60 protein-coding genes, 1 tRNA gene and 2 pseudogenes (1 of these 63 cut by a window edge) are annotated in these 55129 nt (G+C 64.1%); 34 read left to right on the top strand and 29 right to left on the bottom strand.

The annotated features are described in order from the left end of the window. The coding region (gene dgt / locus J0I42_RS18730) for a dGTP triphosphohydrolase (protein WP_291656994.1) at positions 1–501 on the bottom strand (501 nt) is incomplete at its 3' end. A gap of 86 nt (positions 502–587) precedes the next feature. Between dgt and J0I42_RS18735 the strand changes: the two genes are divergently transcribed. Then, entirely contained in the window at positions 588–938 is a 351-nt protein-coding gene (locus J0I42_RS18735) for a HesB/IscA family protein (protein WP_291656996.1), read from the top strand. A gap of 47 nt (positions 939–985) precedes the next feature. Here J0I42_RS18735 and J0I42_RS18740 read toward each other — a convergent pair whose 3' ends face one another. Next, the gene (locus J0I42_RS18740) at positions 986–1861 is read right to left on the bottom strand and encodes an HD-GYP domain-containing protein (protein WP_291656997.1); all 876 of its coding nucleotides are present in this window, start codon (positions 1859–1861) and stop codon (positions 986–988) included. A gap of 21 nt (positions 1862–1882) precedes the next feature. Between J0I42_RS18740 and J0I42_RS18745 the strand changes: the two genes are divergently transcribed. Next, positions 1883–2191, top strand: a complete 309-nt coding sequence (locus tag J0I42_RS18745; RefSeq protein WP_291656998.1) for a hypothetical protein — start codon at positions 1883–1885, stop codon at positions 2189–2191. Between the two features lie 46 nt (positions 2192–2237). Here J0I42_RS18745 and J0I42_RS18750 read toward each other — a convergent pair whose 3' ends face one another. Further along, positions 2238–2789 (bottom strand): cold-shock protein, encoded by a 552-nt coding sequence (locus tag J0I42_RS18750; RefSeq protein WP_291657143.1) that lies wholly within the window; start codon positions 2787–2789, stop codon positions 2238–2240. Positions 2790–2947: 158 nt separating this feature from the next. After that, on the bottom strand, positions 2948–3712 hold the full coding sequence (locus tag J0I42_RS18755) for an SIR2 family NAD-dependent protein deacylase (RefSeq protein ID WP_291657001.1): 765 nt from the start codon (positions 3710–3712) through the stop codon (positions 2948–2950). Positions 3713–3818: 106 nt separating this feature from the next. Between J0I42_RS18755 and J0I42_RS18760 the strand changes: the two genes are divergently transcribed. After that, entirely contained in the window at positions 3819–5003 is a 1185-nt protein-coding gene (locus tag J0I42_RS18760; RefSeq protein WP_291657003.1) for an aminotransferase, read from the top strand. Between the two features lie 121 nt (positions 5004–5124). Here the strand turns inward: J0I42_RS18760 and J0I42_RS18765 are convergent, their stop codons facing one another. Together J0I42_RS18765 and J0I42_RS18770 are read right to left on the bottom strand one after the other, a co-directional pair. Continuing rightward, entirely contained in the window at positions 5125–5517 is a 393-nt protein-coding gene (locus J0I42_RS18765; protein ID WP_291657004.1) for a hypothetical protein, read from the bottom strand. Positions 5518–5612: 95 nt separating this feature from the next. Continuing rightward, positions 5613–7142: a UxaA family hydrolase gene (locus tag J0I42_RS18770; protein WP_291657006.1), complete on the bottom strand. Its 1530-nt coding sequence runs from the start codon at positions 7140–7142 to the stop codon at positions 5613–5615. A 257-nt stretch (positions 7143–7399) separates the two neighbouring features. Here J0I42_RS18770 and J0I42_RS18775 point away from each other — a divergent pair, with 257 nt between their 5' ends. The 5 genes from J0I42_RS18775 (at position 7400) to J0I42_RS24040 (ending at position 9840) form a co-directional block, all read left to right on the top strand. Continuing rightward, positions 7400–7621, top strand: a complete 222-nt coding sequence (locus J0I42_RS18775; protein WP_291657007.1) for a GDCCVxC domain-containing (seleno)protein — start codon at positions 7400–7402, stop codon at positions 7619–7621. A 101-nt stretch (positions 7622–7722) separates the two neighbouring features. Beyond that, entirely contained in the window at positions 7723–8427 is a 705-nt protein-coding gene (locus tag J0I42_RS18780) for a L,D-transpeptidase (protein ID WP_291657008.1), read from the top strand. A gap of 160 nt (positions 8428–8587) precedes the next feature. Further along, entirely contained in the window at positions 8588–9286 is a 699-nt protein-coding gene (locus J0I42_RS18785; protein WP_291657009.1) for a L,D-transpeptidase, read from the top strand. A 90-nt stretch (positions 9287–9376) separates the two neighbouring features. Continuing rightward, entirely contained in the window at positions 9377–9574 is a 198-nt protein-coding gene (locus J0I42_RS24035; RefSeq protein WP_366509847.1) for a hypothetical protein, read from the top strand. Then, positions 9571–9840: a GNAT family N-acetyltransferase gene (locus J0I42_RS24040; protein ID WP_366509848.1), complete on the top strand. Its 270-nt coding sequence runs from the start codon at positions 9571–9573 to the stop codon at positions 9838–9840. The genes J0I42_RS24035 and J0I42_RS24040 overlap by 4 nt, the downstream gene beginning before the upstream one ends. A gap of 9 nt (positions 9841–9849) precedes the next feature. Here J0I42_RS24040 and J0I42_RS18795 read toward each other — a convergent pair whose 3' ends face one another. The 4 genes from J0I42_RS18795 to J0I42_RS18810 form a co-directional block, all read right to left on the bottom strand. Then, positions 9850–10440 carry an SCO family protein gene (locus J0I42_RS18795; protein WP_291657011.1) on the bottom strand — a complete coding sequence of 197 codons (591 nt, stop codon included), beginning with the start codon at positions 10438–10440 and terminating at the stop codon, positions 9850–9852. Beyond that, positions 10434–10772 carry a methyltransferase family protein gene (locus tag J0I42_RS18800; RefSeq protein WP_291657012.1) on the bottom strand — a complete coding sequence of 113 codons (339 nt, stop codon included), beginning with the start codon at positions 10770–10772 and terminating at the stop codon, positions 10434–10436. The genes J0I42_RS18795 and J0I42_RS18800 overlap by 7 nt, the downstream gene beginning before the upstream one ends. Beyond that, positions 10757–11017 carry a hypothetical protein gene (locus tag J0I42_RS18805; protein WP_291657014.1) on the bottom strand — a complete coding sequence of 87 codons (261 nt, stop codon included), beginning with the start codon at positions 11015–11017 and terminating at the stop codon, positions 10757–10759. The genes J0I42_RS18800 and J0I42_RS18805 overlap by 16 nt, the downstream gene beginning before the upstream one ends. Positions 11018–11225: 208 nt before the next feature. Then, a complete protein-coding gene (locus J0I42_RS18810; RefSeq protein ID WP_291657016.1) occupies positions 11226–11573 on the bottom strand; it encodes a phasin family protein in 348 nt (115 codons plus the stop codon). Positions 11574–11869: 296 nt separating this feature from the next. Here J0I42_RS18810 and J0I42_RS18815 point away from each other — a divergent pair, with 296 nt between their 5' ends. Further along, positions 11870–13516, top strand: a complete 1647-nt coding sequence (locus J0I42_RS18815; RefSeq protein ID WP_291657018.1) for an SPOR domain-containing protein — start codon at positions 11870–11872, stop codon at positions 13514–13516. Between the two features lie 58 nt (positions 13517–13574). Here J0I42_RS18815 and J0I42_RS18820 read toward each other — a convergent pair whose 3' ends face one another. After that, a complete protein-coding gene (locus J0I42_RS18820; RefSeq protein WP_291657020.1) occupies positions 13575–14294 on the bottom strand; it encodes a DnaJ domain-containing protein in 720 nt (239 codons plus the stop codon). Continuing rightward, entirely contained in the window at positions 14291–14992 is a 702-nt protein-coding gene (locus J0I42_RS18825) for a VWA domain-containing protein (RefSeq protein WP_291657022.1), read from the bottom strand. The genes J0I42_RS18820 and J0I42_RS18825 overlap by 4 nt, the downstream gene beginning before the upstream one ends. Positions 14993–15118: 126 nt before the next feature. On the opposite strand from J0I42_RS18825, the gene panC reads away from it, so the two are divergent. Continuing rightward, on the top strand, positions 15119–15973 hold the full coding sequence (gene panC, locus J0I42_RS18830; protein WP_291657024.1) for a pantoate--beta-alanine ligase: 855 nt from the start codon (positions 15119–15121) through the stop codon (positions 15971–15973). Between the two features lie 5 nt (positions 15974–15978). Here panC and J0I42_RS18835 read toward each other — a convergent pair whose 3' ends face one another. Both J0I42_RS18835 and J0I42_RS18840 read right to left on the bottom strand, forming a co-directional pair. After that, entirely contained in the window at positions 15979–16416 is a 438-nt protein-coding gene (locus J0I42_RS18835; protein ID WP_291657025.1) for a DUF1489 family protein, read from the bottom strand. A 65-nt stretch (positions 16417–16481) separates the two neighbouring features. After that, entirely contained in the window at positions 16482–16838 is a 357-nt protein-coding gene (locus J0I42_RS18840; RefSeq protein WP_291657027.1) for a VOC family protein, read from the bottom strand. A gap of 33 nt (positions 16839–16871) precedes the next feature. On the opposite strand from J0I42_RS18840, the gene J0I42_RS18845 reads away from it, so the two are divergent. From J0I42_RS18845 to J0I42_RS18855, 3 genes are all read left to right on the top strand, one after another. After that, positions 16872–17639, top strand: a complete 768-nt coding sequence (locus tag J0I42_RS18845) for an SDR family oxidoreductase (RefSeq protein ID WP_291657029.1) — start codon at positions 16872–16874, stop codon at positions 17637–17639. Beyond that, positions 17636–18487 carry an aminoglycoside phosphotransferase family protein gene (locus tag J0I42_RS18850; protein WP_291657031.1) on the top strand — a complete coding sequence of 284 codons (852 nt, stop codon included), beginning with the start codon at positions 17636–17638 and terminating at the stop codon, positions 18485–18487. The genes J0I42_RS18845 and J0I42_RS18850 overlap by 4 nt, the downstream gene beginning before the upstream one ends. Positions 18488–18751: 264 nt before the next feature. Beyond that, positions 18752–19069, top strand: coding sequence for a hypothetical protein (locus tag J0I42_RS18855; RefSeq protein ID WP_291657033.1), 318 nt, complete (start codon positions 18752–18754; stop codon positions 19067–19069). A 12-nt stretch (positions 19070–19081) separates the two neighbouring features. Here the strand turns inward: J0I42_RS18855 and J0I42_RS18860 are convergent, their stop codons facing one another. From J0I42_RS18860 to J0I42_RS18870, 3 genes are all read right to left on the bottom strand, one after another. After that, positions 19082–21067 (bottom strand): ATP-binding protein, encoded by a 1986-nt coding sequence (locus J0I42_RS18860; RefSeq protein ID WP_291657035.1) that lies wholly within the window; start codon positions 21065–21067, stop codon positions 19082–19084. Positions 21068–21098: 31 nt separating this feature from the next. Further along, positions 21099–21812 (bottom strand): cation efflux transmembrane domain-containing protein, encoded by a 714-nt coding sequence (locus J0I42_RS18865; RefSeq protein WP_291657037.1) that lies wholly within the window; start codon positions 21810–21812, stop codon positions 21099–21101. A 133-nt stretch (positions 21813–21945) separates the two neighbouring features. Next, positions 21946–22707, bottom strand: a complete 762-nt coding sequence (locus J0I42_RS18870) for an SDR family oxidoreductase (RefSeq protein ID WP_291657039.1) — start codon at positions 22705–22707, stop codon at positions 21946–21948. A gap of 153 nt (positions 22708–22860) precedes the next feature. Here J0I42_RS18870 and J0I42_RS18875 point away from each other — a divergent pair, with 153 nt between their 5' ends. Then, a complete protein-coding gene (locus tag J0I42_RS18875) occupies positions 22861–23946 on the top strand; it encodes a Kelch repeat-containing protein (RefSeq protein WP_291657041.1) in 1086 nt (361 codons plus the stop codon). Between the two features lie 79 nt (positions 23947–24025). Beyond that, on the top strand, positions 24026–24499 hold the full coding sequence (locus J0I42_RS18880; RefSeq protein ID WP_291657042.1) for a hypothetical protein: 474 nt from the start codon (positions 24026–24028) through the stop codon (positions 24497–24499). 15 nt (positions 24500–24514) lie between these two features. Here J0I42_RS18880 and J0I42_RS18885 read toward each other — a convergent pair whose 3' ends face one another. The 3 genes from J0I42_RS18885 to lipB form a co-directional block, all read right to left on the bottom strand. Beyond that, a complete protein-coding gene (locus J0I42_RS18885) occupies positions 24515–26122 on the bottom strand; it encodes a carboxyl transferase domain-containing protein (protein WP_291657045.1) in 1608 nt (535 codons plus the stop codon). 112 nt (positions 26123–26234) lie between these two features. Then, positions 26235–26402: a hypothetical protein gene (locus J0I42_RS18890; RefSeq protein WP_291657047.1), complete on the bottom strand. Its 168-nt coding sequence runs from the start codon at positions 26400–26402 to the stop codon at positions 26235–26237. A gap of 100 nt (positions 26403–26502) precedes the next feature. After that, positions 26503–27207, bottom strand: coding sequence for a lipoyl(octanoyl) transferase LipB (gene lipB, locus J0I42_RS18895; protein ID WP_291657049.1), 705 nt, complete (start codon positions 27205–27207; stop codon positions 26503–26505). A 139-nt stretch (positions 27208–27346) separates the two neighbouring features. On the opposite strand from lipB, the gene J0I42_RS18900 reads away from it, so the two are divergent. The 9 genes from J0I42_RS18900 to J0I42_RS18935 all read left to right on the top strand — a co-directional run bounded on the left by J0I42_RS18900 (position 27347) and on the right by J0I42_RS18935 (position 32947). Further along, positions 27347–27616 (top strand): FliM/FliN family flagellar motor switch protein, encoded by a 270-nt coding sequence (locus J0I42_RS18900; RefSeq protein WP_291657051.1) that lies wholly within the window; start codon positions 27347–27349, stop codon positions 27614–27616. A 125-nt stretch (positions 27617–27741) separates the two neighbouring features. Continuing rightward, a tRNA-Leu gene (locus J0I42_RS18905) sits at positions 27742–27826 on the top strand. 116 nt (positions 27827–27942) lie between these two features. Continuing rightward, positions 27943–28953, top strand: a complete 1011-nt coding sequence (locus J0I42_RS18910; protein ID WP_291657053.1) for a tyrosine-type recombinase/integrase — start codon at positions 27943–27945, stop codon at positions 28951–28953. Positions 28954–29436: 483 nt separating this feature from the next. Beyond that, positions 29437–29628, top strand: coding sequence for a helix-turn-helix transcriptional regulator (locus J0I42_RS24045; protein ID WP_366509849.1), 192 nt, complete (start codon positions 29437–29439; stop codon positions 29626–29628). Positions 29629–29647: 19 nt separating this feature from the next. Next, entirely contained in the window at positions 29648–29995 is a 348-nt protein-coding gene (locus J0I42_RS18915; RefSeq protein WP_291657055.1) for a hypothetical protein, read from the top strand. Next, positions 29992–30303: a hypothetical protein gene (locus J0I42_RS18920; protein ID WP_291657056.1), complete on the top strand. Its 312-nt coding sequence runs from the start codon at positions 29992–29994 to the stop codon at positions 30301–30303. Before J0I42_RS18915 ends, J0I42_RS18920 begins: the two co-directional genes overlap by 4 nt. A gap of 13 nt (positions 30304–30316) precedes the next feature. Next, on the top strand, positions 30317–31918 hold the full coding sequence (locus J0I42_RS18925) for a hypothetical protein (protein ID WP_291657058.1): 1602 nt from the start codon (positions 30317–30319) through the stop codon (positions 31916–31918). A 219-nt stretch (positions 31919–32137) separates the two neighbouring features. Then, the gene (locus J0I42_RS18930; RefSeq protein WP_291657060.1) at positions 32138–32560 is read left to right on the top strand and encodes a hypothetical protein; all 423 of its coding nucleotides are present in this window, start codon (positions 32138–32140) and stop codon (positions 32558–32560) included. A gap of 63 nt (positions 32561–32623) precedes the next feature. Beyond that, positions 32624–32947, top strand: coding sequence for a hypothetical protein (locus J0I42_RS18935; protein WP_291657063.1), 324 nt, complete (start codon positions 32624–32626; stop codon positions 32945–32947). Between the two features lie 291 nt (positions 32948–33238). On the opposite strand, the gene J0I42_RS18940 is transcribed toward J0I42_RS18935, so the two are convergent. Then, entirely contained in the window at positions 33239–33808 is a 570-nt protein-coding gene (locus J0I42_RS18940; protein WP_291657065.1) for a recombinase family protein, read from the bottom strand. Between the two features lie 864 nt (positions 33809–34672). Here J0I42_RS18940 and J0I42_RS18945 point away from each other — a divergent pair. From J0I42_RS18945 to J0I42_RS18955, 3 genes are read left to right on the top strand one after another with little or no spacing between them, the layout of a single operon-like run. Then, the gene (locus J0I42_RS18945) at positions 34673–37681 is read left to right on the top strand and encodes a BPTD_3080 family restriction endonuclease (RefSeq protein WP_291657067.1); all 3009 of its coding nucleotides are present in this window, start codon (positions 34673–34675) and stop codon (positions 37679–37681) included. A 9-nt stretch (positions 37682–37690) separates the two neighbouring features. Next, positions 37691–38902: a DUF6236 family protein gene (locus tag J0I42_RS18950; protein WP_291657069.1), complete on the top strand. Its 1212-nt coding sequence runs from the start codon at positions 37691–37693 to the stop codon at positions 38900–38902. Then, positions 38902–41730 (top strand): site-specific DNA-methyltransferase, encoded by a 2829-nt coding sequence (locus J0I42_RS18955; RefSeq protein WP_291657071.1) that lies wholly within the window; start codon positions 38902–38904, stop codon positions 41728–41730. Before J0I42_RS18950 ends, J0I42_RS18955 begins: the two co-directional genes overlap by 1 nt. 344 nt (positions 41731–42074) lie before the next feature. Here J0I42_RS18955 and J0I42_RS18960 read toward each other — a convergent pair. Continuing rightward, positions 42075–42428, bottom strand: a pseudogene (locus tag J0I42_RS18960) (integrase core domain-containing protein); the annotation flags it as partial. A 1060-nt stretch (positions 42429–43488) separates the two neighbouring features. Here J0I42_RS18960 and J0I42_RS18965 point away from each other — a divergent pair. The 5 genes and pseudogenes from J0I42_RS18965 to J0I42_RS18985 form a co-directional block, all read left to right on the top strand. Next, positions 43489–44262 (top strand): annotated as a pseudogene (locus J0I42_RS18965) (glycoside hydrolase family 25 protein); the annotation flags it as partial. Positions 44263–44594: 332 nt separating this feature from the next. Continuing rightward, on the top strand, positions 44595–45563 hold the full coding sequence (locus J0I42_RS18970) for a glycoside hydrolase family 25 protein (RefSeq protein ID WP_291657075.1): 969 nt from the start codon (positions 44595–44597) through the stop codon (positions 45561–45563). A gap of 127 nt (positions 45564–45690) precedes the next feature. Further along, on the top strand, positions 45691–46683 hold the full coding sequence (locus J0I42_RS18975; protein ID WP_291657077.1) for a CorA family divalent cation transporter: 993 nt from the start codon (positions 45691–45693) through the stop codon (positions 46681–46683). A 116-nt stretch (positions 46684–46799) separates the two neighbouring features. Then, entirely contained in the window at positions 46800–47972 is a 1173-nt protein-coding gene (locus J0I42_RS18980; protein WP_291657078.1) for an isovaleryl-CoA dehydrogenase, read from the top strand. A gap of 14 nt (positions 47973–47986) precedes the next feature. Then, a complete protein-coding gene (locus J0I42_RS18985) occupies positions 47987–48505 on the top strand; it encodes a gamma-glutamylcyclotransferase family protein (protein WP_291657080.1) in 519 nt (172 codons plus the stop codon). A gap of 59 nt (positions 48506–48564) precedes the next feature. Here J0I42_RS18985 and J0I42_RS18990 read toward each other — a convergent pair whose 3' ends face one another. The 3 genes from J0I42_RS18990 to J0I42_RS19000 form a co-directional block, all read right to left on the bottom strand. Continuing rightward, entirely contained in the window at positions 48565–50358 is a 1794-nt protein-coding gene (locus J0I42_RS18990; RefSeq protein WP_291657082.1) for an ABC transporter ATP-binding protein, read from the bottom strand. A gap of 324 nt (positions 50359–50682) precedes the next feature. After that, positions 50683–50856, bottom strand: a complete 174-nt coding sequence (locus tag J0I42_RS18995; protein ID WP_291657084.1) for a hypothetical protein — start codon at positions 50854–50856, stop codon at positions 50683–50685. Positions 50857–50866: 10 nt separating this feature from the next. Continuing rightward, positions 50867–51280, bottom strand: coding sequence for a rhodanese-like domain-containing protein (locus J0I42_RS19000; protein ID WP_291657086.1), 414 nt, complete (start codon positions 51278–51280; stop codon positions 50867–50869). A gap of 135 nt (positions 51281–51415) precedes the next feature. On the opposite strand from J0I42_RS19000, the gene J0I42_RS19005 reads away from it, so the two are divergent. Together J0I42_RS19005 and J0I42_RS19010 are read left to right on the top strand one after the other, a co-directional pair. Further along, positions 51416–52108 (top strand): DUF599 domain-containing protein, encoded by a 693-nt coding sequence (locus J0I42_RS19005; protein WP_291657088.1) that lies wholly within the window; start codon positions 51416–51418, stop codon positions 52106–52108. Beyond that, complete coding sequence (locus J0I42_RS19010; RefSeq protein WP_291657090.1) at positions 52105–52374, top strand: DUF3253 domain-containing protein; 270 nt, start codon at positions 52105–52107, stop codon at positions 52372–52374. The genes J0I42_RS19005 and J0I42_RS19010 overlap by 4 nt, the downstream gene beginning before the upstream one ends. A 1-nt stretch (position 52375) precedes the next feature. Here J0I42_RS19010 and J0I42_RS19015 read toward each other — a convergent pair whose 3' ends face one another. From J0I42_RS19015 to J0I42_RS19030, 4 genes are all read right to left on the bottom strand, one after another. After that, positions 52376–53164: a YdcF family protein gene (locus J0I42_RS19015; RefSeq protein ID WP_291657093.1), complete on the bottom strand. Its 789-nt coding sequence runs from the start codon at positions 53162–53164 to the stop codon at positions 52376–52378. A 296-nt stretch (positions 53165–53460) separates the two neighbouring features. After that, entirely contained in the window at positions 53461–53967 is a 507-nt protein-coding gene (locus J0I42_RS19020) for a lysozyme inhibitor LprI family protein (RefSeq protein ID WP_291657094.1), read from the bottom strand. A gap of 50 nt (positions 53968–54017) precedes the next feature. Continuing rightward, on the bottom strand, positions 54018–54638 hold the full coding sequence (locus J0I42_RS19025) for a glutathione S-transferase family protein (protein ID WP_291657096.1): 621 nt from the start codon (positions 54636–54638) through the stop codon (positions 54018–54020). 48 nt (positions 54639–54686) lie between these two features. After that, on the bottom strand, positions 54687–55129 hold the 3' end of the coding sequence (locus J0I42_RS19030; protein WP_291657098.1) for an acetyl-CoA carboxylase biotin carboxylase subunit. 1558 nt of this gene lie beyond the right edge of the window; only the last 443 of its 2001 coding nucleotides appear in the window; its start codon lies beyond the right edge, outside the window; it ends in the stop codon at positions 54687–54689.

The raw sequence follows: 55129 nt of genomic DNA on the forward strand, positions 1-55129 counted from the left end.
GAGCGTCTCCCAGCTCAGGTTGAGCCCGTCGAAATCGGCATAGCGCCGCTCCAGCCGCGTCACGATCCGGAGCGTCTGGGCATTGTGGTCGAAGCCGCCGAAACCGGCCATGCACTCTTCCAGCGCGTCCTCGCCGGTATGACCGAACGGCGTGTGGCCGAGGTCATGGGCCAGCGCCAAGGCCTCGGCCAGATCCTCGTCGAGGCCGAGCGCGCGCGCCAAAGCACGAGCGATCTGCGCCACCTCGATCGTATGGGTCAGGCGCGTCCGGTAATGGTCGCCCTCATGAGAGACGAAGACCTGCGTCTTGTGCTTCAGCCGACGGAAGGCGGTCGAATGGATGATGCGGTCCCGGTCGCGCTGGAATTCGCCGCGCGTCGCCGAGGCCGGCTCCGCCACCAGTCGGCCGCGGCTCGTCGTCGAGCGGCAGGCATAGGGCGCGCGCCAGCGCTCTCCGGGCTCATGGCCGGCCGGCGGGATCGGGCTCTGTGGATAGGGCATGGCAGCCTCGTCGCGGACCCATGCTTGTAGAGCCGCTGCCGGGCCATTACCTTTCCGGGCAACCAGGGTGCAAGGAGCATCTGATCATGTCGACCGATCTTGCGGTCAATCCGCGGGGCATCGCGGTGACCGCAAACGCCGCGAAACGTATTCTTTCGGTAATGGCGAGCGAAGCGCCGGGTGCGATGCTGCGCGTCAGCGTCGCCGGTGGCGGTTGCTCCGGTTTCCAGTACATCTTCGACATCGACCGGGAAAAAGCGCCCGACGACCTCGTCATCGAACGCGACGGCGCCAGGGTGCTGATCGACGAAACCTCGCTCGACCTGCTCGAAGGCTGCACAATCGATTTCGTCGACGACCTGATCGGCCAGTCCTTCCGCATCACCAACCCGAACGCAACGAGTTCCTGCGGCTGCGGAACGTCCTTCGCGGTGTAAGGCGAAAGCGGACGAGCAAGCGTCCGGCCCCAGCCACCCGTTCTGGCTCAGGCTGCGTGCCCCGCCGAGCGCTCCAGGACGGGCCTGCCATACTGCCCGAGCTGCATGATCGCGGCATCGAGAACGACCTCGCCGAAAACCCTAACGAGATCGCGGTCGAGCTTCCCGCCCATCGCGACGAGTGCCGCATAGGCCTCGCCCGGCGGTATCGGTGGCTTGTAGCTGCGTCGCTCGATCAGGGCGGCATAGACGTCGCAGATGGTGATGATCCTGACAGCATCGGGGATGCCGCTGCCGCTGAGCCTGTGCGGATAGCCGGAGCCGTCGAGGTACTCGTGATGCGAGAGCACCGCGGCCAGAACGACCGGTGCGAAGCCGCCTTGCGTGACCAGCATGTCATGGCCGATGCCGGGATGCTCGCGCATGACCTCGCGCTCGGCCGGCGACAGGCTCGCGGGTTTGCGCAGGATATCAAGTGGAATCCGGGCCTTGCCGATATCGTGCAGCACCGCTGCCTCGCCGATAAGTCTTCGATCGGCCTCGCGGAAGCCGAGCCGATGAGCAAAGGCCGCGGCCAGCCCAGAGACGAGCAGACAATGCTGATAGGTCGCATCGTCATGCCGCCACACCATGTCGAGCCAGGAATTGAGATCGCCACTGTCGGCGGCACGGTTGAGGGCGGTGACGCTGTCCTCGATCGCCTGCTTCGGTAGCCCCAGGCCAGCTTCCGCTGCTCCCATCAGATCGGAAAGACCGGCGGAGGCCGCCACGAAGCGACGCCCGAGCTCCTCTGCGCTGGTGGACTGGCCTGGGGGGGCCAGCAACAGCCCGACCCTGTCGAGCAGCACCACCGCCGAAACATCGGCGGAAAGGATTTCCGTCGCGCCGAGCGCATTGGCCTGAATTTGGCAGCGCCTCGACATGTCGCGGAGGAGAAAAAGGCAATGCGGACTGGAAGGCAGGAGAGGCGCCAGCGCCGCGCGTGCCGCCTCGATGCTGGGCCGGTCGGAAAGATCGAGATCGACGACGAGAAGGCGATCGGCCGCGTGCTGCGCGTCACCGCCAGACGGCAACAGCTTGCACGGACCCCAGACCGAGAGAATCCGCCGCAGCGCCTCGCAGCGCTCTTCGCGATCACTGAGGAGAAGAACGATGACTCGGCCTCCGGAGAAGCCAGCATCTCAAAGCCGAGCGGATTGATGAACCGTAAAGCCGATCATCCGGACACGGACATATCGCTAACAAAAAGATAGCGAGGGAAAGGCCGCAGGCGCCATCGGCGCCACGGCTTTCAGCACTTCAATGCGCCACCGTAGCGGCCGCGCTCTGCTCCAGATGGATTTCCGCGGCCATCAAGCCCTTCGGCCCGGGGCCGTAGCGTACCAGCACCGTCTGCCCCGGCACGAGTTCGACGAGACCGTAGCGGCGCAGCGTCTCCATATGGACGAAGATGTCGGGCGCACCCTCGCCCTTCGAGACGAAGCCGAAACCGCGCAGACGGTTGAACCACTTCACCACCATGCGCTCGAGCCCGCTCGTCGGCGTGATCGCGACATTGGTGCGCGCCATCGGCATCTCGGAAGGATGGCGACCGGAGGTGGTGTCGATCGAGAGCACGCGCACCGCCTGACGGCCCCGCGCCTTGTCAACGGCTTCGAGCACGATGCGAGCACCTTCCGCTATCGCGTTGAATCCATCGCGCTTCAGGATCGTGACATGAAGCAGCACATCCGCGCCGCCCGCCTCCGGCACGACGAAGCCATAACCCTTGGAGACATCGAACCACTTGACGTAGCCGGTGATTTCGACCGGCACCTCCGACGCGTGATCACCGGGTCCGTCGAGCCGCATGACTCGATTGAGTGACTGGATGGGACCCATCGGTGGCCGCCCGCTCTCACCGAATTCGTCGGACATGTGCCGCTCACCCCCACGCGCAACGCTTGATTCGCACTGTCACGATACCATTGCTGCCGATTCAGGATACAGCCTCCGATGAATCGTCCACATCATCTGGCTCGGGATACGAGCCCTCCAAGCACCACCCCGCTCTCGGCCCGGATGACGAGGTCGGCAACCGCGTCGAGTTCCGTCGGCTCGCGGTTGAGGATGACGAGTTTCGCGCCCTGGCGCTTGGCGATCACCGGCAGCGTCGCCGCCGGATACACCACCAGCGACGAACCGACGACGAGAAACAGGTCGCATTCCAGCGCCAGCATCTGCGCCCGCCTCATCGCCTCCTGCGGCATCGCCTGTCCGAAGGAGATCGTCGCCGATTTCACGGGCCCGGTGCAGATCGCGCACGCCGGCGGCTCGCCCGTCGCCTCGAAGACCGGTCGGATCGACGCCAGTTCATGCCGCCAGCCGCAGGTCAGGCAGGTCGCATAGGTGCCGTTGCCATGCAGTTCGATCACCTTGTCCTCGGGCACGCCGGCGGCCTGGTGCAGGCCGTCGATGTTCTGCGTGACGATGGCAGGCGAGCGCCCCTCAGCCACCAGCCGGGCCAGCGCCCGGTGGCCGCTGTTCGGCACCGCCCCGCGATAATGGTCGTCCATCGCGAATTTGCGGCGCCAGGCCTCGATGCGGACCTCGCGGCTCTCGACGAAGGCATCGTAGGGGATCGGCTTGTTGATCATCCAGGGCGAGCCGGGCGTGCGGAAATCCGGCACGCCCGATTCGGTCGAGACGCCGGCGCCGGTGAAGCTGACGATGCTGTCCGCCTCGTCGAGCAGCGCATGCAGCGCGGCGATGGCATCCCCGGTCTCGTCCCGCATGAACCCGCCCGATCGCTGGATTGGAAGTGCTCCAGATATGGCGCGGGTTTGCCACGCTTCCAAGACGATTGACGCAAACGCGCGCACGCCGCACATCAGGCAGATCATGCCGACGACCGCCACCGCCAAGCTCAATCCCGATCTCATCGATACCGGCACGCCGCCGATCCCGGAGGCGCAGGGCTGGGCCCGCGCCTATGGTGGCACCCGTGGCCCGCTGATCGACCTCTCGCAGGCAGTGCCCGGCGCACCGCCGCCGGTGGTCTTGCTCGAAAGGCTCGCTACCGCCGCGGCCGAGCCAGGCAGCACGCGCTATGGCGGCATCACCGGTGACGCGACCTTGCGCGAGGCTTATGCCGCCGAGATCTCCCGCATCTACGGCACGGCCTTCAAACCGGCCGAGGTCGCGATCACCTCCGGCTGCAACCAGGCCTACGTCGTGACGATGATGTCGCTGGCGCAGGCCGGCGACAACGTGCTGTTGCCAACGCCCTGGTATTTCAACCACGAGATGACGCTGACCATGCTCGGCGTGGAGGCCCGCCCGCTGCCCTGCGCGCCGGAAGCCGGCTTCGTACCGGATGCCGCGACGGCCGAGGCGCTGATCGACGAGCGTACCCGCGCCATCGTTCTCGTCACCCCCAACAACCCGACCGGCGCGGTCTATCCGCCTGAGACCATCGCCGCCTTCGCCGCGCTCTGCGCGAAGCGCGGCATCTGGCTGGTGCTGGACGAGACCTATCGCGATTTCCTGCCCGCGGACGTTGCCAGGCCGCATGAAATCTTCGCCACAACGCGCTGGCAGGATTCGGTGATCGGCCTCTACAGCTTCTCGAAGGCCTATGCGATTCCGGGCTGGCGCCTCGGTGCGATCACGGCCGGCGAGGCGGCGCTCTCCCAGATCGGCAAGGTGCTCGACTGCGTCCAGATCAGCCCCGTCCGCGCCGGGCAGGCGGCGGTAACCTGGGGCATCGACGGCATCCGCGACTGGCGCGAGCGCAACCGCACCGAGATCAATGCGCGCGCCGACCTGTTTCGAAAGGCGATGGCGCCGCTGAACGGCTGGCGCGTGCTCTCGGCCGGCGCCTATTTCGCCTATGTCGCCCACCCGTTCGCAGGCGTGAAGGCGGCCGAGGTGGCGCGCCGTCTCGTCGAGGATTGCGGCGTCCTCGCCCTGCCGGGCCCCTATTTCGGCCCCGGCCAGGAGAACCACCTGCGCATCGCGATCGCCAATGTGGCGGCCGACAGGATCGAAGAACTGCGCGAGCGGCTGACGGGATTTTCGCTCTGATCCCGCGGCGCGTCATGCCGGGGCCTGCCGCGGGCATGACGCAGAGGAAACGGCTCCTGAGCCTCGTCGGGCCCGAGCTTCTCGGGGTGACAACGCTTCGCCCCGAGAATGACGCGCAATCCTACCGGAACAGCGCCGCGTAGCGATCGCGATAGGCCCAGACCAGCATCGAGCCCAACACCACGAGGACGGCCGCGACCGGCAGGCCCTGCGGATTGATCGTCGCATGAAACAGCACGATCACCGCCATGACCGGAGCGATCAGGGCGAGCCCGAAAGCCGGCACAACGTTCGCGATCAGGCTCAACGCCCCTGTCAGGTTGATCGCCTTGATAAAGGGCCAGATGAAGCCTGAATCCTGCAGAGCTGTCTCGAAGACGACGCCGCGCGGGCTGGTCGGCGGATGGATCAGGTTCATGCCGGTGGCGAGCCACCAGAAGCCGTCAACGGCGCTGATCAGAAAAATCACCCCGAGCAGGACGCGCGGGACGGTGACGAGGAAGAGTGTCTTCATGGAGATCCAGGCCGAAAAAGAAATGGCCCCGGCAGCGCCGAAGCCATCCTTGGTCGCCTGAATCGTGCACCGGGTTCACCCGGCGCCGCAGAAAATCACATCGTCGCGCCGATCTGCCAGGGCACGTATTCGGCATCACCATAGCCGAGTTCTTCGGACTTGGTCCGTTCGCCGGAAGCCACCTTGAGCAGCTTATCGAAGATCTCGCGGCCCTTCTGCTCCAGCGAGACGCCGTCGAGCACGTCGCCGCAATTGATGTCCATGTCGTCGATCATCCGCTCGTAGATCGGCGTATTGGTCGCGAGCTTCACCGAAGGCGTCGGCTTGCAGCCATAGGCCGAGCCGCGCCCGGTGGTGAATGCGAGGATGTTCGCGCCGCCGGCCACCTGCCCCGTCGCCGCGACGGGGTCGTAACCGGGCGTGTCCATGTAGACGAAGCCCTTCTCCTTGACCGGCTCGGCATAGTGATAGACCGCCGAGAGCGTCTTGGTGCCGCCCTTGGCCGCCGCGCCCAGCGACTTCTCCAGGATGGTGGTGAGCCCGCCCGCCTTGTTCCCCGGCGAGGGATTGTTGTTCATGCTCATCCGGGCGCGCTCGGTATAATCCTCCCACCACTTGATGATGCCGACGAGCTTCTCGCCGACCTCGCGGGTGGCGGCGCGGCGCGTCAGCAGATGCTCGGCGCCGTATATCTCCGGCGTCTCGGAGAGGATCGCCGTGCCGCCATGCTCGACGAGGATGTCGACGGCGGCGCCCAGCGCCGGATTGGCGGTGATGCCGGAATAGCCGTCCGAGCCGCCGCATTGCAGCGCCAGCATCAATTCGGAAGCCGGCACGGTCTCGCGTACCGCCTTGTTGGCGATCGGCAGCATCACCTTCAGCGCCTCGATCCCGGCGGCGACGGCCTTCTTGGTGCCGCCCGTCTCCTGGATCGTCAGCGTCCGGAAGACATCGCTTTCGGTGACGCCATAAGCCTCCTTCATGCGGCTGATCTGGAAGCCCTCGCAACCCAGCCCGACGACGAGCACCGCCGCCATATTGGGGTTGCAGGCATAGCCCCAGGTCGTGCGCTTCAACACCTCGAAGCTCTCGCCGTTGTAATCAATGCCGCAGCCGGTGCCGTGGGTCAGCGCGATCACGCCGTCGACGTTCGGATAATCGGCGAGCAGTCCGGAGCGCTTGACCTCCTCCGCCATGAAGCGCGCAGCCGAGGCCGAGCAGTTCACCGAGGTCAGGATGCCCACGTAGTTGCGCGTGCCGGCCTTGCCATTGGCCCGGCGGAAGCCCTCGAAGGTCGCCTGTTGCTCGACCGGCAGCACGAATTCCGGTTTGGCCTCCGCGGCGAAGGCGTAGTCGCGGTCGAAGGCATGGAAGCCGGTGTTGTGCTCGTGCACCCAGTCGCCGGGCACGATATCGGCCGTCGCGAAGCCGATGATCTGGCCGAATTTTCGGATCGGCTGATCCCTCGCGATCGGAGCGATCGCCATCTTGTGTCCGCGCGGGATACGCTTGAGCGCCTCGACCCCGGCCGCAGTCACGCCGGGATCGACGGGATCGACGGCGACAATGACATTGTCGGCGGCATTGAGCTTGAGCGTGCGGGGCGGCACGGATTTGTCGAGCATGGCGGAAACCGGAACCTCTCGGCGCCGCGACGGCGGCGCCCGCCCCCTAGAGATGCCCCCAACCGGCTGTCTTTTCAATCGGTTCAAATCAGAAGGCCGACAGCTTCGGCCTCGCACGCCCGGAGTCGTTGCGGATGACGGTGGCGGAACCGCCGCACTGCACCTCATCCTTGTCGCTGCCACGACGCCTGAGCCCCCTGCAGACTTGTTCGGCACTTGAGGTTATCATCGGGGCTTTGATCGATGGGATGGTGATCATGCAACTTCGTTCCACGCTCACCTGCCCGCATTGCGGCCATCGGACCACCGAGACGATGCCGACGGACGCCTGCCAGTTCTTCTATGAATGTGCCGGCTGCAGCACGGTTCTCCGGCCGAAGCCGGGGGATTGCTGCGTCTATTGCTCCTATGGCGACGTCCCCTGCCCCCCGATCCAGGAATCCAGGCGGTCCGGACAACCCTCGCATTGCTGCGGTTAGGCAAATCGAGCAACCGGTATCGGGCGGCCGGAATCGCGGGTTCACGCAACAGTAACCATCCAAGCCGATGTATCTCCTCAGACCTTCCTGAGAGATGCCCGATGCTGACCCGCCGCTCGTTTACCTTCCCCGCCCTCTCCGTCGCGGCGGCGGGCCTGGCCGGATGCGGCTCGCGCAGCATCGTCGCCCTGCCCGAGTTCGGCCAGAGCCCGCGCGGCCTTTCGACGCGCACGCTTTCCCGGCCGAACTACGCCGAGATCTATACCGAATATCCCGGCGAGCGCTTTCCGATCCTGGCCATCGACTATCAGCGGATCGATGCCCGCTATCTCAGGCAGACGGTGGAGTTTCCGCGCGATGACAAGCCGGGCTCGATCGTGGTCGATCCCGCCGGCTACCACCTCTACTTCGTGGAATCCCCGCGCGTCGCGACGCGTTACGGCGTCGGCGTCGGGCGCGAGGGCTTCGGCTGGTCCGGCGCGGCACGGATCAACATGAAGCGCGATTGGGCCGACTGGGTCCCGCCCCCGGAGATGATCGCGCGCGATCCGGCGATCAGGTCCCAGCTTGAGCAGACCCCGCGCGGGCTCGGCGTGCGCGGCGGCTCGAAAAGCCCGCTGGGTGCCCGGACGCTCTACCTCTTCGGCGAGGGGCGGGATCTCGGCTATCGCATCCACGGCACGTTCGAACCCTACACGGTGGGCACGAATGTCTCCTCCGGCTGCATCCGGATGATCAACCAGGACATCGCCCATCTCTATGCGCGCGTGTCGCTCGGCACCCCCGTAACGGTGCTGCCTGTGTGAGCCGATCGTCCGGCCATGCCGCGGCTCAGCCAGTCCGCGGCAGAGACATGGCCTTGCCAGCCGGACCGAGTAACGGCAATCTCGGACCGGCCAAGACAGTCAACGAGCCCGCGCCGGCCTCCGGCTTCGCCGGGCAGCAGGACATGGAAAGTCCGAAATCATGATCATCGATGGTAGGAATGTCGGTACTGGCGCGATGGCGTCGCTGGAGCGCCGGCCGGGCCTTGTCGACCGCCGCTCGTTTCTGGTCGGTTCGACCGTCAGCCTCGGCGCTCTGGGGCTCGCCGGTTGCGCCGGCGACGGCATGAGCCTCGCCGAAGCCCAGAAGCTCTACGGGCCGGTGCCCGACAAGAAATTCGCGATTCCCGCCGCCGACATCACCAAGGTCGATCGAAAATACTGGCGCCGCACCGTCCGCTACGAGAGCAAGGAAGAGCCGGGCACCATCATCGTCGATCCCGCCAATTACTATGTCTATCGCATCGAGGGAGACGGTAACGCCACGCGTTACGGCGCCAATGTCGGCCGCGACGGCTTCCGCTGGAACGGTGACGCCTATGTCGGGCGCAAGTCCGAATGGGCGACCTGGACGCCGCCGCCGGAAATGATCAAGCGCCAGCCCGAAGCGGCGAAATATGCGCGCGGCATGCCGGGCGGCCTCGACAACCCGCTGGGCGCCCGCACACTGCATCTCTACCAGAACGGCAGATACACGCTCTACACGATCTATGCCTCGAGCGACGAGGAATCGATCGGCTCCGGCATCACCAGCGGCTGCGTCGGCCTGCTCAGCCAGGACATGATCGATCTCTACGATCAGACGCCGGTGAAGACGAAGGTCGTCGTCCTCCCGGCATGAGCGAATGCCATCAGCCGCGCAATGCCCATCGAAACCCCGGCCATCGGCCGGGGTTTTTCATGAGCGGCGGGATCGTCTATCCCTGCCGGCATGACCGAACTCGTCATTCGCGCAGCGGAACAGGTCGACCTGCCCGCGCTTCAGGATCTCTATCGCCACCTCCTCCCGGACGGTGAACGCTGCCCGGACGACGAGGCAGGGAAGATTCTCGAGCGTCTCGCACGCTTCGAAGGTAGCGCCGTCCTGATCGGCTTCCTCGGCACGATCTGGTCACGAGCTGCACCGTGATCGTCATCCCGAATCTGACGCGGGGCGGCGCGCCTTACGCGCTGATCGAAAATGTCGTCACCGATGCCGGTCATCGTAACGAGGGGCTGGGAAAGGCGATCCTGAAGGCTGCGACCGATCGCGCCTGGGCAGCCGGATGCTACAAGGCGATGCTGATGACGGGCTCGAAGAAGCCGTCCACGCTGGCCTTTTACGAAGCCGCCGGCTTCGAGCAATCCAAGACCGGATTCCAGGCCAGGCGGCTGCCGGTTCGCGCCGAGCAATAGCGATCTGCCTCAGCGCAGGAGCATCCGCAGCTTCGCCAGAGCCGCTGAATCGGCTTCGTGATAGTCGATCATCGTGCGGAAGACGCCCTCGCCGGTCATCAGATAGACATTGGCCGTGTGATCCATGGTGTAGCCGCCATCGACAGGCACCTTCTTGGCGTAAGCGTTGAACGCCGTGAGCGCCGCATCGACCTGCGCCTGCGAGCCGGTGAGGCCAACCACGTTCGGATCGAAGGATTGCAGGTAGAGCGAAAGCTGCGCGGGCGTATCGCGCTCCGGATCGACCGTGATCAGGAGGATTTTCAACCGCCCTGCATCAGCCCCCAGTTGCCGGGTGAGATCGCCCAATCGCAGGAGCGTTGTCGGGCAGACTTCCGGGCAATGGGTGAAGCCGAAGAACACGGCCAGCGGACTGCCACGGAAATCGGCATCGGTCACCGGCTTGCCCGTATGATCGATGAGCGAGAAGCCGCCGCCGACCGCAGCCGGCTGCTCCATCCGCGACCGATCCGATACCCACCAGCCCATCAGGATCGAGGTCGAGACGAAGCCGACGGCCACAACGAGCACCCAAGCCGTATAACGCACGAATTTCAGCATGGCCGGCGGATCCAGCGTTTCACCCGGCGCTGACAGGCGGCGTAGGAAGCGCCGAGATCGCGTCGCAGAACTCCCTCCTCGATCCGGACCTGCAAGGCGATCGCAATCAGGACCGCGAACACGAGCGCCAGCTCGATCACACACAGCCGGACCAGAAACAGACCGATGAAAAACAGGGTCTGACCAACGAAGACCGGGTTCCGCGACAGGGCGAAGCGGCCGGCGTCGATGATGGCACCCCTCTCTGCCTCGGCGGCTCCGATGCACCATGATCGCTCCATATGCACCTGCGCCCGGAGCGCCACAGCCGCGCCGATCACCGCGAGCCCCACGCCGGGGATGCCGGCCAGCAGCCCGGACGGCGCTTCCCCGACCGGCCGCGCGCGAATGGAGGCCAGAGCACGCTTTCGGCGAAGCCGAGCCTGAACAGCAGCGCCGGCAAGCGCTGGGCCCGCGCGCTGCGGGTGAAGATCCAGATCGGCGGGCCATTCTGGCGCGCCCGCTTCATCGAAAGAAGCAGGAAGGCTCCGGCATAGACGAGTGCGGCCAGATGGGCGGCGATCTCAGACCCGGACAAATTCGGCCTCCACCAAAAACGGCATCGAGACCTCTCGTCTACAAGCTGAAGTCACTGGAGCTTCAAGCCCTATCAAGGGGTCGAGCTCAATGGCGCCCGATGCCGCAGCTTCCGGTCCACCCAATGAAAAACCCCGGCCTTGCGGGCCGGGGTTCGCAAACGCAACTCAACGCAAGGTCCTCGGCAGCCTGTCGGCCGCCGGCCGGAATCACGCCTTCGGGGCGGCCGGGACGGCCTTCGAGACGATGCCTTCGAACGGCTTGTAGGCGTCCTTGGCGAGAGCGGTGTAGAGCTCGCCCATCTTGGTGAACTGGGCGACGGCGCCCTCGAACGAGGACTTGATGAAATCGGCCTGGATCTCCAGGGCCTTGTCGAAGGTCTTCACGCCAGCGAGCTTCTCGAGCGTGGCGGTGCCGGCCTCGAAGGACTTCTTGGCGTAGTCGGTGGTCTCGACGGCGATGGTCTGCACGCCCTTCGAGGTGGCACCGAAGGCCTTCAGGGCGGCGTCGACGTTCTCTTTGGAAGCCTTCTGGATGGTCTCGAACTGCTGGATCATGGCTCTTCTCCTGGCACGCTGCGGTGCCGCCTCAGGTGAATGGGCCAGGATGGCCCGATACGCCGCCCCAAGGTCGGGTGAGCATGATCACCACCGGGGACTGCCTGCATATTGTGCATTGCAACATAAATGTCAAGGGAACACCGCAATGCACCAAACGCAGATCGTTCCACTGGCAACCGTTCAAGTTTTAACGGCTCCGTAACCGCATCGGCCTAACCTCGCCAACTGTGTCCCCTGCGCCACGATGAGCCAGGCGCGGGATCGGCCCATGGTTGTGTGTTCGAGGCGGGTTCATGTTGTCTGGTTGCGTTGGGTTGCGGCGGCCGCGTCTGCGGGCCGTTGCCGGTCTGATCGGTGTCGTCGCCGTAGCGGCCACGATCGCGTCCTCCCCCGCCGAGGCGCGCAAGCGCCGTCATGCCGGCGGCGGCGGATATACCCCTCCCTATGCCGCTATGGTCGTCGACGCGAAGACCGGCCGCACCCTGCATGCGGTCAACGAGGATGCTGCGCGCATCCCCGCCTCGCTGACCAAGGTCATGACGCTCTACATGCTGTTCGAGCAGATGGAGCGCGGCCGCTTCACCATGGATTCCGAGCTCAAGGTCTCGTCCTATGCGGCTTCCCAGCCGCCGACCAAGCTCGGTCTGCGTGCTGGCTCGACCATTGCCGTCGAGGACGTGATCAAGAGCATGATCACGCTCTCGGCCAACGACTCCTCCGTCGTGGTCGCCGAGAACATCGCCGGCTCCGAGGAGGCGTTCGCCGAGCAGATGACGCGCAAGGCGCGCGCGCTCGGGATGAGCTCGACGCGCTTCTACAATCCGCACGGCCTGCCCCACTCCCCGCCGAACATCACGACGGCACGTGACCTCACCATCCTCGCCCGCGCCATCCAGGAGCGCTTCCCGAAATACTATCCGCTCTTCTCGATGCGGGCGTTCCAGTACGGGAGCCGCACCATCCGCGGACATAACCGCCTGCTCGGCAAGGTCGAGGGCGTCGACGGCATCAAGACCGGCTATACCCGCGCATCGGGCTTCAACCTGATGACCTCGGCCAAGTCGGAAGGCCGGCATGTCGTCTCGATCGTGCTCGGCGGCCGTTCCGGCGCCTCGCGCGACAAGATCATGACCGATCTCGTTCTCGCCAGCCTGCCGCGCGCCTCGACCAGCGGCCGTTCCTCGGTGATGGTCGCCGAGGCCCCGGAGCCGGAGGAGCGCCCGCGTTCGATCCAGCAGGCCGCCGCGGAGCCGGCACCGATCCCGGTTCCGCGTCCGCGTCAGCAGCCGCAGGTTGAAGAGCAGCCGGCTCTTCCGGCCGCCGCCCGCGCCTACGCCCCGATGCCGACCACCACGCCGATCGCGCCGCCGCGCCCGGTCGCGGTCGCCGGTGGCCAGCCGCTGCAGATCTCCGGCATGCGCCCGGTCGCCGCGACGACGACGCCTTCGGCCATGCGCTGGTCGATCGGCGCGCAGCCGGCCGATGCCAAGGTCCTGCGCCCGCCGGCGAATGTCGACGTCACGTCCTCGATCGCCAGGGCGCCCGAGCCCGTCGCCGAGCCTGTGAAGGTCGCCGAGGCCAGGGCCGAGATTCCTGCCGCCCCCGTCGCACGAAAGGTCGAAGCCACCCCCGCCAAGGCCCAGGCGCCCGAGCCTGCTCCGGCCATGTCGCATCAGGCCGCGATCGTGGCCTCCGGCAAATGGGTTATCCAGCTCGGCGCCACCGACGACGAGGGCAAGGCCAAGGAAATTCTCGCCCGTGCCAAGGCCAAGGCCTCCGGCTCGCTCGCCAGCGCCTCGCCCTTCACCGAGAAGGTCGCGAAAGGTGGCTCCACCCTCTTCCGCGCCCGCTTCGCTGGCTTCGACGACTCGAAGGAAGCGCAGAATGCCTGCAACCAGTTGAAGCGCGGTGGCTTCTCCTGCTTCGCCACCCGTAGCTGACCAGGGACCTGGGAAAGGAGTTCACGACATGTCGCAGACCCACTCCCCGAGCCCTTCGCTAGCGCTGCTTCAGAAGGACGTCCTTGGCCTGGTTGACGCGAGCGGCAAGGCCGCTGGTGCCCCCGGCATCCGGGTGGATGCGCTTCATCAGAGCCCGATGGGCTTCGCGGACCGCCTCCTCGCCCGCCCCCGGCTGAAGCCCCAGGATATCGTAGGCCTCCTGCTGCGTCATCGCGCCCGCGCCCGCCGCGCCGCGCTGCCCCGCGTCGCCATCACGCTGAGCGTCTTCACGCCAGCCGGGCGACCGGCGGTCGAGATATGCCTCTAGCAGCCGCGCGCCGTCAGGATCACGCGTGAGGCAATCGCGCATCAGCGCGGCAAGCTCAGCCATATCGAGGCTGTCGAGCGCCCGCCCCGCATAGGGGCCGGCGGTGACGCTGCCGGTCATGCCCCCGCTGTCATGGTCGAGCTCCATCTCCAGCAGAGCCGACTTGACCTTGGAGGTCGCGCCCGGCGTCGGGCCTGAACGATCGGCCCAGGGAAAGCGGATGCCGCCCGGCCCGGTCGCGCTCCAGCCAAGCAACCAGGCGCCGATACCGCCGAGGAAGATGGCCATGTCCATCCGGCCGCGTACCATCAGGAGCCCGGCGACGCCGAGCGCGGCGACGCCTCCGCCGGTCTTCGCCAATCGCGCCAGCACCTTGGGATTGGCCCCGGCGAAGAGCTTCGCCAGCCACCAGACGAGGATCAGCACGGCAACGCCGTAGAGCAGGCTCACCGACGCCCTCCATCCATCGCGGCGATCAGCCTCTTCACCGCAGGCGTCGAGCCGGCCAGCCGCTGCATCGCCTCGCGCCCGCCAGACGCATAGGCCGCCGCCCCGCGCAGGAGATCGAGCAACGAGGCGGGCGCGTTCACGTCAAAGCGGGCATGGGCGCCGCCGGTCAATCGCGCGATCGTGGCGAAGGCGCTGCCTGCTGCCGGATCATGTCCCTCCTGGAAGACGAAGCCGCGGATGCCGCGCAGGCCGAGTTCGCCGGCCAGCGACGCCAGCGCATCGACATCCTCCTCCATCGCATCGCCGACATAGACGAAGGCGCGCACCGGCACGGTCCTGGCCTCATCGCGGATATGGCGCAGCACGCGGGCGATCTGGGTCTGGCCGCCCTCGCAGGCGATGCGGCGCATCAGCCCGGTCAGGCGCGCCGGCTCGCCGACCCAGCCCGAGGCACGGCACTCGCCGATCCCCCTGAAATAGACGAGTTGCACCGCAAGCCCGCCGCTTTGCGAGGTGGCATCGAACATCCGGGCCTGCAGTGAACAGGCGAGGTCCCAGGTCGGCTGGCGGCTCATCGTGGCATCGAGCGCGAAGACGAGCCGCCCCGCCTGTCCCGCCGCCAACGGCGCGAGCTGCTTCGCCGCGCCGAGGAAGCGGTCGATCTCGCCCGGCTGCGAATGCGTTGCCGGTGCGGTCATCCCCGCCTTTCCGACGGCCCGATCCTTCCTCTCGTTCATCGACCTCTTCGATCCACCTGAATCATCCTTTGCCCTGATATTGGCCATGGCGCCGGCATTTGCTACCCGTGCGCCGGAGCGGAGGGCATGCGAGTGGCTGGAATCACGGTCTTCGAGACGGTCGCCTCAATGCGTGAAGCGGTCGCCGGCTGGCATGCCGCCGGCGAGGAAGTGGCTTTGGTGCCGACCATGGGCGCACTGCACGAAGGCCATATCGCGCTGGTCAGCGAGGGCCTGCGCCATGCCAGGCGGGTGATCGCCACGATCTTCGTCAACCCGACGCAGTTCGCGCCGCATGAAGACTTCAAGAAATATCCGCGCACCTTCGACGACGATTGCGCAAAGCTAGCCGCAGCGGGCGCCGATGCGGTGTTCTTCCCCGCGGTCGAGGAGATGTATCCGGCCGGCTTCGCAACACGGGTGCTCCTGCTCGGACCGGCCGCCGTCGGGTTGGAGGACCGCTTCCGCCCGACGCATTTCGAGGGCGTGGCGACGGTCTGCTGCAAGCTCTTCACGCAATCGCGCGCCGACTATGCGATCTTCGGCGAGAAGGACTACCAGCAGCTCAAGGTCGTGACCCGCATGGCGGCCGATCTCGACCTCGGCATCCACATCGTCCCATTGGCAACGGTGCGCGAGGCGGACGGGCTCGCGATGTCCTCGCGCAACCGCTACTTGTCCGATGAGCACCGCGCGCTGGCGCCGCTGCTCCATCGCGCGATGCAGGACCTCGCCGCGCGCATCCGGAACCGCGACGACCTGTTCAAGGCGGTTGCAGACGCCCAGAACGAGATCATCACCGCCGGCTTCGAGCTTGACTATCTGGAAGCGCGCCATGCCGAGACGCTGGCGCCGGTTGCCTCGCTGGCCGATGGACCGATCCGCCTGATCCTCGCAGCCCGCATCGGCAGCACCCGGCTACTCGACAATATTCCGGTATAGGCCGCCTAGAGCAGCCCCAGCCCCGCCAGCTCCCGTCGCAGCTCCTCCGGCATCTCGCCGATGTCGCCGCCATGGTCGGAGAGATCGCGCGGGGCATCCTTGGTCTGCAGATAGCGCCAGCCCTGGAAGGGGCGGAACGGGCGCGGCTCCACCGGCACGACGACCGGCTCCATCACCAGATGGCAACGGCCGATACCCTCGCCATCGGTGAAGGGACGGATATCGGTGAGGCGTTGGCGCGCCGATATCTGGCCCTTGATCACCCAGTAGAGCGAGCCACCGTCGAGGAGCTCCTCGATCCTCTTCGGCACCATGCGCGTGGTGTGCAATTGCTCGGCCGGCTCTCCCCGCGCGCGCCGCTGCGCCTGGCGCTCGGCGATCCAGTCCTCGAGATCGCTGATCGATTCCGCGCCGACGCAGAGCTTGAGCAGGTGAAGGGGCATGGCCGCAAAATAGGCCCGAGCCAGCCGGCAAGCCAGTCTCCACCGCGTTTCTCCACAACCCGGCTTCAGTCCGAATGCGCCAGGACATTGACGAGCCGGTCAAACGGATCGCGGAGGAAGAAGCGCCTGACGCCCCAGGGTTCGTCGACCGGGCCATAGACGATCGCATGACCGGCCGCGCGCACCCAGGCGAGCACCGCCTCGAGGTCGTCGACTTCGATCGAGAAATCGGGCATCGGCGCGCCCGAGCCGCCTTCGCTGGCGAAGCTCAGTTGTGGCGCCCCCGGCGCCGTCTCCGCGGCATAGGTCTGAATCCAGCCATGATCCATGACGAGGGTGAGACCGAAGAGATCGCCATAGAAGGCTTGCGCCAGGCCAAGCTCCGCGGTTGCGATATTGGCGACGATTCGCTTCACAGTCATTCCGACCTCCCGAACCAGACACGGACGCTTCCCATGCGCGGACTAGCAGGCAAGGTCATCCTCGTCACCGGCTCCTCCACCGGCATCGGTTATGCGATGGCCGAGCGACTTGTCGCCGAGGGCGCCAGGGTGTTGATCCACGGCCGCGACGCGGCGGAAGTCAGTGCAGCCGTCGCCAGGCTTGGTACCGCGACGGCGGGCTCGGCCGGAGATCTCGCCGAGCCTGCAACCGCGCAGGCCATCGTCGATGCGACGTTGGCCGCCTTCGGCCGCATCGACGGGCTCGTCAACAATGCCGGCATCTATCCGCGCGGCATCCTGACCGAGACCACTGCCGCCTTCTTCGACCATATGTTCGCGATCAACACCCGCGCGCCGCTGCTCTGCGCGGAAGCCGCGATCCGCGCCTTCCGGGCGCAGAAATCGCCTGGCGCCATCGTCACCGTCGGCTCGATCAACGCCTATTGCGGCCTGTCGAATCTCACGGTGTATTCGATGTCGAAGGGTGCGCTGATGACCATGACGCGCAACCTCGCCAACACGCTCGGCCCCGAGCGCATCCGCGCCAACCAGCTCAATGTCGGCTGGACCTGGACCGCCAACGAGGATGCGACGCAACAGCGCGAGGGCCGCAAGCCCGGCTGGCAGAACCATCTGCCGCTGCGGGACGCCCCGACCGGCCGGATCATGCAGCCGGAGGAGATCGCCGCTCACACCGCCTTCTGGCTCTCGGAGGACAGTGCGCCGGTCTCCGGGCAGATCTACGAGGCCGAGCAGTTCCCGATGATCGGGCGCGGATGAGCGAGGCTTCGCAAGAGGTCTTCGCCCCCTGGCTCGTCCGCTGGGGTCTCGTCTCCGACGGCGAGTCGATCAGGACCCATGCCAGCCGCCTGCTCCCTGTCCTGCGGGGCGGCACGCCTGCCATGCTCAAGCTGCCCGAGGTCGAGGACGAACGGCGCGGCTACCTGCCGCTGGAATACTGGAACGGCGATGGCGCCGCGCGCCTCCTCGCCCGCAGCGAGCATGGCGAAGCTATGCTGATCGAACGCGCCACCGGCCAGCGCTCGCTCGCTGCCATGGCCCGCAGCGGCGCCGAGGGCGACGACGAAGCGACCGCCATCCTCTGCGATGCCATCGCGGCCCTGCAGAAGCCGCGCGGACCGGCTCCCACCGGGCTGATCCCGCTCGACATCTGGTTCGAGGACCTCTTTCCGGCTGCCTCCAAGCATGGCGGCCTGCTCGCCCGCGCCGCGATGGAGGCAAACGCGCTATTGCCCACGCAGCAGGAGATCGTGCCGCTCCATGCCGATCTGCATCACGACAATGTTCTGGATTTCGAGGGACGCGGCTGGCTCGCCATCGACCCGAAATCGGTGATCGGCGATCGCGCCTTCGAATACACGATCCTGTTCTGCGACCCCGATCTCGCCGATCCCGAGCCGGCGGTCGCCGTCGCGCCGGGCGCTTTCGAGCGCCGGCTGGAGATCGTGCTGGCGAAATCGGGGCTGGAGCGCCAGCGGCTACTGTGCTGGATCATCGCCTGGTGCGGGTTGTCGGCGAGCTGGTTCATCGAGGACGAAAACCCGCTGGCGGAGATCAACCTCTCTGTCGCCGGGCGAGCGATCGCGGCCTTGGATGCGGGCTGGTGAGACGCGCCCGCGCGTCATTCTCGGGTGAAGCGCAGCCTAACCCAAGAACCTCTGGACGAGAAGACCCTGGCTTTCGAGATGTCCGGGTCAAGCCCGGGCGTGACGCAGCCACCCTGAATCAAAGCCTGAGCACCTGCCCGCAAGCGCTTCAATCGATTCGATGATCGCCATCTTCAACCATCATTTCCGTCATGCTGTTGACGGCCCACGCGCTCCCGATAGGATGCCCAAGATTACGTTAGGTAATAAACCGCGGGATCGTCGATGCGCATCATCATCCTGGCCGCGACAGCCTTGATCGGCCCGCTCGGCATCGCCAACGCTCAAGACAAGCCGGTGCCGAAAGGCGAATTGCAGAAACTGATCGTTGGGCAGACGATCACGGCGGGAGGCTCGTTGAGCTACGGAGCCGATGGCCGCTACACTTACAATGGCGGCAGCCCCGGCACTTACAGGATCGCCAACGGGCGCATTTGCGTGGATTTCGACAATGGCCGAGCCCGTTGCGACAAGATCGTCAAGGATGCCGGGAACTATTACCTCATTACCAGCAAGGGAGACCGCTTCCAGTTCAAGCGCTGACGGCGTCCCGCTTCACTCCCCCAGCACGACCACCTTCGCGCCTTCGGCGACCTGCGCTCCCGGCTCACCCGCAACCTCGCTGACGGTGCCGTCGCGCGGGGCGGTCAGCACATGCTCCATCTTCATCGCCTCGACGATGGCGAGGCGCTGGCCCTTGGTCACGGCCTCGCCCGGCGCGACGAAGAGCGCGACGAGCTTGCCGTGCATCGGCGCCTTGACGACGCCACCCGAACCCGCAGCGGCATCGAGATCGACGCTGAACGGATCGAACAGCGACACGGCCGTCTGCCGGCCGCGGTGGAGCGCGAACCAGACGCCACCCTCGCCCTCGGCCAGCGCAATCTCGTGCTCGCCCTCGCCGATCTCGTGACCAGGCAGGCTGACGCGCGCATCGTCGCCATGCCACTCGATCCGGGCATCGATACGCTCGCCATCGACAGTCAGCGGCAGCCCCAACGGCTGGCGCGGCATCAGCGAGAAGGCGTCGGGGTCGAGCCAGGGCGAGCGGGCCTCGCCCTCCGCCCGGTCGGCAGCCGCAATCATGCCCGCCGCCTGCCGCTCCTCCTCGAGTTGCAGCGCCGCCGCTGCGACAGCCGCCGCATCGAGCGGCTGCGGCTCGGCGCCGAGCGCGCTGATATTGCGGTCGATGAAGCCGGTATCGAACGGCCCCTTCCGGAAGCCCTCGGCCTCGGTCAATTTCTTCAGGAAGGCGAGATTGGTGCGCGGGCCGGCGACCACCGTCTCGCCCAAAGCCGCACCCAGCCGGTCGAGAGCTTCGTCGCGCGTCGCGCCATGGGCGATCACCTTGGCGATCATCGGGTCGTAGAACGGCGTCACCGTATCGCCGGCCTCGACGCCGGTATCGATGCGGATGCCCTCGCCTTCCGGGAATTGCAGCGCCCAGAGCTTGCCGGTGGAAGGCAGGAAGCCCTTTTCGGGGTCCTCGGCATAGAGCCGCGCCTCGACCGCATGGCCCTTCGCGGTGACGTCGGCCTGCGTGAAGCCAAGCGGCTCGCCCGCCGCGACCTTCAACTGCAATTCGACGAGATCGAGCCCGGTGATCGCCTCCGTTACCGGGTGCTCGACCTGGAGGCGGGTGTTCATCTCCATGAACCAGAAGCCGTCGGCCTTCAGCCCGTCACGCCCATCGGCGATGAACTCGACCGTGCCGGCCCCGACATAGCCAACCGCCCTGGCGGCCTCGGTCGCGGCTTTGCCCATCGCGGCGCGGACCTCATCGCTCATGCCTGGCGCCGGCGCTTCCTCGATCACCTTCTGGTGGCGGCGCTGCAAAGAGCAATCGCGCTCATAGAGATGGACGACATTGCCGTGGCTGTCGCCGAAGACCTGGATTTCGACATGGCGCGGCGAGAGCACGTATTTCTCGACCAGCACGCGGGCATCGCCGAAGGCATTCTGCCCCTCGCGCTGTGCGCTGGTGAGCGCGTCATCGAAATCCTCGGGCCGGTCGACCTTCTTCATGCCCTTGCCACCGCCGCCCGCGACCGCCTTGATCAGCACGGGATAGCCGATGCGCCGCGCTTCCGAGCGAAGGAAATCGGCGCCCTGCTCGGCGCCGTGATAGCCCGGCACCACCGGCACGCTGGCCTTCTCGACCAGCGCCTTGGCGGCATCCTTCAGGCCCATCGCCCTGATGGCCGAAGCCGGCGGACCGACGAAGACGATTCCGGCCGCGGCGCAGGCATCGGCGAAGTCGGCATTCTCGGAGAGGAAGCCGTAGCCAGGATGGATGCAGGCAGCGCCTGCCTCCTTCGCGACGGCGAGGATCTTGTCCGCGTCGAGATAGCTCTCGCGGGCCGGGGCGGGGCCGATATGATGGGCCTCGTCCGCCATCTGAACGAACAGCGCCTCGGCATCGGCATCCGAATAGACGGCGATGGTGCGCAGGCCCAGCCGCCTGGCGGTGCGGATGACCCGGCAGGCGATCTCGCCGCGATTGGCGATCAGGATGGAGGGCAGCTTGGCGGCGATCGTCATGGCGGCGGCATCCTCAGGAGACGTGCCGTCTTTATAGCCCGCCCGTTGCGTCTGTCTGCGCCTTGTTGCGCAAACCGGTTTGCGACGCTTCCGAACCCACATTCCGCCGCAGCGAGCGCCAGATCGCCCATGTCGCCTGGAAGCAGATGCCGGCGACGACAAGGTCGAACAGATATTCCGGCCAGCGCACCGGCGCGACGCGGGCGGCGAGCCCGACCAGTGCGAATCCGGTCGTCGAGATCGTGTCGTTGCGGCTCGACAGCCAGGTCGCCTTGATCACCGGGTTCTCCTCGCGCCGGAAACGCCAGAGCGCTGCGACGACGAGGAAGGCGATGACGATGGCGCTCGCCGCCGCGAAGCCGAGCGTCCAGACCTCGATCGGCCGCGGCCGGACGATCTTGTCCCAGAGATCGTAGAGTGTGTGCAGCCCGGCGACAGCCATGACGGCGCCGATCGCGACCGCCGCGAGCCGCTCGAGCCGCGCGTCACGGCCGAAGACGATCGCGGCGATGCCGTAGAGCGCGACGTCATAGACCCAGTCGACGCCATCCTTGAAGAGCTGCGCATTGCCGATAGCGAGAGCCCAGACGACAGTCGCCACCGCCTGGATCAGGATACCGAGCGCAATGCCCCAGATCGTGAGCGTATAGGCGCGAGCGATAGCGGGGCTCGATACCGAACTCTCTCCGCCGCCGTCATGGTCGGGCTTGTCCCGACCATCCACGTCTTGCGCCGCGTCGACCATCCTCACTCCGTCATTCCGGACAAGCCGCGAAGCCGCGCAGACCCGGAATCCATCATAGAGCGAAGCGTTTTACGATGGATTCCGGATCTCCGCTTCGCTGCCTCCGGAATGACGGCTCGGTTCAGGCGAGAGCTTATCCCCGCCCGACCAGCGGTGCCTTGGTCGCCATCACCGTGACGAACAGCACGTTCGCCTCGGGCGGCAGGCCGGCCATGTGCAGCACGGTCGTCGCGACATGCTCGACATCCATCACCGCCTCGACCTTGATCGAGCCATCCGCCTGCGGCACGCCCGTCGTCATCTTGCGCGCCATCTCGGTCAGCGCATTGCCGATATCGACCTGACCGACGGCGATGTCGTATTTGCGCCCGTCAAGCGCAGCGGTCTTGGTCAGGCCCGAGATCGCGTGCTTCGTTGCGGTATAGGCAACGGAGTTCGGCCGCGGCGCATGGGCCGAGATCGAGCCGTTATTGATGATGCGCCCGCCGCGCGGCTCCTGGTCCTTCATCACCTTGAAGGCGGCCTGGGTGCAGAGGAACGGCCCGGTCAGGTTGGTGTCGACGACCTTCTGCCAGTCCTCCAGCGAGAGATCCTCCAGCAGCACGCCGCCCGGCGCGTTGACGCCGGCATTGTTGAAGAGCACGTCGACGCGGCCAAAAGCGGCCTTTGTCTTGGCGAACAGGTTCTCGACCGAGGCCTTGTCGGTGACATCGGTCGGCACCGCCAGAGCACGCCCCTTGTCGACGCCGGAGAGCTGGATCGTCTCCTCCAGCGCATCCGCGCGGCGGCCGGCCAGCACGGTGCGGTAGCCGTCCTTCAGGAAGGCGATGGCAACCGAGCGCCCCACGCCCGAACCGGCACCGGTGATGATCGCGACCTTGTTATGTCCCGCCATGCGTTTCCCCGTATTTCCCTGAACCTAAATCGTTTGAGATGGCGCCCGACCATAACGGGCGAAACCGCCCAGGGGAACCATCAGACGGCCGGCATTGCATGCGCTTGCCGCCCGCCAGCTGTGCCCTATCGTTGTAGTCGGGAGGACGACGCAATGACCAGCCTGAACCGCCGCCATCTGCTCGCAGGCGCCGCCGCCGTGCTCGCTGGCCCTGCGCTTGCCCAGCAGCAGGGCCACGAGCATCACGGCCCGCAATACGAACGCCTGAGCCAGCCGGGCCGGATCGAGAAGCCGCCGCTCGCCACGACGCAGAACGTGTTCGATTCGCCGGCCCCGAAAGCAGCCTCCCCCGGCCGCTGGAGCGCCAGGGCGCCCTTGCCGCTGCCGCGCTCGGAAATGGCCTGGGCGACCGTGTTCGAGGACAAGATGCATGTCGTCGGCGGCTATGGCGAGCAGCGCACGGACCGCGCCTATCACCACGTTTATGACGGCAAGGCCGACAAATGGCATGACGGCGCGCCCCTGCCCCAGGGCGCCAACCATGTCGGCGTCGCCTTCCTCGACGGCAGGCTTTATGCGATCGGCGGCTTCCTCGAGCAGAACCGCAAGCCGCATCCGCGCTGCTTCACCTATGATCCCAAGACCGATCGCTGGGCCGAGATCGCCGCCCTGCCCCGTCCCGCCGGCTCGACCGCCGTGGTCGGGCTCGGCGGCGGTCTGCATGTCATCGGCGGCGCCATCGGCGAGACCACCGAGAGCAAGCGCTCGATCGACTGGCATCTGGTCTACGACCCGAAGGCCGATCGCTGGAGCGAGCGTACGCCTCTCCCAACCGCCCGCGATCACACCGGTACGCTCGCCATCGGCAGCCTGATCCATGTCATCGGCGGACGAGTGGATTCCTTCCACACCAACTCGAACCTGCACCATTCCTACGATCCGGCAGCGGACAAATGGACGATGCGCACGCCGATGCCGACCGGCCGCTCCGGCCATGGCGCGGTGCTCTATCGCGGCAAGGTCTTCGTCATGGGTGGGGAAGGTACCAATCGCGTCTTCGGCCAGATGGAGGCCTATGATCCGGCGACAGACGGCTGGGAGCAATATGCGCCGATGCTGACGCCCCGCCACGGGCTCGGCGCCGCGCTGGTCGGCGACGCGATCCATGTCGCCGGCGGCGGCCCGGTCATGGGCGGCGGGGTGCAGAGCGCCGTGCACGAGGCGTTTTCGTTGGGGTGAACGGAAAACGACAGGCGGATTGCCGCGGGTCGAGGCCGGGGCACCGTGTTATCGTCGAGCCGCCAACGGAGATTTCGCCTTGCTTCGCTCCCTGCTGATCACGTTCGCCCTGCTGATGATGGCTCCGGCCCTGCGCGCCCAGGAGCCGGCCGTCGAGGTCATCGGCATCGGTTCCACGCCAATCCGGCTCTCATCGCAATCCCTCACGGCGCTGCCCGTCGCCGAGCAAGAGGTGACGTTCGAGACCTCGAAAGGGCCGGCGACACGGCGCTACAAGGGCGTGCTGATCTGGGATGTCCTTCAGGCCAACAAGGCGCTCGACGGTCTGAAGCCCGCCGAGCAGCTGGAGAAGACCTTCCTCGTCAGCGCGAAGGACGGTTACCGGATCGCATTCTCGATCGGCGAGATTCACCCCGATTTCGGCAACCTGCCGCTGATCCTCGTCTCGGCGGTGGACGGCAAGCCGCTTGACGGCGGCTGGCGCCTCGTCGCGCCCGGCGACAGGCGCGGCGCGCGAGCGGTCTTCGAGGTCGTGAAAATCGAATTGCGGTGAGAGGCACCTCGCCGCTTACATCCGGAACACGCCGAACTTCGTCTCCGGCACCTCGGCATTGAGCGTCGCCGAGAAAGCCAGCGCCAGCACGCGGCGGGTCTCGGAGGGCAGGATGATGCCGTCGTCCCAGAGCCGCGCCGTGGCAAAGTAGGGCGACCCTTCTTCTTCATAGCGGTTGCGGATCGGCGCCTTGAACGCTTCCTCGTCGGCGGCAGGCCAGCTCTTGCCCTCGGCCTCGATATTGTCGCGGCGCACGGTCGCGAGCACGCTCGCCGCCTGCTCGCCACCCATCACCGAAATCCGCGAATTCGGCCAGGTGAATAGGAAGCGCGGCGAATAGGCCCGCCCGCACATGCCGAAATTGCCCGCGCCGAAGGAGCCCCCGACGAGAACCGTGATCTTCGGCACCCGCGCCGAAGCCACCGCCGTGACGAGCTTGGCACCGTCCTTGGCGATGCCGCGCGTCTCGACATCGCGCCCGACCATGAAGCCCGTGATGTTCTGCAGGAAGAGCAGCGGAATCCGCCGCTGGCAGCACAGCTCGATGAAATGCGCGCCCTTTAGCGCGCTCTCCGAGAACAGGATGCCGTTATTGGCGATGATGCCGACCGGGATGCCGTGGATGCGGGCGAAGCCCGTCACCAGCGTCGTGCCGTAGAGCTTCTTGAACTCGTCGAACTCCGAGCCGTCGACCAGCCGCGCGATCACCTCGCGGATGTCGTATTGCTTCTTGAGGTCGGTCGGGACGACGGCTTCGAGCTCCGCCGGATCGTAGAGCGGCTCGACCGGCTCGGCGAGGTCGATATCCGGCCGTTTCACGCTGTTGAGATTGCCGGCGATGCGCCGCGCTATCGCGAGCGCATGCGTATCGTCGCCAGCGTAGTGATCGGCGACGCCCGAGAGCCGGGCATGGATATCGGCGCCGCCGAGATCCTCGGCCGAAACGACCTCGCCGGTCGCAGCCTTCACCAGCGGCGGGCCGCCCAAAAAGATCGTGCCCTGCTTCCGGACGATCACCGTCTCGTCCGACATCGCCGGCACATAGGCGCCGCCGGCCGTGCAGGAGCCCATCACCACCGCGACCTGCGGGATGCCCTCGGCGGAAAGCGTCGCCTGATTGTAGAAGATGCGGCCGAAATGCTCGCGATCGGGGAAGACCTCGGTCTGGTGCGGCAGGTTCGCGCCGCCGGAATCGACGAGATAGATGCAGGGCAAGCGATTCTCGCGCGCGATCTCCTGCGCCCGCAGATGCTTCTTCACCGTCATCGGGTAATAGGTGCCGCCTTTGATCGTCGCATCGTTGCAGACGATCATGCATTCGCGCCCGGCGACGCGGCCGATGCCGGCGATCATGCCGGCGGCATGGACATCGCCCTCATACATGCCGAAGGCGGCGAGCGAGCCGATCTCGAGAAAGGCCGAGCCCGGATCGGTCAGCCGCAGTACGCGTTCGCGAGGCAGGAGCTTGCCGCGCGCCGTATGGCGTTCGCGGGACTTGGCATTGCCGCCGAGCGCGGCGGTGGCACGGTGCTGCTGGAGCTCGTCGCGCAGTCCGGCCCAGGCTTCGACATTGGCGCGCGTCTCGGCCGAATCCAGATCGACCTTGCTCTCGATGACAGGCACGGGCGCGCTCCTCGACGACAATCTCCGCCGAGTTTATGGCGCGCCGCGTCGAAAACGCCAACCGGCGCGGACGCATGGACGCGGCCATGCAAATCCGCGCCGCTGGAGCGACTCATTCCTTCATCTTGTTGATCGAGCCGGTCACGGACGGCGCGGCCACGGCCCCGATCGCGCCACCGGCAATGGCTCCGATCGGTCCACCGACGAGCGCGCCGGCTCCCGCGCCGGCGGCTGCTCCTGCGATACGCTGGTCGGTCGTGTTGCAGGCCGCAAGCAGCATGGCGAGGCTCCCCGCCCAAAAAACACTTCGCATTGTCGTCCCCATCTTCACCCCAACCCCGAGGGCGAAGATGGCGGCGCCATGGCTAACGGATGGTAAATCAGACCTGAACGGTTGGTCCGAATACCCGCTCGAACGCTTCCCGGAGCACCGAATCGACCTCCGGCATCGTCACCGGCAAGCCGAGATCGACCAGCGAGGTCACGCCGTGCTGGCTGACGCCACAGGGCACGATGCCATCGAAATGCGACAGATCCGGCTCGACATTCAGCGAGATGCCGTGGAACGAGACCCAGCGCCGCACGCGGATGCCGATCGCCGCGATCTTGTCCTCGATGCCGGCGCCCTTGTCCGGCCGACGCACCCAGACGCCAACGCGGTCCTCACGCCGTTCGCCGCGGACATTGAAATCATCGAGTGCGCCGATCAGCCAGCCTTCCAGCGCGGCAACGAAGCGGCGCAGGTCCGGCTGGCGCCGCTTCAGGTCGAGCATGACATAAGCCACGCGCTGGCCGGGGCCGTGATAGGTGAACTGCCCGCCCCGCCCGGAGCGGAACACCGGGAATCGTTCGGGAGCGATCAGATCCTCGTCGCGGGCCGAGGTGCCGGCGGTGTAGAGCGGCGGATGCTCGACCAGCCAGACGCGCTCGCGCGCCAGCCCGTCGGCGATCAGCCCGGCACGGGCCTCCATCTCGGCGACGGCCTCGTCGTAGCCGACGAGCCCTTCACTCACGACCCATTCGACCGGCTCGGACACCCCTTCCGGCAGGAAGGAGACGGCCAGTTCCTCACGCATCTTCACCATGGCTTAACCATGTTCCGTTCAAAGTTTCCGGGCTGGCGACGACACCCGGCACGGCCCTCGTAACGCCTCTTGCGCCCAAAACCGGCAGGCAGGCAAGTTTCGCTGGACGAATTCTGAAGTAGGGTTCCGGAGACAGAACGTGAAGGCCGATCTCGATCTCGTCCCGGTGGAACTCACGGTGGTGCTCGGCCAGACCCAGATGCCGATCTACAAGCTGCTGCGCCTCGGCCGCGGCGCCATCATCGAGCTGAACACCAGCGAGACCGACGAGGTCCAGATTCTCGCGAACAACCACCCCTTCGCCAAGGGAATCGTCGTGGTCAGCGGCGCGCGAATCTCCGTCGAGATCACCCAGATGCTCAAGCGGCCGACGATCTACACCCTGCAGACCGTCGCCGAGGCCGCCTGAACCGGCCGATCTGGGGAAAAATCGCGCTTCTGCGTTTTTCCTTCATGACGCTCTTGTGGCGGCGGATTCGATTTGCTAGATCGGCGCCGCTCCCTGGTTGCACCGCCCGCAACCGGAACCGAGCTGCGGTCGTGGCGGAATTGGTAGACGCACTACCTTGAGGTGGTAGCGGGGAGACCCGTGGAGGTTCGAGTCCTCTCGACCGCACCAAATTCAAAAAGGCCCGAGTTAGCTATGACTTAGCAGCTCGGGCCTTTTCGATTCCTGCCCTCGGACTCTGATGATTTCTCCTGCTTGGTCCCACACTGGCGCCACTGAGGAAAATCATGGCCACCATCCGCAAGCATCGCGATAAATTCCAGGTCCGCATTCGCCGTAAGGATGCCCCTGCCCTAACCCGCACATTCGCCGCTTTCAGCGATGCCAAGGAATGGGCAACGCTGCAGGAGCGCAAGGCCGATAGAGGCGAATTGGGAGCGGATCGGAAAGAGCTAGAGAGAATCACTTTAGCCAAGCTGGTGGAGCGATACCGAGACGAGGTGCTCCCGATGAAGAAGGCGGAGACCGTGGAGCGGTACATCCTCAACGCCTTCCTCCGGCATCCGATTTGCAAGAAGCGTCTCTCCGACCTGACCACCGCCGATTTCGCCGCCTATCGCGATCAGCGCCTGCGAGAGATTTCGCCCGCGTCGCTTAAGCGGCAACTCACGCCGGTCCGTAACATGTTCAAGGTCGCCCGGATGGAATGGGACATCCCCTTGGCAAGCAATCCGCTCAACGGGCTCACTTTGAAGGCCCGAGATAATATGCGGGAGCGGAGACTGCAGGACGGGGAGTACGAGAAGCTGACGGCGTCACTCGCTAAAACTCGGAACCCGCTTCTCGCGCCGATTGTCAGGTTAGCACTCGCGACCGCGATGCGTAGGGGCGAAATACTCGCACTTCGACTGAGAGACGTCGATCTCCCGCGGAAGACCGCCATTATCCGCGAGGCTAAGAACGGCCACTCGCGGAGTATCCCCCTTACCTCCGCAGCGATCCAGGCGGTTCAGGAGGCTATTGCTCTGACTCTGCCCGGCACAGGCGACAGATTGTTTCCCATCGCCCCTGCAGCCCTCCGAGAGGCCTGGGACTGCGCGACGAGTCGGGCGGAGCTGGAGGACCTCCATTTCCACGACCTCCGACACGAAGCGATCTCGCGGCTCTTCGAGTTAGGTCTAACCGTTCCAGAGGTAGCTTCGGTCAGCGGACATCGTACAATGTCACAGCTGATGCGATATGCGCACGCGAATGCGCACTCGCTGCGAGCGAAGCTGGACAGCGCTCCGTCCCGGTGAGTTTGAAAAACTCGCAAAGCAACTCGATGTTGAAGCAGAGGGTATGGGTCGTCCATTGACCGGACAAGCCATACCCATCTCGGCCGGTGCCGCCGCCGCTCTGACTCCAAGATAATCGCGTGAGCGGATCCCGGATCTGATCCGCTCAGCACTCTCGACTCTCACGCGAACAATTTTCATTCGAGTCAATTCTGCACAGCTGCTGCACCTCAAAATCAGCACAGTCGACTCCGGAGCGAGTTCGCGGTCTTGCAGGAGCAGATTGCAAATTTCCGGTCTCAGTAGATTCAGACAATCCGTATTACCCGACTCGACTTCTCTGCGAACGATACTCAGCTAATAAAAGTATACGCGGCGACTCTACTGCAACCGATTGTTGACTATTGGTGCAGTAAATGCAACTATTGGCCACCATCGTTCGACCATGACACCGATTGCGGCGGAAAAATGCATTCCCGCGACATAAAATCGAATGGGAAATTCATGAAAACATTCATCAGACTTCCCGAAGTAAAGCAAATGATTGGAATCTCGGCAACATCGACGCTTTACGACTTGATACGAAATGGTCGTTTTCCAAAGCCAATCAAGCTTAGCCCACGGGTCTCCGTGTGGGATTCCGAGCAAATCCAAAATTGGATGGCGGAACGCGCATCAAAGAGCGTCGCGGCTTAGTTATAGAGGGGATTACACTATGAATAGGCAGGACAAATATCGAAGCTCCTCCATCCAGAATTTCACTCAGGCCGAATTGGACAAGGCGCGGGACAATCTCGCGTTCGTGAAGCGCCGGTTCCCGGAGGAGTCGGCGAGAGAGCAGGCTGTTATCAGAGAGAAAGGTCTGGAAGATCACCGTGAAGTAATTTCGCACTACATTCGCTTTAAATCTCCGATGACGGAGCGCGAACTTGGCGTACTGCAGATGTTCGCCGATACCAGTTACGCGGGGAGTTTCGGTCGCGGCGAGCAACACGAAGCTGCAGGCGGCTCAAGCCCTGCTGATATTCTCTATCGGCCCGCCATCAAGCCAGATGGTGCATGATGGAGTCTTTGAGATGCCTTCTTGCCGAGATCGACACAGCGTTTCGCCTCGGCGACTACGCCGACTGCCTCCATGGGCTCGGCGTGATTGAGCAAAATATCGAGGCGCTGACGCAGGAGCCTGACGCGCTGTTTCGGCTAAGCCGAGGGCTAGCCGCATTACGCATGCTCCATGCCCAGCATGAACGGGAAGGTCGGACCGCCCTCGCCGCTGACGCCGCCCGCCGGATCGCGGAGGTCGAGCAGCGTGTTGCCGAGCTAGCCCGATTGGCGGAGGCGGAAATGCGGCAGCGAGGTGGGGCGAACTGAGAGGCGGTTGCGGATGAAGGTATTTTCTCTCGAAGAAGCACGGGACCGGCTCCTTAAAGAGACGGGGCCGGTCAAGGAGCGGGATTGGCTCGTCCCCCAGGCAACGGCCTCATCGCCAACCAATCGCCCTGCACTGGAGTTCAACGAGACGCGGCCCGATTTAGCGATTCGGAAAGCTGCCGAGGTTCTGTTGGAGGCTGGACTGCCGCTTTATCTCCGACTCGGCCGCCTCGTCTGGCTGCGAGAAGTTGCATCTAAGGACTGGGAGCGGAAGCCGCTCATCGTGAAACGCTTCGCGGACGAGGCGATGAAGGAAAACCTGCGAGATGAACTAAGCCAATTGACGGACTGGCGGGGACGGAATGGAAAAGCCATCCCGGTTCCGCCACCCGTCTACAATATGATGCCCGAGCTTGCGTGGAAGCTGGGCGTCGTGCCCGAGGTCGAAGGGCTCTTCATGGCGCCGACGCTCAGACCTGATGGAACGGTGCTGCTGCGCGAGGGGTATGACGCGGCGACTCGGCTGCTTCTCGTAGACGTGCCGAGGTTGCCAGCCATTCCCGACCGGCCAAGCCGAGCGGACGCGGAGGCGGCGCTTGTTGCGTTGAAGGGTCTGCTTCGAGAATTCCCATTCCGAGATGAAGCGGATCAATCCGTCGCGTTGGCGCTCATCCTCGCAACCGTGGTGCGCGGAGCCTTGGGGCATATCCCCCTGACTGTGATTCAGGCGCCAGAGAAGGGCTCGGGCAAATCCTTCCTCGTGGATATTGCGAACGTGATAGCGACCGGGCAGCGCTGCTCGGTAGTCGCCGCGCGATCGGAGGTCGAAAAATGGGAAAGGCAGATCGCGCTGAGCGTCGCGAGCGGCGATCCCATCGTGTCCCTCGACAATTTCAACGGGGAGCTCAAAAGCGATTTGCTCGCCCAGTTGGTCACGCAGACGAAGGTGAAGGCGCTGCTGCCGTACGGCCGGGACATGGTGGAACTTGAGTGTCGGTCCGTGCTCACGGTCAACGGGAACGGCGTGCGAGTCGCCGATGACCTTGGCCGGCGAGTTGTCCTTTGTCGGCTCGACGCTGGAATGGAGCGGCCTTGGGAGAGGGCGTTCGAGGGGAGGCCGCTGGACGAGATCGGCCGGAACCGCGGACGCTACATCGCAGCGGCGCTGACAATCGTCCGGGCGTACCTCGCGGCGGGAGAGCCAGTGGACCTCGAGCCGCTGAACGGTTTCGAGGACTGGGGTCGGTTCGTGCGCGGCCCGCTGGTGTGGCTGGGGCAAGTCGATCCAGCAGCGACGCAGGCCAATGCGATGAGGGACGACACTGGCCTGCAGAGCCTGGGCGTCGTCTTCGCGGCGATGGCTGAGGCGTGCGGAGTGGGCGAGGACAATGCCCGGACACTCAACGAGATGCTCGGCGATGCGCCCGCTGGGCGGGATGGCGAGTGGGCCAGATTACAGGACGCGTTCGCCGAGGCGGTTGCCCCAAAGCCGCTAACCCCATTGAGCCTGGGCCACGCTCTGCGGAAGGCAGCTAACCGCGTGATCGGCGGCCACCGGTTGAGGAACCGAAGCAATCGGCTGGGAACGAAGGAATGGTGGATCGACCGCGCGTAGCGTGAGCCGGGTATGGCTGCTGGGGTTGCTGGTGTTGCTGGTGATGTTTCCAAAAGCGTTCGGCGCCCTTTCCCTTCGCACCAAAATTTATTGTGGGTTTATATCACCAGCATCCCCAGCAATTCTATAAAATTTCAATAAAATCAATTGTTTATGGCGCATGCGATGGCCGAAAATTGATCCCCGGCTATCCCCAGCATCACCAGCAGAGGAACGAATATGAACGAGGAAGTCAGCCCGGCTATAGGCGCCCTGCTCGACCTAATGACCAATCCCAGCCTGACAATAGGCCAGCGCATCGAAGCCGCCCGCGCGATTATCGAGTTTGAGGCTCCGCCGGCCGTTTTCGAACTCGCCCGCTCTTTCCTGATGGGGGTCGCTGAGAACGCGGACTTCGATCTGAAGATCAGGGCGCTTCAGCTGGTCCGCAAAGTTGAGGCCCGTCGAGTCGTGCCCGGCGAAGGGCAGGCCAAGCATGATGTCGCGCTGGCCGAGCGGATGGCTGCGGCGCGGGAACGATTAGCCGCGCGGGCCGAAGGGCGGTGGACCACACCTAACGTTGAATCGCTCGCTGAACACGTCGAGGGCAATGGGCTGGCGGCAAGGTTGCAGCGGGCGAGGCTAAGCAGCTTGCGGACATAAGATGACTGGTACAAGCTGCTGAATCAACGCTTATCAGGCTCGTTTCAGGATTAGAGGGTACGAATGTTCGGATGGCTCAAAGATAAGCAGATCAAAGAGCAGAAGAAATTATTGTTCCAGAATAGCGCTGCGTCCAAGGTGCTTGCAGGCTTCTATCTAGCAACCGGCGACAGCGCGAATGGCGCGCGCATGGAAGCTCATGAGGAACAGAATCGCCTCATTGCGCTATCCGTTGACGAGGATGCCAAGATTGATGCTGCCGATCTCAAAATCGCCCTTGATATCAATCAGGATTTGAGAAAGCACCATCAGCGCTCGTTGCCGATGAATGGTCCTTTTGATGAGATATATCGGCCTATGCTTGGCTGGGATAAATATTTCGAATAAATCGATCATCCAAAGATTCGGATTGTTTCTTTATAATTAGACTGAATATCGACCATTAATCGAGGGCGGCGTTTTGAAGCTACTATTTGCTGTACTGCCCTTGTTCGCCGCAACGGCGCTGATGTTTCTAGCAGTACGCCTAATTCCCCCTGAGAGAGGGAAATCAGACCCTGAAGTCGAGATCAAAACTCGTCGCGATTTAGTTATTTCTTTGATTGCCGCTGTGGTCGTTGTCGGCCTAGTCATTTGGGCAATAGTCAAATAACGAGCAGAAGACCGAAGCGCTTGCCTTCAGGACGTCGCGCCTCGTCTCAATATCCGAAACACGCTCGCCCGCCCGATCCCTAGCTTCCCGGCGATGGCATCTCCGCTTTCCCCACTCGCCCGCAACGCCATCACCTCGTCCGCCTTCGCCCGCGCAGTCGGCGATCGCCCCTTGTACTTCCCCTCCGCCTTCGCCTTAGCGATGCCCTCGCGCTGACGTTCGAGCATCAGGTCCCGCTCAAAGGCGGCAATGCCGCCGAGGACGGTTAGCATCAGTTTCCCGGTAGGCGTGCCCGTGTCCACGTTCATCGACAAAATACGAAGCGTGACACCGTTGGCCTCCAGGTCTTTGGCGATCTGCAGAAGGTCGGAAGTAGATCGCGCCAGCCGGTCCGGCTTGGTCACGATAAGCGTATCACCCTCTCGCAGATACTCCAGCGCTCGGTCCAACTCCGGCCGCTTCGTCGCAACGGCGGAAAGCTCCTCATGGAATAGTTTCGCGCAGCCCGCCGCCCGCAGGTCGCGCAACTGCGCCTCCAGTCCGGCCTTCTGGTCGGTCGTCGAGGTGCGGGCATAGCCCACCGTTTGGCCCGTCATCACTGGCTCCATCGGCTCACAAAGTTAAGGAATCAGTGATACAACAGTCTCAAAATAGCAAGTGCCATTCTTATGATACTACGAGGGTGCGACTTTTATCGTATCACTAGGGCTTGCCCAATTGATACTGCTGCGCGGGGCGATGAGGAGAAGGGTTGAAAATGACCTCACATTCTCGACAGCGGAGCCATATCCACCGGCATTGATGACGGACCACGATCGGGAAACGGGGCATCAATACGGCGCCGGTCCGGTGGCGCGCGACGGCGTCAATGCGGAGAAACGTGGTGCGGGTTAATTACGCCGGAACCGCCCCCCACGGCCACGCCACGCGTTCGAGCCATATCGTCCGGTGGCCGGACAGGCCATACCGTCTGGGCCGGAAAGTATAGAAGCGTCAGCGGAGCCGGGAACGGCCCTGGCAGCGTTAGGATCGTCGTTCGCTCTTTGCCGGGAACTCGCGGCGCAGGGTCGTCACAAAAAGCGAACCCCACCCCCCTCTTTTTTCAATCCGGCATACCCGGCTTTCGCCGATGCCGCCCCGCCTCTCGCGCCTACTACGACCTTCTGCCGCAGAGCGGATTTTTCGAGGATATGGCTCGACCTCGGCGCTGGTCACGCGGAATTGCTCTGCACTTTCAAACGTCGCCGAAGCCGCTGATCGTCCCTAGCCGTTTCCGTGGTTGAAGCGCATCGCGCCTCGAGTGGAAGCTGTGATTTCGTTTAAGAGCGGACTTGGCATTGCGTTGTCGAACATGGTCAACGTCCCTAAGCATCAACGTCGTCTTCCGCGCTCACCAAACCGTGTGCTAATCTTTCTTCCAGCTGCGATTCCGCTGGAGCGGCGCTGAGGGGCACCGCCGTATGGGTTTTGCTGATAATCCGATCATCACCTCGCCGTTCGACAAGCCGAATTGGCATTTCGAACTCGACAATGACGGCCAGCCGACCGGCGCCAAGCTGGCGGGACGTCGTGAGAGCGTTCAGGTCGTGCCGGTCGCCGCGAGTCGCCGACGGTCTAACCTTCAAGGTTCGCTGGCGCTGGACGATACCACGGGCGGATCGCGAGTCACGACGAATGCACTCGTCAATGAAATCCGAACGCACGTGGATCAATGGCGCGCGTTGCCTCCCAGCCAATGGGGGGTAACGCCGGAGACGCAGCGATTGCTCCTGCATTGGCGCGATGAGGATCGGACGCGAAAGCTCTTCTTCTGTCAGCGAGAGGCAGTTGAGACGCTGATCTATCTTACCGAAGTCGCGCCGGGCCGATTCAAGAGGCAGATCGAAGACGCCAACGCCGAGGCCAATCCGGGTCTCTATCGGCTTGCTTCGAAAATGGCCACCGGTTCCGGAAAGACAACCGTGATGGCGATGATCATCGCGTGGCACGCTGTGAATAAGGCGCGCCGTTCCGGCTCAAAGCTCTTTTCGAACGCCTTCCTCATTATCGCCCCGGGCATCACTATCCGCGAGCGTTTGCGCGTTCTGATGCCTGAAGCGCCGGACAATCTTTATGAGGCCCTGAACATCGTCCCGACGGACATGATGGACGGCGTTCGTAAGGCGCGGGTTGTGATTACCAACTATCACGCCTTCATGCTGCGCGAAACCGAGCAGGTTTCGAAACTCAACCGGCGAATCCTCGGCGGACGCGACGGCGAGAAAAAGTTTACGGAAACCGAAGGCCAGATGATCGCGCGCGTTGCGCCCGAGCTCATGGGTCGCAAGGGCGTCATCGTCCTCAATGATGAAGCCCATCATTGCTACCGCCACAAAGTCGGCGGGGATGAAGAGGTCCTTTCGGCGGAAGACCGTCGGGAAGCCGAACAGAATGAAAAGGCCGCGCGCGTATGGATCGGCGGTGTCGAGGCATTTGACCGCAAGATCGGTGTCCGCGCAGTCTATGACGTGTCAGCCACGCCTTTCTTCCTGCGCGGCTCGGGCTATCCAGAAGGAACCCTGTTCCCGTGGGTGGTGTCGGATTTTGGACTGCTGGACGCCATCGAGAGCGGCATTGTCAAGGTGCCGCGTTTGCCAGTGCTGGACGACTCCATCCAAGGCGATTTGCCGAAATTCAGGAACGTCTATGAGCATGTGAAGACGAGCTTACCAAAGAAGGGGCGCGGCAAACAGGCCAAGGCGCTAATGGACCCGCAGAAGCTCGATAGCCTGCTTCTTTCGGCAATTGACGCCCTCTATCGTCACTATGAAAAGACCTTCGCGGCCTGGAAGCGGGAGCCCGAGCTTGGCCGGCCGCCGGTATTCATCGTCGTTTGCAACAACACTGCCACCTCGAAACTCGTCCATGACTGGATCGCGGGCTATGAGGTGACGGAAGGCGAAGGCGAAGCGAAGCAATCCCGCAAGGTACCGGGCGCGCTTCGCCTGTTCTCCAATATCGACGACAATGGCCGAGAGATCGGTCGAAGGCGAACACTGCTGATCGACAGTGAACAGCTGGATAGCGGCGACGCGCTTTCCGACGATTTTCGCAAGATCGCGGCGCGTGAGATTGAAGACTTCAAAAACGATTTGCGCCGACGCGGCGACGGCCGCGACCTAGAGAAACTGACGGACGCGGACATTCTTCGCGAGGCAATGAACACGGTCGGCAGACCCGGCAAGCTCGGTGCTGACATTCGCTGCGTCGTATCCGTTTCGATGCTGACCGAAGGGTGGGACGCGAACACCGTCACACACATCATGGGTGTGCGCGCATTTGGCACGCAGCTTCTTTGCGAGCAGGTAGTGGGGCGCGGGCTTCGCCGTGTGTCCTATGAGGTGGACCCAGCCACGGGTCACTTCCCGGTCGAGTACTGCGATGTCCTGGGCGTGCCCTTCACCTTCGCCCAACAAGGCGCGAACGTCGCGCCAAAAGCACCGCCGCGCGTCACCCGTGTACGTGCGATGGATGATCGAGTTCAATGGGCGATCCGCTTCCCGAATGTCGAGGGCTATCGCATTGTCTTTCCGCGCAAGCCGTTGAAAGCCGTCTTCACGAAGGATAGTGCACTTGTGCTGTCGCCGGACAACATTCCCATGCGAACGGAGGTGGAGCCATTCATTGGCGAAGGCTTCACACTCGATTTGCGCGAGCACGCTGATAAGCTGCGGCTGAAGTCTGTCATCTTCGACGTGGCGGGTTTCCTGTTGCGGGAAAAGTTCCGCGACGCTGACGGCAACCTCGAAGTCTGGCGCTATCCCGAGTTGGTCCGTATCACGGAAAACTGGTTCGCCCAGTACTTGAAACCCATCGGCGGCTTCCGGCCCGAATTTTTGAAATGGCGCTCGCTTGCGATCATGGCGGTTGAGAAAATCCACCGCGCGCTCGCAGCTTCCATCCCCGCGCCACCCGACGGATCGGAAGAGCACGGGCTTAAGTTGCCGATTCTGAACCCGTACAATCCTGAAGGCTTCTCCCAGAATATCGACTTCAACACGTCCAAGACGACGCTGTTCGATACGCGGGACGGAAAATGCCACCTAAACTTCATCGTGGCTGATCAGGACTGGGAGGCGGGCTTTGCGACGCAACTCGCGGCCATCCCTGAGGTCATCGCCTATGTGAAAAATCACAATCTCGGCTTCGAGGTGCCTTACGAGCATCAGGGCGAAACGCGGCGCTACCGGCCGGACTACATCGTGCGGGTGGACGACGGCGCGCCCGAGCCGCTGAACCTTGTGGTTGAGATCAAGGGCCTTCGCGACGGGCGGGACGCGGCCAAGGCCGACACGATGGCGAAGCTCTGGATTCCCGCCGTGAATAACGCCAAGGTTCACGGACGCTGGGACTTCCTCGAATTCAAGGACATTCCATACGACGTCGAAGCGCGCATCCGCGCTTTCGTGCGCACGCGCATGGCAGCATGAGGCGCAACGATGCTCGGCTCGGCATTATATTATCCACACATAGACATCGACGACGGCGAATGGCTCCGCTCGGCAGTATTGTTTTGGGACGAGATCAAAACCATCGCGCCACGCGCGATTGCGCAACCCTATCGGAATTCCGACACCAACATTCTATGGCGCGAAGGCTTCATTGAACCGCTGCGTTGCGACTTACATCCAGAGTTACTTGATGTCCTCGGCAAGCGCGTTGTTGGTCTTGTGAATCGGGGCTTTTTTCAAGCGGACTTGGAGGCCGATCGCATGACGCGCGACCCCAATCGCTTCGCGCTGATGCACGCTGACAAGATCGGCATGGGAATTCGCGATCAGTTTCGATACGCCAACTTGCATCCTGAGAAACTAACGCCAGCCCTCCGAGCGCTCGCCATGCGGGCCGGATTATCTCACATACATGCCGAAAAAATTGATCCCGAACTGCGTGATTTGCTGGACGAAATCCAGTTTGTCGCGATGCACCCGAATAAGATGTCTCGGCAGCTGGAGCATATGACGCGTCGTGTTGATCGGCGATTCAACAACGATGGCGAATGGCTGTTGGTCGATGACCGGTTCGCAGAAGTCTATATGGCCGCCCTCGCCGCACTGCTGTCGAAGGAAACAGAGCTAGCGGCGCTGACCAATGAAGAGCCTTCGATGGGCGTGAACCTCCACACCTTATTGGATGACGTAAAGCCTTCATCGCAGTCGGATAAGAAGGGAGCGCTTATTTCATTCGTCATGGAGGCGCTTCGCGTCGATCCGGAGACGCGCGTCGACAAGCTTCTGGCGTTTCGGCGCGCTCGCAAGGTCCAACTTGCGGAACTATCCGGACATTTCGAAGAATTGTCTGCCAAGATCGTCGCCTGCGAAAACAGCAAGGAACTCAAAGAAAGAGCGAAACAGGTCTACCAGACACGCATTCGCCCCAAGTTGGAGGCGCTGAAGGACGAACTGACGGACAACTCGATCCAGGCCGTGTGGGAGGGCGTCCAGCGTGCCGTCACGGTCTCCGTCCCTGCCGGCGGAGCGCTGGCATATTTCACAGGGCTGACTGGCACGACGCTCCTAGCGGCAGGCGCGGCAATTTCAGTCACGGACGTAGCCGTGAAGACCCACCTCGCGCGGAACAAGGCTCGCCGCGCATCGCCCTTTACGTATTTGCTCGATGTCGAGCGCAAATTCTCAGTGCGTGATTTCTGATGGCCAAATCTCCCAAGCCCACCGATGTCGATCACTTCGCCCATGGCGGCGCGAAGCGCTACAACATTCCGACGGCGGAAAATCAGGGCCTCGTGCCGGACGACGACAAAGCGGTGAAGGTGCTGCGCTATCCGCGCAACCCTGACCTTGACCCGCAACTCGTTTGGCGCGGGAAGGATGCGGAGGACGCTGGCGATTTGGAAGTGGCTGCGCCGCCGGTCTTCATTCAGGAGAAAATCCATCCGCGCGCGCTGATCGAGAATTTGCGCAAACAGTCCAAAGCGCGGCGAAACGATGCAGCCCCGCAAATCGACTTCTTCCATGACTTCAACGGCCTGCCCGAAAGCTGGAAGGAGGACGCGACTGAAAGCTACTACCATGACGAGGGCAAGTGGTCTAACCGGATGATCCTGGGGGACAGCCTGCTTGTCATGGGCAGCCTTGCTGAGCGCGAAAAGCTGCGGGGCAAGGTTCAATGCATCTATTTCGACCCGCCCTACGGGATCAAGTTCAACTCCAATTGGCAGCCCTCGACGAAAAACCGGAAGGTGGACGAAGGAAAGAGCGCTAGCGTCAGTCGAGAGCCTGAGGTAGTGCGCGCATTTCGAGATACTTGGAATGATGGAATACACTCATACCTGAGTTATCTCCGTGATCGAGTTCAGGCATGTCGAGAGCTGCTGACTGAATCAGGAAGTTTTTTTGTTCAAATTGGAGTAGAGAATTCTCATCTCGTTCGTTCAATTTGTGACGAGGTATTCAGGCAAGAAAACTATATTTCAGAAATTTCGATCCAAAAGACAGGTAGCCAAAGCGGGGATTTTATTCAATCAAATCATGACATCATAATTTGGTATGCGCGCAATAAAGAGCATGCGAAATCATACTACAAATCAATTTTTCTCGAAAGAGATGGCAAGCCGTCGCCTGATGATTTGAAGAAAAACACTTTAGACCGAGATGATTTTGGCGCGTACCCCCTCACATCGGACGGCTATCGTGAGACTACAACGGTAGATTTCAATCATGAAAATCAGAAATTTCATCCGGGAGCGGGGCGTCATTGGGGCGTGACAGTCCCAGAGCTAGAAAGAGTGGCGCGGGCGGGTCGTATTGTTAAGCAAGATAAGCAAGTACGACTTCGGTATTTTTGGGACGACTACCCAGTAATGTCTCTTGGGTCATATTGGAATGACGTTGGTGGCGCGTCTGGAAAGGTATACGTCGTACAGACAACCCCCAAAGTTATTGAACGCTGCCTGTTAATGACTACCAGGCCTGGCGATCTCGTAATGGATCCTACGTGCGGTTCCGGCACTACGGCCTTTGTAGCGGAGCAATGGGGACGACGCTGGATCACTATCGACACAAGCCGGGTTGCGCTGACGCTGGCCCGTGCCCGGCTGATGGGCGCGAAGTTCGACTTTTATCATCTCAAGGACAGTAAGACCGGCGCGGCGGAAGAGGCGAAACTAACTGGCAGGCCGCCAGCCGAGGGGCCTTTCATCGACGATATTCGGCAAGGCTTTGTCTACAAGCGAGTGCCGCATGTCACGTTGAAATCAATAGCGAGTAATTTAGAAATCGACGTTATCTGGGAGAAGTTTCAGACCCGGATGGAGCCGTTCCGCAGCGCGTTAAATAGCGCGCTCGGGCGCAAGGACGCATGGGAGGAGTGGCAAGTCCCGCGCGAGGCGGATACCAAGTGGCCTGCCGCCGCGCGCGAGGCCCATGTCGAATGGTGGCGCCTTCGCCGTGAGCGCCAAGCCGAGATGGACGCCTCCATCGCCCGAAACGCCGATGTCGAATACCTCTATGACCAGCCAATCCCCGCGAAGGGCGTCGTGCGCGTCGCCGGGCCGTTCACGGTGGAAAGCCTCTCGCCGCATCGTGTGCTGCCCTTGGGCGAGGACCCGTTCCTTGCCGAGATGCTTGGTGCCGACGATGGGGCGGACGTCGAACCGGAGCCAATGCAGGAAGCGGTGCCGCCGACGGACTTCGCGCAAATCGTCTATGAGAACCTGCTCGCCTCGGGCGTGCAGAATACCAAGAAAGGTGAAACGCTAAAATTCGATTGGCTGAAGCCTCGCGTCTCGCGCTCGGGCCTTGTGCCATTCGAGGGGCAGTACCTCGAAAACGGCGAGGTGCGCCGTGCCGGCATCTGCATCGGCCCGGAATATGACACAGTGGGCTTCGATCTCGTGCAGCGCGCCGTCAAAGAGGCGCGCAATGCCTTCTTCGACGCTCTGATCATCTGCGGATTCGCTTTTGCCCCTGAGGTGGATGACACGCGGCTCGATTTCCCCATCACCGTGCTCAAGGCCCGCATGAATCAAGACTTGCGCATGGGGGACAAGCTCAAGGCGACGGGCGCGGGTAATCTCTTTGTCGTGTTTGGCGAGCCCGACATCGTGACCCGCAAACTGGACGGCGACATGGTGCAAGTCGAAATCCGGGGCATGGACATTTTCGATCCGACCACCGGACAGGTGCGATCCTCGCGGCCTGTCGCTGAGATCAAGGCCGCAATGGCCGCGGATCCCGAACTAACTGCGGACCAATTCTCCGACATCCGCAACGACGTGGCGGCATGGTTCATCGACGATGATTACGACGAAGACAACTTCTTCGTGCGGCAAGCTTATTTTGTTGGCGATAGTCCATACGAGGGCCTCAAGCGGGCATTGAAAGCTGAGATCGATGAGACGGCATGGGAGGACATGAATTCCACCATTTCACGCCCATTTGCGCGACCCGCGAGGGGGAGCATTTGCGTGAAGGTAATCAACCATTTCGGCGACGAAGTGCAAAAGGTGTTCGTGGTATAGCCGATACAACTGAAGCAATCGAAGTATGGAGTGCAATGAGCGGCGAAGCCAAAAGTATCGCTGGGGTGATATCTGCGCGCAGATGCCGAACGAACGGGGGATAAGAAGACCTAGGTCGACGGCGGCCGCAAGCATGAGCCCACGACGGACAACATTCGCCAAGCTTGGCCTGAACGATTTTATGGCTGCGACACAAAGCCATCGAAGGCAAGTGCCTCACCTGTCGGCAGATTGGTAGTGGCTGACCTGAGACCCTTTTCTCCTCTGACCTGAGGGAGAGTTCTGGGTTAGGTGATCCGAGACCATTTGCTGGACAGCCGGAAGGTAGAGTTTCCGGCCTTCGATCACGACGGTGGGCTGGGTGCTCCGCCGGGATTCTGCAGCAGGATCGGGGGCTTGTTGCCGATGGCCCCGTGCGGCCGATCCTCGTTATAATATCTGAGCCAAACCTCCATCTTTTCGGCCGCGTCCGCAAGTGTCAGGAACCAGTGGGTGTTCAGGCATTCGCAGCGAAAGCGCCCGTTGAACGCCTCGATGAAAGCATTGTCGGTGGGCTTGCCCGGCCGCGAGAAGTCGAGCGTGACGCCCTTGGCATAGGCCCACAGGTCGAGATCGCGGCTGACGAACTCGGAACCCTGATCGACCCGGATCGTCTTCGGATAGCCCAGTCTCGCGCAGACGCGTTCCAGCGTGACGACGCCGGTCTGCTCACACTGCCGCATCCGCCGGACCACTCGGCGGCCATCCAACCTCAGTATCGCTGCTTACTCTTCGATCACTCTGCGTTTCAGGATGACGGTGTCTTCATGTTGATCCAGCTCCAAAATGAGTGAAGCCGATTCGACCAACGGTGGGTGAAGATCAAAAACCCCAGCGCCAGAGACCAGATTGCAAATCGTACGGCTTCTCGACCCGACATCTCTGCTTCCAAAGATGCAGCCCAATAGGCTTGGTAGTTCGTGCAGTTCACCCAATCCTGGAACGTATGCGGCGCTAACGATTTAACCCCATCTCCGAAGAACGGGCTCTTCGTCAGCAGAGTTTTGCAGTCTGGGATAAACGGCGCGCGCAGTCGCCACATATCGTAAGCAGACCAGCAAGCGACAGCAAGAAAGTACACGCCCCCTGCAACGAGCAGCAGCCAAAATACGAATGCCACTCGGCGCCATCTAGTATTTAATCGCGCTTGAGCAGCCGCCCACATTTTCTGGCCCCTGTGCTGAATCCAATGGCGACCATACCTTTCCCCGTCCACCGGACAAGACTCTGCCCGGTCGGAAGAATGGGTACGAGCACAGGTAATCCCGGTCCCACTCTGGTCCCACTCACTGGCGCCAACGATGTCCCGGACTCGAAAGCGCTCACTACCCTTGCCTCGATTCGGCAAGCGAGTTAGCTTCCGTATACAGTTGAAATCATATGAGTTTCGGGAAGGGATTTGGCGCCAATCCAGCCATCGCGCGAGCACGATCTCCATGAGATTTTTGCCTTGAGGTGGTAGCGGGGAGACCCGTGGAGGTTCGAGTCCTCTCGACCGCACCAAATTCGGACAATGTCCAGCGAAAGGCGACCTTCGGGTCGCCTTTCGCGTTTCCGGGCATTGCCAGACGCTTGCACCCGAATCCTCACGTATTGCCGCAACAGCGTTTCGTCCCCCCGCCAAGCGCCGGAACACTCCCGTCACCAATCGGGCTGACAGGCCGTGCAACTTTGGTAACGTAAACCGGCCGTCAAGCATTCTCCGCAATTCTCCGCGATATGAACGCCCGCCGCATGCCCCGTTTCCGTGCCCTGCCCCTTCTGGCTGCCGCCGCTTTCGCGGTGCTCGGCGGCTGCGTGGCGCTCGACAGCTACCCGTCGAAAGGCGATGCCCGGCCACATCCCGGCGTCGCGGCGGCGCATAACTACCCGATCCATGGCATCGACATCTCGCGCTGGCAGGGCGAGATCGACTGGAGCGCCGTCAAGGCGGCCGGCACCCGTTTCGTCTACATGAAGGCGACGGAGGGCGGCGACCATGTCGACCCGACCTTCCGGCGCAACTGGGAAGGCGCGCGCCGCGCCGGCATCCCGCGCGGCGCCTATCATTTCGTCTTCTGGTGCCGCCCGGCCCATGAGCAGGCGGTCTGGTTCAAGCAGCAGATCCCGAACGATCCCGATGCGCTGCCGCCGGTGCTCGACGTCGAGTGGAACGGCCATTCGCGGACCTGCCCGCAGAAGATCGATCGCGAGCTCGCTCGCGAGAAGATCGCGCTCATGCTGACCGAGCTCGAGCAGCTCACCGGCAAGAAACCGGTGATCTATACCGATATCACCTTCCATCGCGAGGTGCTGGAGGGGCAGTTCAACAACTACCCCTACTGGATTCGCTCGACCGCAGCCCTGCCGGAAGCGCGCTACAGCAACCGCCCCTGGGCTTTCTGGCAGTTCACCACCACAGGCCGCGTGCCCGGCATCAAGGGCGACGTCGACCGCAACGCCTTCTTCGGCAGCGAGAGCCAGTTCGCCGGCTGGCTACGCGGCGAATACGATATCGGCACGCGCCGTTGGGATCGTCGCGAGGGGCCCGCACAGCCTACGCCGGTCCAGCAAACGCCGCTGCCTCCCCCCTCCGCACCGTCTGTCCCCGCCGAGCCGCAGGAGCCAAGCGACGTGCCCGTCGCGCGCATCCCCGGCAGCGTGCCGGCCGTCGCCTCGACCATGCGGGCCATGGACAATCAGCTCGAGCCCGTCGTCCTCGACTGAGCGGGCGGTCGAATCGCGCCGGTTAACCAAGGCTGAAATTCATTGTTCGACTGCGTCGCAATTCTAACCGGCGTTTAACCACGCTCCCGGCATCTGGACCTGTGATGCGGGAGAAACACATGCCAGCGCGCAAGCTGACCAGCGGACGGATCGGGCTGAAAGCCCTCGCCTTCGCGGCTCTGATGTTAGGTCTCGTCGAGCCGGCGCAGGCGCTCTACCCGAAGAAGGGTGACAGCGCTCCGCATCACGGCGTGCGCGACGCACGGCGCAAGGTCATCCAGGGCATCGACGTCTCCCGCTGGCAGGGAGAGATCGACTGGCAGAAGGTCAAGGGCGCGGGCACGCGCTTCGCCTTCATCAAGGCGACCGAGGGCGGCGACCATCTCGACCCGAATTTCAAGCGCAACTGGGCCGAGGCGAAGAAGCACGGCGTCGCGCGCGGCGCCTATCATTTCGTCTGGTGGTGCCGCTCGGCCAAGGAGCAGGTGCGCTGGTTCAAGAAGCACATCCCGCGCGATCCCGACGCGCTGCCGCCGGTGCTCGACGTTGAATGGCAGAACGGTTCGCAATGCACCCGCAGGATCTCGAAGGAGCTGGCGCTCGCCAAGATCGCGGAGATGCTGAAGGGCCTGCGCGAACACACCGGCAAGAAGCCGATCATCTATACCGACATCAATTTCCACGAGGACGTGCTCGAAGGCGAGCTCAACGATCACCCCTTCTGGCTGCGTTCGACGGCTGCGCCGCTGGCGAAGCGCTACGAGCGCGACCGCTGGGAGTTTTGGCAGTTCACCACCACCGGCCGCGTTCCGGGCATCACCGGCGATGTCGACCGCAATGCCTTCTTCGGCAGCGAGCGTGAATTCGACGCCTGGCGCCAGGGCCGCTTCGACATCGGTTCGCGCAAATGGCATGGCAGCGAGCCCAAGGTCGCGGCACGAACGCCGCCGCCCACTCCGGCAGGCTTGCGTGCGCCCAGGGAAGCCGGCGGCACCAGGCTGAAATTTGCCCCGCCCGGCCGCATCCCGAACGCGCGCACGGCCGATAACCGCCGTGCCGACGTGACGGGCTCGATCGCAAGGGACTGAGAGCCCCCAATATAACCCGGAGGAGTCGCGACGCCACCTTTTGCCGGCTGTCATGCCGTCGTCACATCCGCAGCGCCCTTAGACAACGCGCTGCCGGACTGGTCCGCAGCGATTGCGAACATCCGGCATGCTCAGCGATCTCCAGTCCCAATCCGGCATCATCTGGGCCTATCGCTTCGACGAGGACGGAGCACCCAGCCGCGTGCCGCGCGACGAGATACCGGATCTCGTTCCTGCCGAGGGCTTCGTCTGGCTCCATCTCGATCTCGTCCACACCCGCGCCCAAAGCTGGATCGCCGAGCAGGATCTGCCGGACACGACGCAGGAAGCCTTTCTCTCGCATGAGCCACACCAGCGGCTCGACCATTCCGCCAGTCTCGCCTGGGGCGTCTCGCACGATCTGATCCGCGACATCGCCGACAAGTCCGAGGATGTCGGCGCGCTGCGCTGGATCATTGGCGAGAAGTTCCTGCTGACCGGCCGGCGTGAGGCGCTGCACTCGATCCGCATGACGGCCGAAGCGCTCGATCGCGGCGAGCCGGCTTCCAGCCCGGCCGGGCTCTTCGAGCAGATCATCGAATACATCATCGACGACGTCACCGATGCCGTCGTGCGCCTCGTCGACGAGACCGACAGCGTCGAGGACCATATCCTGCTCGACCGCCTGCATGACGGACCGCAGCGCGTCGGCGCGGTCCGGCGCACGGCAGTCAGGCTGCATCGCCAGCTCAGTGGCCTGCATGTCCTGTTCCGTCGCTTCGCCGAGACCCAGTCCGGCCGCAGCGCGCCGGATGCCGTCAAGGCCGCGGCGACCCGATTGCTCCAGCGCGTCGACGGCCTGCATCACGACGTCCAGTCAGTGCAGGACAGGGCAAGGCTGCTGCAGGACGAGATCGCCGCCCGCTCGGCCAGCCGCACCAACCGGCAGCTCTATGTGCTCTCGCTGCTGACAGCACTTTTCCTGCCCGCAACCTTCATCACCGGCCTGTTCGGCATCAATGTGAAGGGCCTGCCCTGGATCGAATCGGAGGCCGGCGCCTTCTATGTCGCGCTGGCCTGCATCTTCGCCGCCACGCTGACGATGATCCTGCTGCGCCGCCGCGGCGTGATCGGCGACTGAGGCGGCAAAGCATACCGCCCAGCCGCGCCGGCCAATTTTTGCACAGTCTGTCTCGCCTCCTTTTCGCGCTATAAGCGCGGTTCGACGACGGAAGCCGTCAGAATCGAGAGGTTCCCATGCTCGCCAACGCGCCGCGCCCGTTCAATTTCGATCTCGGCGAGACTGCCGATGCGATCCGCGACACCGTCCATGCCTTCGCGCAGGAGAAGATCGCCCCGCGCGCCGAGGAGATCGACAGGACCAACCAGTTCCCGCGCGACCTCTGGCCGGAGATGGGTGCGCTCGGCCTGCACGGCATGACGGTCGCGGAAGAGTATGGCGGTACGGGTCTCGGCTATCTCGAACATTGCATCGCGGTCGAGGAGGTCAGTCGGGCCTCGGCCTCGGTCGGCCTGTCCTACGGCGCCCATTCGAATCTCTGCGTCAACCAGATCAGCCGCAACGGCAACGAGGCCCAGAAGCGGAAATACCTGCCGAAACTGATCTCCGGAGAGCATGTCGGCGCGCTCGCCATGTCCGAGCCGGGCTCGGGCTCGGACGTCGTTTCGATGCGCACACGAGCCGACAAGAAGGGTGACCGCTACGTCCTCAACGGCAACAAGATGTGGATCACCAACGGCCCGATCGCCGAGACGCTCGTCGTCTACGCCAAGACCGACCCCGAAGTCGGTCCGCGCGGCATCACCGCCTTCCTGATCGAGAAGGGCATGAAGGGTTTTTCGACCCACCAGAAGCTCGACAAGCTCGGCATGCGCGGCTCCGACACCTGCGAGCTCGTCTTCCAGGATTGCGAGGTGCCGGAGGAAAACGTGCTCGGCACGGTCGGGCGCGGCGTCAATGTGCTGATGTCCGGCCTCGACTACGAGCGCGTCGTGCTGGCGGCCGGCCCGCTCGGCATCATGCAGGCGGCGCTCGACGTGGTCATGCCCTATGTCCATGAGCGCAAGCAGTTCGGCCAGTCGATCGGCGAGTTCCAGCTCGTCCAGGGCAAGGTCGCCGATATGTATGTCGCGATGAATTCCTGCCGTGCTTATGTCTACGCCGTCGCCAAGGCCTGCGACCGCGGCGAAACCACCCGCGAGGACGCGGCCGGCGCAATCCTGATCGCGGCCGAGAAGGCGACGCAGGTCGCGCTCGATGCCATCCAGCTTTTGGGCGGCAACGGCTATATCAACGACTACCCGACCGGCCGCCTGCTGCGCGACGCCAAGCTCTACGAGATCGGCGCCGGCACCAGCGAGATCCGGCGCATGCTGATCGGCCGGGAGCTGTTCAACAAGACGAAGTGAGGCTAGAGGGCCTCATGCCCCTCTACTTCGCCTATGGCCTCAACATGGATCCGGTCGGGATGGCGGAGCGCTCCCCGAAGGCGCAGCCGCTCGGCCCCGCCCGCTTGCCGCGCCACCGCTTCATCGTCACCCGCGACGGCTATGCCTCGGTGATCCGCGACCCCCGCGAGGAGGTCCATGGCGTGCTCTGGGACTGCTCGCTCAGCGACATGCGTGTCCTCGACAAATTCGAGGAACTCGCCAGCGGGCTTTATGTGAAGATCAGCCAACCGGTGATCGTGCCGGGCGGGGCCAAGCGCGCACTGATCTATATCGGCCGCTCCGCCGACCCGGGACGGCCGCGACCGGGCTATATGGAAACGGTCATCGCCGGAGCGAAACATTTCGGCCTGCCAGAGACTTACATCGCCGGCTTGAATCGCTTTCTGACCAAGCCGAATCCCGATCTGAAGAGCTTGAATCAGGATGCGAGCGCGCCACTGCCGCCCGGCCCGGTGAAGGGCGTGCGGCCAAGGGCGCTGGCGCCGAAATAGCCCCAAATGGCAAGGGCCGCTCGCGCGGCCCTTTCTTTATTGGGGGAAGCTGGCGGCGCTTAAGCCGCCAGCCCCTTGGCCAGCTCGCTGACCTGCTTCTCGAACAGCGCGCGATAGGCGCCGTCCTGCCGGGTCAGCAGGGCCTCGTGCGGGCCCTCCTCGATCACCCGGCCGCGATCGAAGACCAGGATGCGGTCCATCGCCCTGACCGTCGAGAGACGGTGCGCGATCACGATCGTGGTGCGGCCTTCCATAAGGCGCTCGATCGCCTGCTGGATCAGCGCTTCCGATTCCGAATCGAGGCTCGAAGTCGCCTCGTCCAGGATCAGGATCGGCGCATCGGCCAGGAAGGCGCGGGCCAGCGCGACACGCTGGCGCTCGCCGCCCGAGAGCTTGATGCCGCGCTCGCCGACGAGCGTGGCGTAGCCCTTGGGCAGGCGCATGATGAAGTCATGCGCGTTGGCGAGCTTCGCCGCCTGCTCGACCTGCGCCAGGCTCGCGCCCGGCCGGCCATAGGCGATGTTCTCCGCCAGCGAGCGGTGGAACAGCACCGGCTCCTGCTGCACGATCGCGATCTGCTGGCGCAGGGACGCCTGCGTGACATCGGCGATATCCTGCCCGTCGATCGCGATGCGGCCCGAGGTCACGTCGTAGAGCCGCTGCACCAGCTTGACGAAGGTCGTCTTGCCGGAACCCGAGCGGCCGACGAGGCCGACCTTCTCGCCGCCACGGATGGTCAGCGAGAAATCGCGGTAGAGCGGATCGTGATGACCTCCGTAATGGAAGGTCACGTCCTCGAAGGCGATCTCGCCCGCGGTCACGCCCATGTCTACCGCACCCTTCCGGTCCGGCACGCCATAGGGAAGGTCGTGCATCCAGACGAGCTCCTCCATGTCGTTGACCGAGCGCTGCAGGTTGTGGACGTGCTGGCCTACGTCGCGCAGATAGCCATGCACCACCGCATAGGCCGTCAGCACGAAGGCGACGTCGCCGGGCGAGGCCTGCCCGTTCGCCCAGAGCCAGATCACCAGGCCGATCACCGCCGCGCGCAGGAAGAGCAGCACGATATTCTGGCCGGTGCCTGACCAGGTGCCGCGCAGCCAGGCGCGCCGTGTGCGGAGGCTCCACTTGGAGACGACCGTCGCCAGCCGCAGATCCTCGCGCGCCTCGCCGCCATAGGCCTTCACCACCGGATTGCAGGTTATCGCGTCGGCCAGCGCGCCGCCGAGCCGCGTGTCCCAGGCATTGCCGAGCCGCGCAGCCGGTGCGACGAAGCGAAGCGAGAGCACCAGCGTCAGCCCGATATAGGCGAGCGCGCCAAGCGCCACGACGAGCCCCATCGCCGGCCAGTGCCAGGCCAGCACCGCCGTCATGCCGAGCAGGATGACCAGCGAAGGCAGCAGCGCGATCAGGATCGTGTCGGTCAGCAGGTCGAGCGCCCACATGCCGCGCGTGATCTTGCGCACCGTCGAGCCCGCGAAATTGTTCGCATGCCAGTCGGTCGAGAAGCGCTGCAGGCGTGCGAAAGCCTCCTGCGAAACGTCGCTCATTGTCCGCAACGTCATGATTGTCAGGCCGACAAAGGCGAAATGCCGCCCGAGCACCATGATCGCTGCGAGCACCATCATCGCGCCGAGCGCCCAGAGCGCCGCTTCGGTGCCACCCGCGCCGCTCGATACCGCGTCGACGAGACGGCCGGCATAGACCGGGGTGAACAGCTCGGCGAGCGTGGCGGCGACGGTGACACCGGCCACCCAGGCGACCTGCCCCGGCTGACGGGCCCAATGGCGGAACGTGAAGCCGAGAACGGCCCGGAACGGCTCCCGCCGCCCGGTTTGAGTATCGTGAGACATAGCGTCATTCGGCGCCAGGACGGCTGCCGACTCCGAAATCAGGCGAAGACGACGACGCGCGCCGGCTTCGGCAAAGAAATAAAAGGGTTTGAAAAAGGCTCAGGAGACCGCCCGGAGGCGGGCCTCGTGCGAGACCGGCCTAGTGCCGGATTGGTCGCTTGGGAGTGGCTGCGGTGTTGATGAATTTCATTCAGCCCTCCCTTTCTTGAGTTGGAGCCTAGGCGAAGAAAGATGCCTGATTGTTGGGCAGCGCGCAAGCCTGCCTTTCATGAAAGGACTGCGCGAGCCGTCTTCGCCCAGTTCAAGGCAGGGTCGTGCGCCGGCTTACCAGAACAGCGCCACGAGCCGCGCCGCAATCACCAGCAGGAAGGCGGCGATGATCGTGCCCAGCACCTGCTGGCGCTTGGCGTGGTTGGGCCAGCGCCGCGCGAGCAGCCGCCCCAGCGGCTTGCGGAAGACGAAAGCTGCGACCAGCAGAACGATGACATAGTGGGACAAGATCTAAGTCTCAGCCCTTCTTGTCCGCGGGAGCCGTATCAACCGGCGCCGCGGCCTTCTTCCAGGCGCCGAATCCGCCGGCAACATGCGCGACGGGCTTCAGCCCCATCTCCTGCGCGACCTGCGCGGCCAGTGCGGAGCGCCAGCCGCCGCCGCAGAAGAAGACGAAGCGCTTGTCCTGCTGGAAAACCGGCTTGGCATAGGGACTTTCCGGATCGATCCAGAATTCCAGCATGCCGCGCGGGCAATGGAAGGCGCCGGGCATTCGCCCTTCCCGCTCAAGCTCGCGCGGATCGCGCAGGTCGACGAAGACGACGTCCTCATGGCCGTGCAGCGCCCGCGCCTGCTCGACCGTGAGCGTCTCGATCAGGCTTTCGGCTTCGGCGACCAGCGCCTTGTAGCCCTTGGTGATGGTCTGCGGCATGGCTGTCGCCCTCCCCGATTCCGGGCGCACCGTGGCGGCTCGCCGCCACAGCGTCAATGCCATCCGGCTTGTGGCTCGTATGGCTTCGCGACAAGCTGCTTGCCTCTCAGGCTCCCGAAATGGCAGAGCGGCAGCATGCTCGGTTTCAGCAATCTGGACATCATCGCGTTCGCGTTCTTCGCCATCTCCTGGGTCGGCTATCACTATGCCGTCGAGCTCGGCCCGCATGCCGCCGGGACGCTGAACATGCGGATGAACCTGCGCCGCGCCCGCTGGATCCGCGAGGCGGCTGGCCGTGAGGTGAGGATCGTCGACACGCAGGTCATGGGCGGACTTCAGAACGGCACCGCATTCTTCGCCTCCACCTCGCTGATCGCGATCGGCGGCACGCTCACCCTGCTGAACTCGACCGAGCGCGTCGTGGCGATCTTCAGCGACCTCCCCTTCGTGCCGATGACGCTGCGCTCGGTCTGGGAGATGAAGGTGATCGGCCTTGCCGGCGTCTTCGGCTACGCATTCTTCAAGTTCGCCTGGGCCTACCGGCTGTTCAACTACTGCGTCATCCTGCTCGGAGCCCTGCCGCCCTTCGACAGCAAGGACGAGAAGGCGATGGCCCACGCCGTCCACGAGACGACCGAGATGAACATCGCCGCCGGCCGTCATTTCAACCGTGGTCAGCGCGCCTTCTTTTTCGCGCTGGCCTATCTCGGCTGGTTCCTCGGCCCGGTCACCTTCATCGGCTTCACCGGCGCGGTGCTGGTCGCGATGTATCGCCGCCAGTTCGCCTCCGATGCCTCCCGCGTCTTCAGATATCCGAGCCAGCCATGAGCATCGAACCCGAGGCCATAGAGCGCGCGATCCTCGACCTGCTCGCCCAGCGCGGCGCGGGTCTGACGATCTCGCCGATGGATGTCGCCCGCCGCCTCGGCGGTGACCATCCCGACGGCTGGGGGCCGTTGATGCAGCCGGTGCGCCGGGCCGCCGTGAAGCTGATGAAAGAAGGCCGGCTCGTCATCACCCGCAAAGGCCGCCCGGTCGATCCCGACGACTTTCGCGGGGTCTATCGGCTAGTGCTGCTGGCGCCGGCGCCCTGATTCACGGTGCCGGGAAGAGCTCATCCGTATAGCCGGCAAGCCGGTACGCAACCAGGCCGACCCATTCCTTGAACCCGTTATCGGCAATTTCGAGCGCGCGCGGCGCGCGGCTGTAAGGCCGAATGAAGTCGCCCGGCTCACCGCTCGACCAGAAATCGACCGGAAAGGCCTCGACCACGAACCCCGCCTTGCGGAACACGCCCATCGAGCGCGGCATGTGCCAGGCCGAGGTGACCAGAAGCCAGCGCTCGCCGGGTTTGGGGTCGACGAGCCTGCGGGTGAAGGCGGCGTTCTCGCGCGTATTGCGCGACTTGTCCTCCAGGATAAGCCGGGCGGGGTCGAGCCCGAGCCCTTCGAACAACAGCTTTGCGCCGTCCGCTTCGGTCACGGTCGCTTCCGAGATCAGGTTGGCGGCCCCGCCGGTGAAGACGACCTTCGCCTGCGGATGCAGCCGCGCCAGTTCGACCGCCTTGGTCATGCGCGCCGCCGAAGAATTCATCGCGACATCGCCGCGCGCCATCCCGATCGCGCCGCCGAGCACGACGATCCCGGTGACCGGCGTCTTGCGAGCATCCTGCTGCGGGAAACGATCCTCCAACGGCCGCAACACGGCGCGCGGCAACGGGCTGAACGCCATCAGCCCAAGCGCGGTGAGCGCGATCAGTCCAATCCAGCGCGCCGGCCGGGCAAAGCGTGTGAAGGCGAGCAGCCCCGCGAGGCCCGCTAGCAGGATGGCGAAATTGACGGGCGACAGGACGAACCAGACGACCTTGGACAGAATGAAGAACATCGAGGACCCGGATGGAGGACAGATCGATCCAGTCCTAACCGCAAATGCTGACGGCTTTCTGAAAGCAGAAATCGGCACGGCCGCTTAAAAGCTTCCAGGCCTTCATCCCGAGGGCTTGGCACGCTTCCTCGCAATGACGGCAAGAAGCACCTCCCCCTGAGAATGGTGCGGGGTCCCGGATGAAGTGCCGCGGAAATCCGGGATGGCCCGGGCATGTCGACCCCGGACTTCCCTCTCGAGTCACGGACTAACTCGCAGACAGTCTCTTGTGATCAGGGCGGCAAGGCGAACTCGGTTCAGCGGATGATCTGCGGCGGCGATTGCGGGCGCCGTCCGCCGGCCCGCGGCAGGGCCTTCGCAAGCTCGATCGCCCGCCCGGCGACCTCGCGCAACTCGCAGCCTGCCTGCCGCCCCGCCTGCAGAGCCTCGCGCTGAGTTGCGCCGTAGAAGGCGCATTTCTGCGTGACATAGCTTTCCCAGGCGAGCTGCAGGGCTGCGAGCCTGCTGCGCTGGCCGGCATCGAGCCCTCGGCCCGCAACCTGCAGAGCAAGGGTCAGGCGCTCTCGCCACGCCGCTTCCTCGCGCCGGGCACAGGCCGCCTCGGCGCTGCGCGGATCGTTGCTGGCCGCACGCACGCATGCCACCGCGACTGCGCCGATACAGGCCGATTGCGAGGCACCCGCATCGCGCAGGCAGCCGGAGAGCGCCGCGAGATCGGTCCGCAGCGTCGGCGAGGTCTGTGCAACCGCCGGCGCGGTCGCAGCGAGGCTGCACAGGAGCAGGATCGTCCGAAAAGCGCTCATACCGCCATCATGCCAGCGGCAGCGCATCGATCAAGAGTGTCGTTGCGACCTCACGTGATCGGCAACGGCAGCGCCGCCTGCGCCGCCGACCGGGCGAAGAGCGTTTCATACCATCGCTCGGCACGCGGCCGCGCGATCCGCTCCACCGGCATGTTGAGCCAGCGATGCACGCCGCACCCCACCGCGATATCCGCCATGCCGAAGCGCTCGCCGGCCAGGAAGGGGCGATCCGCCAACTGCGCCTCGAGGATCGTCATCAGCGTCTCGGCCCGGCCGATCCCATCAGCGATCGCCTTCGGATCGGTGAAGGCCGGCACCTTGCGCACCACGCCCCAGAGCACCGGCGCCAGTGCGGGCTGCAACTCCGACTGCATCCAGTCGATCCAGCGATCGGCCAGCACGCGCCGGGCCGGGTCCTCCTCCCAGAGCACGCCCGAGGCATAGCGGGCGGCGAGATAGCGCAGGATGCTGCTCGACTCCCAGAGGACGAGTTCCCCGTCGCGCAGCACCGGAATCTGCCGGTTCGGATTCATCGCCGCGAACTCGGGCGTATCGAGCCCTCCGAACGGCCCGCCGACATCGATCCGCTCGAAGGCCTGCCCGGCTTCGCCCGCGGCCCAGACCACCTTCTGGACGTTGATCGAGCTCAACCGTCCCCAGATCGTCAGCATGTCAGATTCCTCAATCGCTTCGCCCCGCCAGATGACCGGGCGATATCCTCAGGCGAATTCCATGATCACCGCGTCGACGGCGAGTGAGTCGCCCTCCTTCGCCAGGATCTTGGCGATGGTGACGTCCTTCTCGGCGCGCAGCACGTTTTCCATCTTCATCGCCTCGACCATGGCGAGCGGCTCGCCGGCCTTGACCTCCTGGCCCACAGCAACCGAGATCGCCTTGACCAGACCCGGCATCGGACAGAGCAGGAACTTGCCGGTATCGGCCGCGACCTTCTCCGGCATCAGCGCGGCGAGCTCCGCCTCACGCTGCGTATAGACATGGGCATTGGCATAGGCCCCGGCATGGCCGAGCGCGACGCCGTTCAGGATCGGGCGCACCTGCGCCGCGACCTTCACCCCGTCAAGCGTCCCGTGCCAGACCGGCTCGCCCGGCACCCAGTCGCTGACGACGCTGACGCTGCGGCCCGGGAAGGCGATGATGACCG

The organism is Allobosea sp. (assembly GCF_017308015.1).
GTDB lineage: Bacteria > Pseudomonadota > Alphaproteobacteria > Rhizobiales > Beijerinckiaceae > Allobosea.

Bases quoted from the DNA above. Each gene is read 5' to 3' on its own strand.
- J0I42_RS18810 (WP_291657016.1), bottom strand. From the start codon at position 11,573: ATGATCCAGCAGTTCGAGACCATCCAGAAGGCTTCCAAAGAGAACGTC.
- J0I42_RS18835 (WP_291657025.1), bottom strand. From the start codon at position 16,416: ATGCCCCTTCACCTGCTCAAGCTCTGCGTCGGCGCGGAATCGATCAGC.
- J0I42_RS18760 (WP_291657003.1), top strand. From the start codon at position 3,819: ATGCCGACGACCGCCACCGCCAAGCTCAATCCCGATCTCATCGATACC.
- J0I42_RS19005 (WP_291657088.1), top strand. From the start codon at position 51,416: ATGCTCGGTTTCAGCAATCTGGACATCATCGCGTTCGCGTTCTTCGCC.
- lipB (WP_291657049.1), bottom strand. From the start codon at position 27,207: ATGGTGAAGATGCGTGAGGAACTGGCCGTCTCCTTCCTGCCGGAAGGG.
- J0I42_RS18740 (WP_291656997.1), bottom strand. From the start codon at position 1,861: ATGTCGAGGCGCTGCCAAATTCAGGCCAATGCGCTCGGCGCGACGGAA.
- J0I42_RS19025 (WP_291657096.1), bottom strand. From the start codon at position 54,638: ATGCTGACGATCTGGGGACGGTTGAGCTCGATCAACGTCCAGAAGGTG.
- J0I42_RS18910 (WP_291657053.1), top strand. From the start codon at position 27,943: ATGGCCACCATCCGCAAGCATCGCGATAAATTCCAGGTCCGCATTCGC.
- J0I42_RS18945 (WP_291657067.1), top strand. From the start codon at position 34,673: ATGGGTTTTGCTGATAATCCGATCATCACCTCGCCGTTCGACAAGCCG.
- J0I42_RS18860 (WP_291657035.1), bottom strand. From the start codon at position 21,067: ATGACGATCGCCGCCAAGCTGCCCTCCATCCTGATCGCCAATCGCGGC.
- J0I42_RS18850 (WP_291657031.1), top strand. From the start codon at position 17,636: ATGAGCGAGGCTTCGCAAGAGGTCTTCGCCCCCTGGCTCGTCCGCTGG.
- J0I42_RS18920 (WP_291657056.1), top strand. From the start codon at position 29,992: ATGATGGAGTCTTTGAGATGCCTTCTTGCCGAGATCGACACAGCGTTT.
- J0I42_RS24045 (WP_366509849.1), top strand. From the start codon at position 29,437: ATGAAAACATTCATCAGACTTCCCGAAGTAAAGCAAATGATTGGAATC.
- J0I42_RS18935 (WP_291657063.1), top strand. From the start codon at position 32,624: ATGTTCGGATGGCTCAAAGATAAGCAGATCAAAGAGCAGAAGAAATTA.
- J0I42_RS18825 (WP_291657022.1), bottom strand. From the start codon at position 14,992: ATGACCGCACCGGCAACGCATTCGCAGCCGGGCGAGATCGACCGCTTC.
- J0I42_RS18845 (WP_291657029.1), top strand. From the start codon at position 16,872: ATGCGCGGACTAGCAGGCAAGGTCATCCTCGTCACCGGCTCCTCCACC.
- J0I42_RS18980 (WP_291657078.1), top strand. From the start codon at position 46,800: ATGCTCGCCAACGCGCCGCGCCCGTTCAATTTCGATCTCGGCGAGACT.
- J0I42_RS19000 (WP_291657086.1), bottom strand. From the start codon at position 51,280: ATGCCGCAGACCATCACCAAGGGCTACAAGGCGCTGGTCGCCGAAGCC.
- J0I42_RS18990 (WP_291657082.1), bottom strand. From the start codon at position 50,358: ATGTCTCACGATACTCAAACCGGGCGGCGGGAGCCGTTCCGGGCCGTT.
- J0I42_RS19015 (WP_291657093.1), bottom strand. From the start codon at position 53,164: ATGTTCTTCATTCTGTCCAAGGTCGTCTGGTTCGTCCTGTCGCCCGTC.
- J0I42_RS18940 (WP_291657065.1), bottom strand. From the start codon at position 33,808: ATGACGGGCCAAACGGTGGGCTATGCCCGCACCTCGACGACCGACCAG.
- J0I42_RS18750 (WP_291657143.1), bottom strand. From the start codon at position 2,789: ATGCGGCTCGACGGACCCGGTGATCACGCGTCGGAGGTGCCGGTCGAA.
- J0I42_RS18765 (WP_291657004.1), bottom strand. From the start codon at position 5,517: ATGAAGACACTCTTCCTCGTCACCGTCCCGCGCGTCCTGCTCGGGGTG.
- J0I42_RS18775 (WP_291657007.1), top strand. From the start codon at position 7,400: ATGCAACTTCGTTCCACGCTCACCTGCCCGCATTGCGGCCATCGGACC.
- J0I42_RS18755 (WP_291657001.1), bottom strand. From the start codon at position 3,712: ATGCGGGACGAGACCGGGGATGCCATCGCCGCGCTGCATGCGCTGCTC.
- J0I42_RS18925 (WP_291657058.1), top strand. From the start codon at position 30,317: ATGAAGGTATTTTCTCTCGAAGAAGCACGGGACCGGCTCCTTAAAGAG.
- J0I42_RS18985 (WP_291657080.1), top strand. From the start codon at position 47,987: ATGCCCCTCTACTTCGCCTATGGCCTCAACATGGATCCGGTCGGGATG.
- J0I42_RS18785 (WP_291657009.1), top strand. From the start codon at position 8,588: ATGATCATCGATGGTAGGAATGTCGGTACTGGCGCGATGGCGTCGCTG.
- J0I42_RS18970 (WP_291657075.1), top strand. From the start codon at position 44,595: ATGCCAGCGCGCAAGCTGACCAGCGGACGGATCGGGCTGAAAGCCCTC.
- J0I42_RS18955 (WP_291657071.1), top strand. From the start codon at position 38,902: ATGGCCAAATCTCCCAAGCCCACCGATGTCGATCACTTCGCCCATGGC.
- J0I42_RS18815 (WP_291657018.1), top strand. From the start codon at position 11,870: ATGTTGTCTGGTTGCGTTGGGTTGCGGCGGCCGCGTCTGCGGGCCGTT.
- J0I42_RS18795 (WP_291657011.1), bottom strand. From the start codon at position 10,440: ATGCTGAAATTCGTGCGTTATACGGCTTGGGTGCTCGTTGTGGCCGTC.
- J0I42_RS18770 (WP_291657006.1), bottom strand. From the start codon at position 7,142: ATGCTCGACAAATCCGTGCCGCCCCGCACGCTCAAGCTCAATGCCGCC.
- J0I42_RS18745 (WP_291656998.1), top strand. From the start codon at position 1,883: ATGCGGACTGGAAGGCAGGAGAGGCGCCAGCGCCGCGCGTGCCGCCTC.
- J0I42_RS18840 (WP_291657027.1), bottom strand. From the start codon at position 16,838: ATGACTGTGAAGCGAATCGTCGCCAATATCGCAACCGCGGAGCTTGGC.
- J0I42_RS24035 (WP_366509847.1), top strand. From the start codon at position 9,377: ATGACCGAACTCGTCATTCGCGCAGCGGAACAGGTCGACCTGCCCGCG.
- J0I42_RS18735 (WP_291656996.1), top strand. From the start codon at position 588: ATGTCGACCGATCTTGCGGTCAATCCGCGGGGCATCGCGGTGACCGCA.
- J0I42_RS18930 (WP_291657060.1), top strand. From the start codon at position 32,138: ATGAACGAGGAAGTCAGCCCGGCTATAGGCGCCCTGCTCGACCTAATG.
- J0I42_RS19010 (WP_291657090.1), top strand. From the start codon at position 52,105: ATGAGCATCGAACCCGAGGCCATAGAGCGCGCGATCCTCGACCTGCTC.
- J0I42_RS18865 (WP_291657037.1), bottom strand. From the start codon at position 21,812: ATGGTCGACGCGGCGCAAGACGTGGATGGTCGGGACAAGCCCGACCAT.
- J0I42_RS19020 (WP_291657094.1), bottom strand. From the start codon at position 53,967: ATGAGCGCTTTTCGGACGATCCTGCTCCTGTGCAGCCTCGCTGCGACC.
- J0I42_RS18950 (WP_291657069.1), top strand. From the start codon at position 37,691: ATGCTCGGCTCGGCATTATATTATCCACACATAGACATCGACGACGGC.
- panC (WP_291657024.1), top strand. From the start codon at position 15,119: ATGCGAGTGGCTGGAATCACGGTCTTCGAGACGGTCGCCTCAATGCGT.
- J0I42_RS18855 (WP_291657033.1), top strand. From the start codon at position 18,752: ATGCGCATCATCATCCTGGCCGCGACAGCCTTGATCGGCCCGCTCGGC.
- J0I42_RS18780 (WP_291657008.1), top strand. From the start codon at position 7,723: ATGCTGACCCGCCGCTCGTTTACCTTCCCCGCCCTCTCCGTCGCGGCG.
- J0I42_RS18975 (WP_291657077.1), top strand. From the start codon at position 45,691: ATGCTCAGCGATCTCCAGTCCCAATCCGGCATCATCTGGGCCTATCGC.
- J0I42_RS18890 (WP_291657047.1), bottom strand. From the start codon at position 26,402: ATGCTGCTTGCGGCCTGCAACACGACCGACCAGCGTATCGCAGGAGCA.
- J0I42_RS18870 (WP_291657039.1), bottom strand. From the start codon at position 22,707: ATGGCGGGACATAACAAGGTCGCGATCATCACCGGTGCCGGTTCGGGC.
- J0I42_RS18915 (WP_291657055.1), top strand. From the start codon at position 29,648: ATGAATAGGCAGGACAAATATCGAAGCTCCTCCATCCAGAATTTCACT.
- J0I42_RS18875 (WP_291657041.1), top strand. From the start codon at position 22,861: ATGACCAGCCTGAACCGCCGCCATCTGCTCGCAGGCGCCGCCGCCGTG.